The organism is Mesorhizobium sp. RCAM 05104 (assembly GCF_059683645.1).
In genome coordinates, this window is record NZ_CM185033.1 from 5,445,179 (window position 1) to 5,500,137 (window position 54,959).

Here is a 54,959-nt window from a genome sequence, read left to right on the forward strand (position 1 = left end):
TTCGGCGTGGGCGTCGGTGCGATGGCTGGCGGCCCTGGCTCACCTTCGCTATCGGCCGTCGGTTCGGGAAGCGCCTGCTTTTTTTGACCGGACTTTTCTCCATTGGGCAGGTCCGGCGCGCCGGCGGTCTTGGGAGCGTCCGTCTTCTGCACATCCTGGGTTGATGAATCGGCCTTTGCAGCATCCGCCGGGCGCGGTTCGGGCACGGGAACAGCGGCGGGCGATGCCACCGGTTCCTGTGTTTTCTGCTGTATCTGGTTCGGCGTGACCTGCTGGCTCCGCCGCGGTTTCAGCGAGTGCCGGCCCCGTGGTTTCAGGGGCTGGTCGACGCGCGTTGTCAGCGGCTGTTCCACCCGCGGTGTCAGTGGCTTGTGATGCCTGTGACGATGTCTGGCGTCGGCCGGCACGACCAGCAGGGCCGTGACGGCCACGACCAGTGCAATCCTGAATATTCGGGAAAAGACAAGCGACGCCATCGCCGTCAACGGCGCCAACGCCCGGAGGTTGCCTGCACCCCATCACGAACGGTAACCGCGCCGTTACGCGCCGATCGCTTCCAGCCCTTCCTCCAGCCAGTCGGCAAGCAGCGGCATGCCAAGCAGGTATTTCGCCGTGCGCTTGTTGGCGCGCTCACGCGCCGCTGCCAGGGCGTCGGTCCATTCGGAGGCGTCATAGTCGCCGCGACCAACCCAGGCGAGCGCGACGAGCTCGGCTGCTTCATCGACATTGAGGTCGTTGATCAGCTCGCGCAACTCTTCCTCGGTGAGGTTTTCCGAACTTTCCTCGGCAAGGCCGTATGGTGATGGTTGGCATGTGCCTCGCCATCGAGTTCGACCTCGTGTTCGGCACCATCGGCGTAGTCTTCGTTGACGCCGGCGCTGAGCGCCTTGGCCTTGAGGATGAACAGGCGCACGGTGTCAGGGCCGATCGAAAGCTCCCAGTCCTTTTCAAGCCGTTGCTGCACGGGTCTTCTCCGTCAGGTCGTTTGCCGGATGATAGCGGATTTGCAGCATCCGTCACCTCGTGTTCTCCCGGGTGCATTTTTTTCGGGATGAAACGCAAGCCACCCCGCGTTAGTGTTGCATTGTCACACCTTCCAGGAGGCTTCGATGCATAAAAGAATGCTCATCCAGGCGGCGAGCGCGATTGTCGCCCTGCAGTTTCTTGCTGTTCCCGTATTCGCCGCCGGCAGCGGCAGCAGCGGTGGCAGCGACCAGACCACCACCCAGTGCAAAAAGGGGGAAGTCTGGGACAAGAAGAAGCAGAAATGCGTGCCGCCCAAGGAAGGCATGCTGGACGACGACAGCATCTATGATGCCGGACATGCGCTGGCGATGGCCGGCCGCTATGACGAGGCGATCGCCGTGCTCAGCCTCGCCGCCAACAAGCAGGATCCGCGCATCCTCAACTATCTCGGCTATTCGCACCGCCATTCCGGCCGCGTTGCCGTTGGCCTCGGCTATTACGAGGAAGCGCTGCGGATCGATCCCAACTACACGCTGGTGCGCGAGTATCTCGGTGAAGCGCATCTGCAGATCGGCGATCTCGCCGGCGCCCGGCAGCAGTTGACGGAGATCGAGAAGCGGACCGGCAAGGGTTCGCGCGAATACGGCATGCTGGCTGAGCAGATCGACCATTTCATGAGGAGCTGATTCGGCTCCCGGTGCTCTCGATCCGGCCGCGATTGCTCGCGGCCGGATTTTTGTTGCCGGCCATCCGTGGTTCGCATCCGCCGTGACGGCATTTGCGAAAGCAGCGGACGATTTTTTCAAAACTCATTTTTTGGCGTGAAAAACCCGCGAAGATTGCTATATTGTGGAAAATTGCGGTGAAACGGTTCCGTTAGCCCGAGGCTGCCGGACCGTTTTCTTTTTGTACCCATCGACAAGGCTTTCCCCGAAACGCGGGGGTGGCGGCAGGAAAGGTCAGGCATCATGAACAAGGTCCCGATGACAGGCGAGGGGTTCGCGTCATTGAAGGAAGAACTGCGTTGGCGCCAGCAGGAAGAGCGGCCTCGCATCATCGAGGCGATATCCGAAGCGCGCTCGCATGGCGACCTGTCCGAAAATGCCGAGTACCATGCCGCCAAGGAGGCGCAGAGCCTCAATGAGGGCCGTGTCAACGAACTCGAGGACTTCATCGCGCGGGCCGAGGTGATCGATGTCAGCAAGCTCAGCGGCGACAAGATCAAGTTCGGCGCCACCGTGGTTCTCGTCGACGAGGACACCGAGGAAAAGAAGACCTACCGGATTGTCGGCGACCAGGAAGCAGACGTGAAGTCAGGCCGCATCTCGATCTCCTCGCCGATCGCGCGGGCGCTCATCGGCAAGGAAGTCGGCGATGCCATCGAGGTCAATGCGCCTGGCGGTGCCAGGGGCTATGAGATCGTCCAGGTGCAGTTCATCTAAGGATTGCAAGGGGCAGGATTCGTTCCTGAATTGCGCCATTCCAATCCAGGGATAGCGCCGCCCCTCATCGCCCTGCCGGGCACTTCTCCCCGTACAATGACGGGGAGAAGGACGCGTTCACCGATGATTTCGCCAATTTTCAGCTTTGCAAACTAGGGGCCGACTTTGCGTTCAGCCCCCTTCTCCCCGTCACTTTACGGGGAGAAGGTGCCGGCAGGCAGATGAGGGGCGGCGCTGGCCTTTCCGATTGAATTGATTGATAAATCAATTCTTGCCGGCATCAGCCTGATCAAGCGCCTCGCACTTCAGCAACCTCTCCGCTTCCGCCATCACTACCACTGGTGTCAAACGTTCACCGGGTGCGGCCAAAAGCGTCGAGGCATATTGCCCGCGAGGGCCGGTGAGACCTGGCTCGGTCGCCAGGAACACCGCAACCGTCGGCAGGCCGAAGGCGCTGGCGAGGTGGGTGAGGCCGGTGTCGGCGCCGATCACCAGCGTCGAATGGCCGATGATCCCAGCAATCTCGGCAAGCGGCGATTTCGGCACCACGATCGTTGTCGGTACGGCTTTCGCGATCGCTTCGGCCACGGCCTTTTCGCGCTCGTTCGACCATGTGGTGACCGGGGTCATTCCCCTTTCAATCAGCAGGCGGGCGGTTTCGATCCAGTCGCCGGCCGGCCATTTCTTGTCCTCGCGGCTGGTGCCGTGCAGCAGGAAAGCGGTTCTTCCGCTGATGCCGGCGATGTCGCCGGCCGGCGGTACAATGCCGGAGTCCAGCATCGACAGATCAGGCTGATAGCCGAGCGCCAGCCCGAACAGGCGCCGCGTGCGCTCGATGGCGTGCAGGCCGCGCGGCACGGCGTAGCCGACGTCGTAGAACAAGGCGGCCGAAGGTTCACGGGCGCTTGACCTGTCGAAGCCGGCAATGGGTGCGGCCGCCTGCCTTGCTACCAGCGCCGATTTCAGCAGGCCTTGCGCATCGATGACCAGGTCGTAGCGGCATTCGCGCAAGGTGCGGCGCAACAAAGCCGCCTCCCGCCAGGTGCCGCCGCTGAACAAGGCCTTGCGCCAGCGCCTGATGGCGACCGTGTGGATCCTGCCGATCGCCGGATGCAGCGACACGATGCCGGCGAATGCCTCTTCGACACACCAGTCGAAGGACACGTCCGGCCGGTTCAGGCGGGCATCCTCGACGGCTGGAAAGGTGTGGATGACATCGCCCATCGACGACGTCTTGACGATCAGGACCTTCATGCCGCGGCCGGGAGTTCCAGCAGGCGTTCCGCCGCTGCGGCGACCTGCCCGACTTCAAGCGTCTTCAGGCAGTTGAGATGGCCGAGCGGGCAGACCTTCTGGTGGCAGGGGGAGCAGGGCAGGCCGAGCCAGACCAGTTCGCGCCGTTCCGCCAACGGTGGCGTGTTTTCAGGCGAGGTCGAGCCGTAGACGGCAACGATCGGCGTGCCAACGGCGGCGGCGACGTGCATCAGCCCGCTGTCGTTGGACACCGCCAGCCTTGCCGCCGATATCAGGTCGATGGCGTCCTCCAGCCGCGTCTGGCCGGCGAGGTCGACGACGCCGGGGGCAAGGGCCGCGATCTCCGCCGTCACGTCGCGGTCGTTTTTCGAGCCGAACAGCGCGACCTTGAAGCCCTTGCCCATGAAGTCGCGGGCAAGGCCGGCATAGCTTTCGCTCGGCCAGCGCTTGGCCGGGCCGAACTCGGCACCAGGCATCAGTGCCATGAATTTCTGCGGCGCCAGTCCGAAACGGTTGAGCAAGGCGGCCTGGTTGTTCGCATCCACGGTTAGCCTGGGCGCCCGGAAACTGCCGCCCTGGGCGAGGCCGAAATAGGCCTGCGCGGTGCGTCGTTTGACGCTGTCGGGCAGCGGCACGATGTCGGTCAGCAGGCCGTAGCGCATTTCGCGCAAATTGCCGAAACGGCGAGGAATGCGGGCAAAGAACGGGATCAGCGCCGACTTCCAGCTTCCCGGCAGGACATAGGCCATGTCGTAGCGGCCGCGCAGCAGGCGGCCGAAGCGGCGGCGAATGGTGAATTCGAGCGCGCCGGGCTTCAGCGGGAAGTCGATCTGCTGGCGTATTTCGGGCATGCGCTTGACCAGCGGCGCGGCCCAGGCGGGCGCCAGCACATCGATCGCGGCGTTGGGATGAAGCTCTTTCAGCGCCGCGAACAGGCACTGCGCCATCACCATGTCGCCCACCCAGCGTGGGCCGATCACGAGGATCGTTGGGCTTTCAGCCATTCGACATAGTCTCTGACGCCGGTTTCCACTGTTCGAAATTGGCCATTGTAACCGGCCGCGCGCAAACGGGACATATCAGCTTGCGTAAAGCTCTGGTAGCTGCCCTTGAGGTGGTCGGGGAATTCGATGAACTCGATCTCGCCTTTGCCGAGAGTGTCGATGACCGTCTCGGCGATGGCGCGGAAGGGCTGGGCGCGGCCGGTGCCGCAGTTGAAGATGCCGCTCGAGCCGCGTTTCCACAGCCACAGATTGACGTCGGCGACATCGCCGACATGGATGAAGTCGCGGCTTTGCTCGCCCGGGCCGAAGCCATCATAGGCGCCGAACAGTTTCGGATTCTCGCCGCGTTGGACCTGGTTGAACAGATGGAAGGCGACCGAGGCCATGGCGCCTTTGTGCGCCTCGCGCGGGCCATAGACGTTGAAGTAGCGCAGGCCCGCGACCTGCGAATGATCGGTGTCGAAGATGGTGCGCCTGACATAGTCGTCGAACAGCTTCTTGGAATAGGCGTAGACATTGAGCGGCCGCTCGAGCGCTGGGTCCTCGCGAAACTCGGAACCGCCGCCATAGACGGAAGCGGAGGAGGCGTAGAGGAAGGGTACGCGCAACGCCTGGCAGGCGTGCAACAGCCGCTTCGAGAAGGCGTAATTCACCTCCATCATGAACTTGCCGTTCCATTCGGTGGTGGTCGAGCAGGCGCCCTGGTGGAAGACGGCCTCGATGCGGCCGAGTTCGCCGGTTTCGAGACGGGCCAGGAAATCGTCCTTGTCGAGATAGTCGGTGATGCTGAGATCAGCGAGATTGGCGATCTTGTGGCCGTCGGTAAGGTCGTCGACGACCAGGATGTCGTCATGGCCTTCGGCATTGAGCGCGGCGACGATGTTTGAGCCGATCATGCCGGCGCCGCCCGTGACGATGATCATGAAGGCCTCTGGCTGCTTGCGATTCCGGTCCTTATAAGGGACGCCAGCCGGGCTGTCGACAAAGCAGGCGCAAACGCGGGAGCCACCGCCACAGTGGCGCCGCAAAGCTTTCGCTCAGTCGGGACCTGCCGGCTCGGCCGATCGTGAGGGACAAGGAATGCCGTCGACCGAACTGCTCATCGCGTTTTTCGCCACCACGGCGATCTTCGCCTACATCCCCGGCCCGGCCATGCTCTATGCCGCCGCGCAGACGATGGCGCGTGGCCGCTGGTCCGGGCTGACGGCGGCACTCGGCATTCATCTTGGCGGCTATGTGCATGTCTTCGCGGCAGCCGCCGGGCTGTCCGTGCTGTTCCACGCCGTGCCGCCACTCTACATGGCGGTCAAGCTGGTCGGCGCGCTCTATCTGATCTGGCTCGGCGTCTCCTTGTTCCGCAAGCGCGTTGAGGGCGATGCGGCGCTGCCCGCGATCGAGCGGAAATCGGCCCGCCGCGCCTTTTTCGAGAGCATCACCGTCGAGGTGCTCAACCCCAAGACAGCGATCTTCTTCATGGCATTCCTGCCGCAGTTCATCGATGCCTCGGCGGCGTTTCCGGTCTGGCTGCAGTTCGTCGTGCTCGGAACCATCGTCAATCTGATGTTCTCCTCGGCGGATGTCGTCTGCGTGTTCCTGGCGGGTGCCGTGATCGGCCGGCTGCGGCGTTCCAGCCGCGCACAGCGCCTGATGCAGCGGGCCGGCGGCGCGGTGCTGGTCGGGCTCGGCGTCCACGTCGCCCTGCAGAAGACCTGACGCGGCGAGCCGCCGTTGCGCCGACTTGAATTGCGGTATATCGGCATCGCCATGAAACGACCGGTCCCGCCAACCGACCCAAAACATTCCAGAGACGGGTTTTCCAGCGCGTTGCAGATGACATGATCAAGCACAATCCGCCTTCGCCCGAACCCTTGCACCGCGCCATTGCGCGCTTCGGCGAGGTCACCGTCCTGGTGGTCGGTGACCTGATCCTCGACCGTTTCGTCAATGGCGTGATCGAACGGATTTCACCGGAAGCGCCGATCCCCGTGCTGCACGGGCGCGGCGAAACCTCGGCCATGGGCGGCGCCGGCAATGTCGTGGCCAACATCATCTCGCTTGGGGCGCATGCCGTTCCGGTGTCGGTGATCGGCACCGACACCGCCGGCGACAGCCTGATGCGGATGCTTGGCGAGCTTGGCGCCGACACGGCGGGCCTGGCGCAGGAGCGCGGCCGCATGACGTCGTCGAAGAGCCGGTTCAGCGCGCTCAACCAGCAGGTGCTGCGCTTCGACGAGGAGGAGATCAAGCCGCTCGGCGAAGCGGAGCGGGCAGGTCTGATCCGGCATTTCCGGGATGCACTCACGCGTGCCGACATCGTCATCCTGTCCGACTACGGCAAGGGCATCCTGCTCGACGGCGTCGCCGGCGAACTGATCGCCATCTGCCGAGAGGCGGGCAAGCCGGTGCTGGTCGACCCGAAAGGCCGCGACTATGCGCGCTATGCCGGGGCAACCGCCATCACCCCCAATCGCAAGGAACTCGGCGACGCCGTCGGCCATGCGCTATTTGCCGACGACGAGATCGTGGCCGCCGCACGCCAGCTGATCTCGGCGCATGGCTTCGACTTCGTCGTCGCGACACGCAGCGAAAAGGGCATGAGCGTGGTCGGCCCAACCGAAGCCCGCCACATCGCCACCCAGGCGCGTGAAGTGTTCGATGTCTCGGGCGCCGGCGACACGGTGATCGCGAGCTTCGCGCTGGCGCTGGCGGCGGGTGCCGATCCCGTCGCCGCGGCCTCGATCGCCAATGCCGCCGGCGGCGTCGTGGTGGGAAAACGCGGCACCGCGCGGCTGACGGTCGAGGAACTCACCGGCGCGCTGTTCCGCTCGCACGGACCGACCGCTCACAAGGATGCCATCCTCGATGCCACGTCGGCGGCGCGCATGGTGGCGGCGTGGAAGGAAGAGGGCCTGAGCGTCGGCTTCACCAATGGCTGCTTCGACATCCTGCATGCCGGCCATGTCAGCCTGCTGCACGCGGCGCGCAGCCAGTGCGACCGGCTGGTGCTCGGCCTCAACAGCGATGCCTCGGTGCGACGGCTCAAAGGGCCGGGGCGGCCGGTGAACGACCAGCATGACCGCGCCTGTGTGCTTGCAGCCCTGGCCTCGGTCGATGCGGTCGTGGTGTTCGAGGAGGACACGCCGCTGGCACTGATCGAGGCGCTTCTGCCCGACATACTGGTCAAGGGCGCCGACTATACGATCGACACCGTGGTCGGCGCCGATGTGGTGCAGAAGGCCGGCGGGCGCGTCGTGCTGGTCGATCTCGTGGCCGGCAAGAGCACCACCGGCACAATCGGCAAATTGCGCGCCGGCGGCACCACGAACTGAGGTTTTCATGTCTGAACTGAACGATTATCTGGTCCGCTCGGCGGCTGCCATCAACGCCATGGTCGAGCGCGACCTGACCAGCGAGATGGAGCGGGCGGTGAGCGCCGTCGTGACGGCTCTTTCGTCGGGGAAAGCCTTCCTGATCTGCGGCAATGGCGGCTCGGCCAGCGATGCCATCCACATCGCCGGCGAACTGGTCGGCCGCTTCCTCAAGGAGCGCAAGGCCTACAATGTCATCGCGCTGCCGGCCAATGCCTCGGTGCTGACCGCCTGGGGCAATGACTATGGCTTCGACACCGTGTTTTCGCGCCAGGTCGAGGCGCATGGCTCGGCGGGCGGCGTGTTGCTGGCGATCTCTACCAGCGGCAATTCGCCGAGCATCCTGGCCGCCGCCGAACAGGCGCGGATGATGGACATGACGGTGATCGGACTGACCGGCGACACCGGCGGCAAGCTCAAGCCACTGTGCGACATCCTGCTCAACGTGCCGTCGACCTCGACGCCGATCATCCAGCAAGGGCATCTGTGCCTCTATCACCATCTGTGCGAGGTGGTCGAAGCGCGCCTCAGCAATGGCTGACAGATTGGGGACGGCGCACCCGCTGACCGAGCCCGGTTTATGGGTCGAGCGGATCGGCGACCGGGTTTTCCCGGGGCGCCCGCCGGCGCTGTTCCTCGACCGCGACGGCACCATCAACGTCGACACCGACTACCCCAGCAATCCGGCCGAGATGGTGCTGCGCGACAATATCGTGCCAGCGATCGCAGCCGCCAACCGGGCCGGCATCCCGGTCGTCGTGGTGACCAACCAGTCCGGCATTGCGCGCGGTTATTTCGGCTGGAGTGTCTTCGCCGACGTGAACGGCCGCGTGCTCGAACTGTTGCGCGAGCAGGGCGTGTTCGTCGACATGGTGCTTGCCTGTGCCTACCACGAGGCGGGCGTTGGACCGCTCGCCCTTGCCGACCATCCGATGCGCAAGCCCAACCCGGGCATGCTGATCGAGGCGGCGAAGCGCCTCGACCTCGATCTGCGGCGATCCCTGATCGTCGGCGACAAGCTGGCCGACATGCAGGCAGGGCGGCGCGCCGGCCTTGCGCAAGGCTGGCTGGTCGACGGCGAGGCGGCGGTTCAGTCCGGCTTCGCCACCAGGCCGTTGCATGACAGCAGCGACCTCGGCGGCCTGCTTGCCGCCATCGAAACGCTCGTTCGGGCGCCGGAGTGACCGGTCAGGATCCGGCCTGACGGTTCAAGCCGGATCGTTGCCTTGCGAGGCTTCATACAGTTTGGCCTCGGTGGCATAGGAATAAATCATCACCGACATCGAGTAGATGAAACCATGCCGGCCGCACAGGAAGTAGCGCTTGGCCAGATAGAACTTCAGGAAGTTGCCGAGCGGCGACAAGACCAGCCGTACAAGGCCCGGTTTCTTGCCCCTGTCGACCAGCGTTGCGACCTTGAGGCTGGAGTAGGCGTTGGCGCGGGCAAGGTCCTCCTCGACCGATATTTCGCGTCGATGCAGCAAGACACCGCTCTCGATCGTGCTGGTCTCTCCCGGCACGCCGAAGGATTCATGCACCCGCGCGTTGAGATCCATGGTGGCGCCTTCGCGGCGAAAAAGTCGCAGCAGCCTGTTGTGCAGCACCCAGCGATGCGCGTAGCCGTAACCCTTCAGCCAATCGCGGCGGCGGATGTACCATCCGCCCGTGCTGTCGCTCGCTGTCCGCGTCGCGGTGATGATTGACTGCCGCAAACGCTCGTCGACACGCTCGTCCGGATCGATCGAAAGACACCAGGGCTGGGTGGCGTGGTCGAGCGCGAATTGCCTCTGACGAGGAAAACCCGGCCAGTCATTGTGCAGCAGCCTTATCGGGTAGCCCTTGGCGATGTAGCTCTGCACGCATTCGATGGTGCCGTCCGTCGAGCCGGAATCGACGATGATGATCTCGGCGCAGAAGTCGATGCTTTCCAGGCATGGGCCGATCATGTCGGCCTCGTTCACGCAGATAATAAGCGCCGAGACCGGGCTTGCAAATCGAGTCATGGTCCCCTTCCCATGGCGGATTGTCCGCGGAATTCACGCTGCTTGCGCCACCTGTTCCTACGCAATTCCGGACGAAAAACCGTTACACACTTTTCCTGAAATTGCTTCAGGAAACCAATCAGGCGGCAAGCCGGACAGCGCCATCCAGCCTTCTATATCAGCGTCTGTCGGATACCAACGCGGCGCCGGTGTGGCGAAACGCCGGAATTCACCGGCCCGCGCGCCGGCGTTCGACCAGTCTCAAGGCCGTTCGAATGAGACCAGCCCTTCGTCCTTGACCCGGCGGATGGTGAGCGCGGTGCGCACCGTGTCGACATTCGGGGTAGAAGTCAGTTCCTCGATGACGAAGGTCTGGAAGGCGCCGAGGTCGCTTGCCACGCAATGCAGCAGGAAATCGGATTCGCCCGACACCATCCAGGCGTCGCGCACGATCGGCCAGCCGCGCGTGCGCTCGGCAAAGGTGCGCAACTCGGCATCGGACTGATGATGCAGCCCGACCAGGCAGAAGGCGACCACGTCGAGGCCGAGCGCCGGCGCGTTGAGCAGCGCGCGGTAGCCGCGAATGATGCCGGTTTCCTCCAGTCGCTTGACGCGGCGCAGGCAGGGCGGCGCCGAAATGCCGACGCGGCTCGACAGTTCGACATTGGTCATGCGCCCATCGGCCTGGAGCTCGCGCAGGATCTTCCAGTCGATGGCGTCGAGGTCGGCCTTGAGCGGCATGAGGGTTCTCGAGAGGTCAGGGGCAACACGCAAGAATCTTGCGTGATTTTGTAATTAAACGACTTCGCTGTCCATTCCATCCCTGGCTCGGCATATTTCGGAGGATCAAAGCAGGGGACAGGGTGCGACAAAGCTTTCCGGGGACGAACGCCAACTTGCCTTGCTGGCGTCGTAGGCAGCACTTACATTACGCGCGATATCGACGAGTTTTCCATGCCGCAATTGCCGGCAGCCCTCCGCAGAGGCTTCCAGATGACCACCAAGCACGCGCCCGTTCTCATCATTGGTTCCGGTCCGGCCGGCTATACGGCGGCGGTCTACGCTGCGCGCGCCATGCTGAAGCCGATGCTGGTCGCCGGCCTGCAGCAGGGCGGCCAGCTGATGATCACCACCGATGTCGAGAACTATCCCGGTTTCGCCGACCCGATCCAGGGTCCCTGGCTGATGGAGCAGATGCTGAAGCAGGCCGAGCATGTCGGCACCGACATCATCAACGACATCATTACCGAGGTCGACCTCAACGTGCGGCCGTTCCGCGCCAAGGGCGATTCCGGCACCACCTACACCGCCGACGCACTGATCATCGCCACCGGTGCGCAAGCCAAATGGCTGGGCATTCCGACCGAGCAGACCTTCATGGGCTTCGGCGTCTCGGCCTGCGCCACCTGCGACGGCTTCTTCTATCGCGGCAAGGATGTCGCCGTGATCGGCGGCGGCAATTCGGCGGTGGAAGAAGCGCTCTATTTGTCGAACCTCGCCAAAAGCGTCACGGTCATCCATCGGCGCAGCGATTTCCGCGCCGAGCGCATCCTGCGCGAACGGTTGCTGAAGAAGGACAATGTCCGCGTCATCTGGGACACGGTGGTCGACGAGATCACCGGCCGCCCCGGCAAGGCGCCGCTGCCGCCCTCGGTCGAAGGGCTGAAGCTCAAGCATGCGGCGACCGGCGCCGAAACGCATCTCAAGGTCGACGGCGTGTTCGTGGCGATCGGCCACGCGCCGGCGGTCGAGCTGTTCGTCGGCAAGCTGAAGCAGAAGCCCAACGGCTATCTGTGGACGGCTCCGGATTCGACCCGCACCGACGTGCCCGGCGTGTTCGCGGCCGGCGACGTCACCGACGATGTCTACCGCCAGGCGGTGACGGCGGCGGGACTCGGCTGCATGGCCGCGCTCGAGGCGGAAAAATATCTGGCCGGCATCGAGGTGCACCGCGAAGCGGCGGAGTAGAGGGTTCAGAAAACGGCTTAGAGACGCCGTGTAAAAGCCTGATTTTTCATTCAGACGCCAAAAGCAGAACGAGGGGTATCATGGCGTTGGATTGGGACAAGCTACGCGTGTTTCACGCAGCGGCGGAAGCGGGGTCGTTTACCCACGCGGCCGAGACTTTGCATTTGTCGCAATCGGCGATCTCGCGGCAGGTCAGCGCGCTCGAGCATGATGTTGGCGTGCCGCTGTTCAACCGCCATGCCCGCGGCCTGGTGCTGACCGAACAGGGCGAAATGCTGTTCCGCACGGCGCATGACGTGCTGATGAAGCTCGAGACGATCAAGTCGCGGCTGACCGAGACCAAGGACCGTCCCTCGGGCGTGCTCAGGGTAACGACGACGGTCGGGCTGGGTGCTGGCTGGCTGACCGAGCGCGTGCAGGAATTCATCGAACTCTACCCTGAAATCAGCCTGCAGCTGATCCTCGCCAATGAGGAACTCGACCTCACCATGCGCCAGGCCGATTGCGCCATCCGGCTGCGCCAGCCGCAGCAGCCGGACCTCATCCAGCGCCGCCTGTTTACCGTGCATTTCCACCTCTACGCCGCCCCCTCCTATGTGGCCAAGTACGGCAAGCCGGCTTCGGTCGCCGAACTGAAGAACCATCGCATCGTCACTTTCGGCGTGCCGGTGCCGTCGCATCTGTCGGAGCTGAACTGGCTGGAGACGGTCGGCGATTTCGAAGGCGGGCAAAGGGTGCCGACGCTGCAGATCAACGACATATTGTCGATCAAGCGTGCCGTGCAGGGCGGAGCCGGCATCGCCATGCTGCCCGACTATGTGATCAACAAGGATTCCGGCCTGGTGCAGTTGCTGCCGGAGACCGAGGTGCCGTCCTTCGACACCTATTTCGCCTATCCGGACGCGATGAAGAACCAGGCCAAGCTGCATGTGTTCCGGGATTTCATCATTGCCAAGGCCAGAAGCTGGTCGTTCTGAGGGCATGTCGATATGCAGGTGAGGCCGGCCTGCGAATGGCGGACTCCTACGCTTCCGGTGCTCACGTACTTTAAGTACGCTCCGTTCCGGTTCTCGGAAGTCACCATTCTCGGCTCGGCCTGACCTGAATCTCAACACACCGAGGGAGGGCGCTGCTCACTCCTTGGCTCACCCCGCCATGGCGTCAGGCGGGGCAGCCAGCCGGGGACGTTGCGGCGGTAGGTTTCGTATTCGGCGCCATAGCGGCTGGCAAGCGTCGGCTCCTCGTAGAGCCTGACGAAGGTGATCATGGCCGCCGCCGCAATGGCTGCATAGGCGGCAAGCGTCCAACTCGCTAACAGCAGCGCCTGGCCGAGGATGATCGACAGCACCGCGACATACATCGGGTTGCGGACATGGCGGTAGATGCCGCCGATCACCAGCTTCTCGGTCGGCGCCACCGGCGCGGGCGTGCCCAGCCCCTCAAGCGCGAAGCGGGCGAAGGCGTGGAGCAGCACCGCTGTGGCGGCGATGATCAGCAGCCCGCCAACCGGGACAAGGCCCGGCAGCCTCGACCATGGCAGGCCCCAGCGATCGGTCAACAGCCAGGGTATCAGCCCGGCAACCACGCCGGGCGCCGCGATGAAGAAGGCCGCACTGCCGGCGATCGCCGAAAAAGTCTGCATTGGGGGCTTCCTCCCTGATTGCCTGAGAAATGAACGCCTGCTGCCCGATTCCACGTCATTGCGAAGTTTTGGCATTTTGGGGCAAAAACCGGTCGCGTTTCGCGATTCTGTAGTGATGATCGTCCTGTCCAGCGCTCCGTTTCGGGATTTTTGCTGGTCCTATTGGCCCCAGATATGGGTTAGACCACAGCCTGCGTCTTTTTGCATGCGTGTGTTGCAAAATAGATGCTTGTTTCTTGGGCATGATGAGCACATATATAGATCATCTCTGGGGCGCGTTCTCCTCCCATTAGCGCCCTTGAGTGTTCCCCTCTGGAGGTTAGCCTTAACAGGCACTTCCAATCAAACTCAGCCGGATCTTCGTTGATCCGGCTTTTTTGTTGCCTGCGTCCCGCCGGCACCGCTGAAAAGTCCAACAGAATTGCCACGTAACAGTGACATGTAACCTCTGGTAACATGTCGCGGGCGCTCGTCGCGTGCTATGCACACCATAGGACGCGGTGTGGTTCGGACGGGAGATGGGGGCATCACTCGGACGGGCCCGGGCTCAGGCGGCTACCGCGTCCGAACCATTCTTCCGCCGAAGCTTGGCGGCACCAGGTGCGGCGGACCTGCCGTTTTTACCTCCCGAGAAAACGGTCCGCGATAAAACGACGTCCGGTTCCCGCTGGGCGTCGTTTTCATTTAAGGCACGTCGCGCTGAAACAGGTTCAGTCGACTCGCCTCAAGCTGTTGTTTTCATGCATCTCGTTGTCGCCGCGCATTTTGGGGCGGCGTGCGTTGCCCCTCGAACCGAAGTTCGAGGGGCTCGCGGCGTGGCGGCAGGGTCAGGCGGCTTTGCCGCTGGCGTTCATCGCCTCGTCGGCGAGGCGACCGGTAAGTTCCGCCATGTGATCGAAGGTGGCGCGGTAACTGGCGACGCCCGCTGTCGCCGAGCGCAATTCGATGATCAGGTCGCCGATCTCGGCTTGCGGCATGGTTGCCTCGACGACATCCCATCCGGGCCAGTCGGGCCGCGCGTCATAGCCAAGGATCTGGCCGCGCCGCTGCGGGATGAGCGCGATGATCTTCGAGGTCGCGTCGGATGGCGTGACGATCTCGACCTTCATTACCGGTTCCAGAAGCACCGGCGAGCAGGCGGCCATGCCTTCCTTCATCGCCAGCCTGGCCGCCATCTGGAAGGCCATGTCGGAGGAATCGACCGCGTGATAGGAGCCATCCGACAGGTTGACGGCGACATCGACCACCGGGAAGCCGAGCGGGCCGGACTTCAGATAATCGCGCACGCCAGTCTCGACCGACTGGATATAGGTCTTCGGCACGACGCCGCCGGTGATGGTGTCGGTGAACTGGAAGCCGGAGCCGCGCGGCAACGGTTTGATCTCGATCACCACATCGCCGAATTGGCCATGGCCGCCGGACTGCTTCTTGTGGCGCCCGCGCTGTTGCGCCGTTTTGCGGATCGTCTCGCGGTAGGGCACCGCCGGGGCGTGGCCTTCGACCGGAATCTGGTTCTTGCCTTCCAGCCGCTCGCGCACGACACGCAGATGCATCTCGCCATGGCCCGACAGCACGGTCTCGGCCGAGTCCTGGTTGTGGCGCAGACTGAGCGAAGGGTCTTCCTCGGCCAGCCGCTGGATGGCGGCGGACATCTTCACCTCATCCTTGCGCTCCTTGGGGCGCAGCGCGAAGGCGAAGACCGGTTGCGGCGGCTCGACATTGAACAGCTGTTTGGTGCCGCCCTTGGCCGAGGACAGTGTCTGGCCGGTCTTGACCTCGTCCAGCTTGCCGAGCGCAACCGTATCGCCAGCCTTGGCGGTGGTGAGCTTGGACTGGTCCTTGCCGAGCATCTTGTAGATGCCGGAGACCTTCGCCGTGTCGCCGTTAGGCAGCCAGAGTTCGGAACCGTCGACGACCTGGCCGGACAGGATGCGCGACACCGACAGCTTGCCGCCGTGCGGCGTGTGGATGGTCTTCATCACCTGAACCACGGTGGCGGAGCCATCCGGTGCGCCGAGCCGCTTGCGGGTCGCCTCGATGTCGGGCGCGTCGTGGCGGATTGCCTTCAGGAGGCGCAGCACGCCATTGCCCTTTTCGGCGGTGCCGATCAGCACCGGTGTCACCGCGCCTTCGCGCAGATCGGCGGCGAGGTCGTCGAAGATCGCATCCTTGGGCGGCTCGATTTCTTCGAGCAGCTGTTCCATCAGCTGGTCGTCATGGTCGGCCAGGGTTTCCAGCATGGAGAAGCGCGCTTCGAGCTCGCGCGCCTTGTCGTCGCCCGGTATCTGCGCAATTTCGCTCTCGGCATATTCGCGATAGATGTAGGCGCGCTCCAGCGCCAGATCGATCGAGCCGATGACGACGCCATCCTTGCGCAGCGGAATCTGGCGCAGCAGCAAAGGGACCGCACTTGCCGGCTGCAGCATCTTCAGCGTGTCGCGCACGCCTGATATCGCCTTGTCGACCTTGTTGAGGAACAGGATGCGCGGCACGCCGAGATCGTCGAGCTTGCGCATGATCAGTTGCAGCGCTGGAATCTTCTTTTCGTCGGCCTCGGCCACGACCACCGCGAGGTCGCATGCGGCCAGCACCGGCTCGGCCTCGAAAGAGAATTCGATCGAGCCGGGACAGTCGACGAAGGTGAGCTGCTCGCCCATGAATTCGGTGGTGGCGAAGGTCGCCTCGACGCTCATGGCGTGGGCGCGCGCCTCCGGCGAATGGTCTGAAACGGTGTTGCCCGAGGAAACCGGGTTCTGGCGGGGAATGGCGCCCGTGCGGGCCAATATGGCTTCGAGAAGTGTCGTCTTACCGCTTGCGAAGGGACCGACTATGGCAATGCATTTCGGTCCCGTGCGTCGTCCTCCGGCGCGAGTACCCATGACTGACCTCCACTCAGGCGTTTCCCTAGGGACCGACTGGCATTTCATGGTTCAGGCGGGGTCAATCGGTCCTGAGCGGCGGCCGGCCTGTTCGACCGTCGCGGGCGGGGTTCTTTTTGATTGCCTCCACCTGAAGGCATCGTCCCACTTGTTTGCCGGCAGGGCAAGAAAAATAGAACTTCGGCGCTGCGCCACGCGGCTCAGGCGCTCAGTGCGAACTGGTCTGCATTGGCTGTGCGCAAGGGACTAACCTTGTCGCGCGGCGCCGGCCTGTCGAAGAAATAGCCCTGGAAGCGATTGCAGCCGGCGGCCCTGGCGAGCGCGAACTCTTCTTGCGTCTCGACGCCCTCGGCGACGATGGTGACATCTTGGATACGCGCGATCTGGGCGAGCGCCGAAACGAAGATCTGCGCCACCTGGTCATGGGCGAGGCTGCGGATATAGGAACGGTCGATCTTGATGCAGTCGATGGGCAAGGTCTTCAGGTAGTTGAAGCCGCAATGGCCGGTGCCGAAATCGTCGAGCGCGATGTGGAAGCCGAGACCGCGCAAGGCTTCGAGGCGCCGCAGGATTTCGGGCGTGGCGGCGGTCGCCACCGTCTCGGTGATCTCGATGACGAATTGCGTCGCGGAGCGGCCGGTTTCCTTCAGCACGCGGTCGCACATGGTGACGATCTCATCGCGCTTCAGCTGTTCGCCGGAGACGTTGATCGAGATGCTGCGACCGGGGAAATGACCGATATCGGCGCAAGCCCGCTTGAACACCCATTCGCCGAGCATGTCGATCAGCGTCGAGCGCTCGGCGATCGGAATGAATTCGGCCGGCGAGATCAGGCCGCGCACCGGATGGCGCCAGCGGATCAGCCCTTCGAAGCCATAGGTGGAACCGTCCGGGTTGACGATCGGCTGGTAGTGCAGCTCGAGCTCGCCGAGATAGACCGCGGCGCGCAATTCCCGCTCGACCAGGCGGCGGTAGCGCTTGTCGGACAGCATCTCCTCGTCGAACACGGTGACGCGACCACGGCCCGCCGCCTTGCTTTCGTAAAGCGCCAGGTCGGCAACCAGCATCAGTTCCGTCGTGTTCGACGCATGTGTCGGCGCCAGCGCGACGCCGACGGAAAGGGAGAGCGGAATGGTCCTGCCTTCATGGGATTTGCCGGCCCGCATGGCGTCCAGCAGTTGCCGCACATCCTTGTTGATGGCGATGAGATCGCTGTGCGGAATGATGACGCCGAATTCGTCGCCACCGAGCCGACCGACCATGCCGCCGACAAAGATGCGCTCGGCGGTCTTGACGAGATGCGCCAGGGTGCGGTCGCCGAACTGATGCCCGAACGTGTCGTTGAGCTGCTTGAAATGGTCGAGGTCGATCAGCAGCAGGGCCGCATCGCGCCGACCGCGCATGGTGCCCAGGCTGTTGCCCAGCGCTTCGAGGAAATAGCGGCGTGTCATCGCCCCCGTCATCGCGTCCCTGGTCAGGAAATGATGCTTTTCGGCCTCGGCGGCGGCCGCGGATTTCAGGCTGTGGACGACGCTGCTGCGCATGTACATCAGTGCCAGCAAAGCCAGGCTGGTGGCGAGAATCGAGACCACGAAGGCGCTGCCGGAAGACAGATTTTCCGACATCTCGACAGCGCCAAGCAACGCGGCGCCGATGCTGATCAGAAGCAATGACTGGATGCCACGGTAGATCCGGCCGCTATGGTCCCTGATCGTCGCCAATATGCTCATCGCATCGCCCCTTGCATCCGCCGGCAAAGGGCTAGTGGGCAGCCGTTAAAAAGCCCTTGCGGCAGCCACGCCTGGCCAACGATTCGGCCACCCGGGCCGGCGATCCAACGTTCATGGTTAAGAAGCCTGTCGTGGAGACCGGCAAGGCCTCGGCGAAAGGCCGATGGCAGTTGCACGGCGCGGCATATCGGAGGAAAGTGCCGGCTTGCGCCAAAGCCAGGAGAGGCGGCTTTCCGCCGCCAGTCCGCCACCAGATCAAGGACCCACCGACCATGAAGATCATTGCCTGTGGCAGCGTGCCGACCATCGTAGCGCCGGAAAAATATTTCACCGGCCGGGTGCTGCAGACGCCGATCATCGAGAAGGAGGCGCCGGCGCGGCTGCGGGCGACGCTGGTCAGCTTCGAGCCGGGCGCGCGCACCCATTGGCACACGCATCCGCTTGGCCAGACGCTCTATGTCACCGCAGGCGCCGGCCTTGCGCAGACATGGGGAGAGGCGGTCCAGGAGATCAGGGCCGGCGACGTCATCTCGTTCGCGCCTGGCGAAAAGCACTGGCATGGCGCGGCGCCGAAATCGGCGATGACCCATATCGCCATGCAGGAGGCGCTGGACGGTGTCCATGCCGACTGGCTGGAAGCGGTGACGTCAGCGCAATATGGCGGCTGAGTGCCGACCGAGCTGGCAAAAAACCCGGCGTGAGCCGGGTTTTTCATTTCCACTACGGCGTATCTGATCAGGCCAGTGACGCGGTGAACCGCTGGATGCGCGTGCAGGCTTCCTCCAGCAGTGTCTCCGAGGTGGCGTAGGAGATACGGAAGTTCGGGCCAAGGCCGAAGGCCGAGCCGAACACCACCGCGACCCCCTCGGCCTCGAGCAGTTCCGAGCAGAAGGCCTCGTCTGTGTCGATCACCTTGCCGGCCTTGGTTTTCTTGCCGATCAGCTGGGCGCAGGACGGATAGACATAGAAGGCGCCTTCCGGCGACGGGCAGGTGATGCCGCGCGCCTGGTTGAGCATCGAGACGACGAGGTCGCGCCTGCCTTGGAAGATCGCCTTGTTCCTGGCAATGAAGTCCTGCGGGCCGTTCAGCGCTTCCACCGACGCCCATTGCGCGATGGTGCAGGCGCCGGAGGTCTGCTGACCCTGGATCATGTCCATCGCCTTGATCAGCTGGACCGGGCCGGCCGCATAGCCGATGCGCCAGCCGGTCATCGCATAGGCCTTAGACACGCCGTTCATGGTCAGCGTGCGCTCATAGAGCTTCGGCTCGACCTCGGCGATGGTCTTGAAGACGAAGTCGCCATAGGTCAGGTGCTCGTACATGTCGTCGGTCAGCGTCCAGACATGCGGATGCTTCAGCAGGACATCGGCCAGCGCGCGCAGTTCCGCCTGCGTGTAGGCCGCGCCCGACGGGTTCGACGGCGAGTTCATCAGCAGCCATTTGGTCTTCGGCGTGATCGCCTTCTCCAGCACCGCCGCCGTCAATTTGAAACCATTGTCGATCGAGGTGTCGGCAAACACCGAGGTGCCGCCGCAGATCGCCACCATTTCGGGGTAGCTGACCCAGTAGGGGCGGGGGATGATGACCTCGTCGCCGGGGTTCAGCGTCGCCATGAAGGCGTTGAACAGGATCTGCTTGCCGCCGGTGCCGACGATGGTCTGCTCGGGCTTGAAGTCGAGATTGTTCTCGCGCTTGAACTTTTTCGCGATCGCCTCGCGCAGCGGCGCGATGCCCGAAACCGGCGGATACTTGGTCTCGCCACGGCGGATCGCCTCGATCGCCGCGTTCTTGATGTTGTCGGGCGTGTCGAAATCCGGCTCGCCAGCGCCCAGCCCGATAATGTCACGGCCGGCATTTTTCAGCTCGCGCGCTTTCTGCGTCACCGCGATGGTGGCGGAAGGCTTCACGCGGGAAAGGGTGTCGGCAAGGAAGGCCATGACCTTGAACGTCTCCAACAGAGGATCGGCACGGCCAGGATCAGCCGCGGCGCTTCTCATGTCGCATGATTTCGCCCAGTGCAAGCATTGTCGGCTGATCCAGATCTCAAGGACCCGTGATCGGCAACAATAAATTCATTAACGGGCGGTAGAGGCTTGAGTGGCAGGATGGCAATCCATTCGCGGAGCGAGGGACCGTGTCGCGCAGCATCGGGCTTGCCCATATCATCCGTCAGGACGACGGCACCTCCACCGGTGTCTGGGGCATCTACACGCTGCAAAGCGCCTTCCAGCCGATCTTCGCCTTCAAGGAAGGCAAGCTGGCGGTGGTCGCGTTCGAAGGTCTGATCCGGCCGTTCCGCGACGGCCAGCCGCAATCGCCGATGAATTTCTTCAGCACCTGCCCGTCCGCCGACCGCCTGCATGTCGAGGCGCTGACCAGGACGCTGCATCTGCTGAACGCCGGCGCCTGCCTGCCGCAGGAGGCGTCGATCTTCATCAATTTCGACCCGTCGGTGTTCACCGAACGCAGTGTTGCCGACAAGGCCCTGCGCGAAATGCGGCTGGTGCTGCACGAGGCGGGCATCGATCCACGCCGTGTCGTCTGCGAAGTGACCGAGCAGAGGTCGGCGTCGCAGGAAACCCTGCACAGCTTCGTCGCGACACTCAAGGCCAACGGCTTCCGCATCGCCGTTGACGACTATGGCGCCGATGACTCCGACATCAACCGCATCAAGGAACTGAAGCCCGATATCGTCAAGTTCGACGCCACCTGGATCACGCAGCTGATGGAATCCGGTGCCGGTTTCGCGCTCTTGACCACCATGGTGAGGAGCTTCGAGGAACAAGGCATCCATACGGTGTTCGAGGGCATCGAGGAGGCATGGCAGCTGGAGCTCGCCGAGAAATCGGGAGCCTCGATGGTGCAGGGTTTCGTGCTGGCGCGGCCCGAGCTGGCGCCGACCAGCTTTCGCGTCCTAGACAAGGACAGGCAGACACCCGCTGCCGTCGTTGCCGGCGACACGCCTGTTTCCGCGACGGCAGCGCATTCGGCGCGGCCGGCGAAAGCGTTCGGGCGCAGGGTGGCGACATGAGGCTGGAGCGGCGGCGCAATGTCGACGATGCGATCCATATCGACGAAGTCGGCATCGAGTACGGCATCCATGGCGAATTCCGGCTGCGCAGCGCCTATCAGCCGATCTTCGCGCCGCGCGGCCGCTTCCTTCACGCCGTGGCGGTCGAAGCCCTTATCGAGCCGCACCGTGCCGGCCGGCCCAGTGCGGCGCGGGTGTTCTTCGATGGCGTTGCCGCTTCGGACCGGCTGTTTGTCGAGACCATGTGCCGGGTGTTGCATCTGCGGAATTTTCACAACATCGGCGTCGAAGGGCTCGATCTGTTCTTCAACTACAATCCGCTGATCAACGACCATCCCGGACGGGCGCTGGCCGAGATCCGGTTGATGACCAGGCATCTCGCTGACTTCGGCCTCGCCCCCGCCATGCTGGTTTGCGAAATCACCGAACAGTCGGCCGACGACGCGCTTCTCATGCGGCTGGTGCGCGAAATGCGGCGCGACGGCATCCGCATCGCCATCGACGATTTCGGCACCGGTCACTCCACCGAGGAGCGGGTGAGCCTGCTCAGTCCCGACATCGTCAAGATCGACGGCACCTGGTTCGCGGAGTTCTGCCGCCATGCCGCCGCCGAGCGGTTCTTCCGCCCGCTGGTCTCCACCTTGCACGATCGTGGCGCCAAGGTGCTGGTCGAAGGCATCGAGAACCCGACCCATCTGCGCGTCGCGCTGGAAGGCGGCGTCGACCTGCTGCAAGGCTATCACCTGGCCCGCCCCGCTCTGGCCGGAACGGTCTTCGAGGAAAAGCCGCTGTCCGTCGACACGCTGCTCGGCAGGGACAGCAAGGTCATTCCGCTGTTCGGCTAGGGCGTGCCGATATTCAGGTGATACCGGCCTGCGAACGGCGGTCTTCTGCGCTTCCGGTGCTCACGTACCACAAGTACGTTCCGCTCCGGTTCTCAAAGACCATCGTTCTCGGCTCGGCCTGACCTGAATCTCGACACGCCCTTGAACGACCGCGCTCCACACATCAGCGGCGCTGATGGTCTTGCCAAAACAAATCACTGGTTGCGGCTGCCGCCGCTGCGATAATCGCGCCAGGAAAGGCAGCTTCGGGGAACGCAATGATACTCTACGGCATGATCGACAGCGGCAATTGCTACAAGCCGCGCCTGCTGATGGCCAAGCTCGGCCTCGCCTTCACCAATGTCGAAGTGAGCTCGCATACCGGCGAGACGCGAAAGGCGGAGTTTGTCGCCAAGAATCCGAACGCCATGGTGCCGCTGCTCGAACTCGACGATGGCCGGCGGTTGGCCGAATCCAACGCCATCCTGCTCTATCTGGCCGAAGGCACACGTTTCCTGCCGGCGGACAAGTATCAGCGCGGGCTGGCCTATCAGTGGCTGTTCTTCGAGCAATACAGTCACGAGCCCTACATTGCCGTGCGCAAGGCGCTGCTGACTTTCCCCGAACGCGCCAAGGATGCGACGCCGGAGCGGTTGGCGATGACGCTGGAGCGCGGCAACAAGGCGCTCGGCGTGATGAACAAGCATCTGGAGGACAACGCCTTCTTCGCCGGCGGCGCGTTCAGCGTCGCAGACATCGCGCTCTATGCCTATACGCATACGGCGGAGCAGGGCGGCTTCCAGCTCGACGCCTATCCGGCGGTCGCCGCCTGGCTGAAGAGAGTGGAGGCGGATCCGGGGCATGTTCCGATCGAGTGGGTGGGGTGAGCCATCTCGGCGATTGGCGAAAGCTCCCACGAGAGCGTCCTTCTCCCCATATAGTGACGGGGAGAAGGACGCAGCTCTGCCGGTTTCGCCAATCGCCTGAGTGCAGACAAACAAAAAGGCGGGATAAATCCCGCCTTCCCATTTCCGGTAGCCTGATCGGGAGCGTCTGGTCCGGGCTGGCAGCTATCTGCTGATCCAGCTTGTCGGGTCTTTCCGCTCCGGCGCGCTTCTCGCGCGACTGTCAGTACATCCGTGACTTGCCGCACGCCCCGGGCTCTCGCCCGGCGCGCGCCATTCGCAAAATCAGGCTGCCTTGCTCAGAGATCCAGCGGACGACTTGCCAGTGCGGCGGTCCTGCTCGATCTCGAAGTTGATCTTCTGGCCTTCGACCAGGGTCGACAGTCCAGCACGCTCGACTGCGGAGATGTGGACGAAAACGTCCGCGCCGCCCGCGTCAGGCTGAATGAAGCCGAAGCCCTTGGTGGCGTTGAACCACTTGACCGTTCCAGTTGCCATTTTAGATAGTCCTTCAACATTTGCTTTAGATTGACCAGACCGAAGTCCAGCCGGTGTGCATCGAGATTTTGGAGATAGACGTCAGCAAACGCGAAGATCGCGAGGCCCGGATCGATCGGCCGAAATATCAATGAACCGCATATAGGCTACTTTCGCACAAAAAACAAGACTGCGTGAGAAAGCCGTGATCGAGATGCCGCCCAATGGCCGCCCCAATCTGGTGAAACCGTTGCCACGGATCGCGCCGTTTTCGAGCGGCGGATCAGGGTTTGGGGAGAGGACCATGAAGACCATTCTGCTTGCCGCCTGTATGACGCTGGTGGCCGCCCAGGCGCAGGCGATCTCGCGCTACGACCCGACGCGCATGAGCTGCGGCAAGGTTCAGGCGACGATCGCGCGGCAGGGGGCCGTCATCCTGCGCTACCAGTCGACGCGGGTGCCGGGACTACCGCTCTACGACCGCTATGTGCAGAGCCAGCAATTCTGCACCATGGGCGAGGTAAGGACGCGCGCCTACGTGCCGAGCGCCGACACGAAGTCCTGTCCGGTCTACAACTGCAAGCGGCCGGACAATGAGCGGCATTTCCGCCGGCGGTTCTTCCACAAGGACTAGCCAATCGGTCCTGCCTTGCAGCCCTGGTTCAAAACCCGAAGGAAACCTGCGCCGGCGGCGGCGGGCCGACGCGCACGCCTTCCATGGCCAGCATCTTTTCCTTGGTGACGGAACCGCCGGGCGCCGAGAAGCCGCCGATCTTGCCGCCGGCGGCAAGGATGCGATGGCAAGGGATGACCAGCGGCACCGGATTGGCGCCAAGCGCTGCACCGGTTTCGCGGGCGAGCCCGGCATGGCCGGCGGTCTTGGCCAGTTCGCCATAGGTGGTGGTTTCGCCAAAGGCGAGTTTTCGCGCCGCGTCATAGATGGCGAGACGGAAATCGTCGACGCCGGCCAGATCGACCGGCACGCCAGTGAAGTCGACGTCCTCGCCCGCCGCATAGGCCTTGATCGAGGCGATCAGTTCGACCACCCATGGCGGCTGCGCCGTCGAGGCTGAAACACCGGCATGGCGCATCAGCCGCCGCTCCACCGCTTCGCGGCTGCGTTCGGGCAGGCAGAGCCGGATCAGGCCCTTTTCGCTCCAGGCGATGCCCATGAAACCGATCACTGTTTCTAACACTGCGTGGCCGGCTGTGATCGAAGATGTCGTTTCCATGATGCGCTCCTTTCCGCAAAGCGGCGAAAACCGGCATTGGTGCCGGTACATATCAGGAACAATATGGCATCAGGCCCCGAGTCTGGCCACCCGAAAACCACCTGATGGCCCCGATTGCCCGTCGGGAATCGCTGGTGTAAGGGATTTCTTAACGACCCGACGAACCGGACCCGAGCGCGGCTTGCCAGCAAAACTCAATCTCATCGCGATCGGCGTCATCATCGCCGCTGCCGGCCTCAGTGGCTGCACGTCGACCTCGCAGATGAAGTCCGCGCCTGCCTTGACCGAAACCGCGACCGCCGCGGGCGCCGATGCCGGCTTCACCATTCCTTTGCCGGAGACGGTTTCGGTGCTGCCGGAATCATCCGGCATTGCCCCCGTGCAGGCGGCCGATCTGTCGGCTGGCCCTGCCGCGCCGGCACTCGATCCCGCCGCCCAGCCGGCCGCTGCCGCGACCGCCGCCTTCGCCGGATCGACCCCGACAGCGCCGGCCGTGCCTGCGGTGATGACCGCCAATGCGGCGCCCGCCGTGGTCAAGACCAACGCCACGGCCGCGACCGCCTATGCCATCGCCGGCGTCACGCCGGCCTCGGGCAAGCTGCCCCCGCTCGCCGCCGGCACGGTGTCCCAGGCGTCGATGATGCCCGGCGTGCAGCAGGCGGCCTATGTCGTACCGCAGAACCCGGCTGCCCTGGTGCAGTTCCCGGCAGCGCCGGTTGGTCCGGCCGAAGAAGAGCATGCTACCGGCATGCGCGGCGACGTCGACCGGCTGATCGTCAAATACGCCGCGCTCTACCAGGTGCCGGCGGACCTGGTGCGCCATGTCGTCAACCGCGAGAGCACCTTCAACCCAAAAGCCTACAACAATGGCCATTGGGGGCTGATGCAGATCAAGCACGCGACGGCGCGCGGCATGGGTTATGACGGGCCGGCCAAGGGCCTGTTCGACGCCGAGACCAATTTGAAATACGCGGTGAAATATCTGCGCGGCGCCTGGCTGGTGGCCGGCGGCAACGCCAAGCGCGCCGACTGGCTCTACCAGACCGGCTATTATTTCGACGCCAAGCGCAAGGGCCTGCTCGAGGCGACCGGCCTCGGCACCGACCGCAAGCGGCGTCCGCAGCCCGACGCCTGAGTGCGATGCCTGAACCGCGTCCGCCGGCCCCGAACGACATCCGGCTGCGCAAGATCCTCGACGAGACGCTCGTTCCGCCGCGCTGGCCCGATGGCTTCGTCATGCGCTGTTTCGAGCCCGGCGACGCGCCGGCATTGCATGCACTGCTGAGCGAAGTGTTCGACGACGGCACCGATGGCCCGTTCGAGGAGTGGTGGCCGCGTGTCGCCAACGATCCCGAATTCGATCCGGCGCTGTGCTTCCTGGTCATCGACGCCAAGGGACGGCTGGCGGCGGCTGCGCTGTGCTGGTCCCGCGCCTTCGTCAAGGACCTCGCCGTTCACCCCGAGGCGCGCGGCAAGGGCATCGCCGAGGCGCTGATGTGGCACAGCTTCGCCACCTTTCGCGAACGGGGCGCCGAGTGTGTCGACCTGAAGACCAACACGGTGGAGAACGCCGCCGCCGTCCGGCTCTATGAGCGGCTCGGAATGACGCCGGTCGCCTGGGAAGGCTAGGAACGGTTGCTTCCTGTCTAATGGTGCCGGCGGATTTCCGCCGCCGAGCGGAAACCGCCAGCGCATTGTGAGCCGCTTCACATAGGCGGCGGCCGGCCCGTGCTAACGCAGCGTCATGACGCCATTCAGCCGATCCGGGATCGTCGATCGGCTGGGCACAGGAGGAGGCTGCACCGGCATGTGTCGGCCCCTCCGTGGCGGGTTCCGGGGCGGGGGTTTCGGGACCCGCCTTCATGCACGATCTTCTCCCTAGATGTCCGGTGCGTTGCCGATCTTCTGCTTGAGATCGAGCGCCCAGGCGCGGCCTTCGTCGCCGCCCCACAAAAGCCAGGCGATGTAGCCGGCCGACGGGTTCGCCTCGTTGCCGTAGTTCCTGCCGCGCTTGTCGACCTCGTGGCGGGCGAAATAGCTGACCATGCGGCGGATGGTGGAGGGGGCGAGCTTTTCCCGGTTCTTCAGTTCGGTCGCCCGCGCCACGCCGATCTCGGTGCCGCCCCGGCCGAACTGCTTGCGCAGCCTGAGGCCCTTGGCGGCATTGTCGGCCACCACTTGCGGGCAGCGCAGGTCGATCTCGTCGTCGTGCATGGTTGTTCCCCGGATCGCGGTGCCGAACAGATACAACGCCGTCTCGCCATGCGCAAAATGTCGGAAGGGATCATCGCGAAACGTCCTTGGGTCGCAGAGCAACCGCGCCGGGACGCCGGCGTCGTGACCCAAGGAGCCGATCATGATCACCTTTCCCAACGAATCCGCCCGATATCGCACCGCCCGCGAAAGACTGTTGCAGAAGGAAATCGAACTGCGCCGCGCCATGGAGGACGTCGCCGTCGCGCGCCGCGCGCTGCCGCCGGGCGGGCTGATCCGCCAGGACTATGTGTTCGACGCGCTGGACGCCGATGGCAAGCCCGTCAAGGTCAGGCTTTCGGAGCTGTTCGAGCCGGGCAAGGATTCCCTCATCCTGTACAACATGATGTTTCCGCGCCATCCGCAGGAGACGCGCGACGTGGCGACCAGCGGCGGGACGGCGAAGCTGGCACGGCCGGACCAGCCATGCCCGTCCTGCACCGCGCTGCTCGACCAGTTCGACGGCGCGGTCGGCCATCTCACGGCGGCCGGCTTCAACTTCGTCGTGGTGGGCAAGACCGCGCTCGAAAACCTGCTCACGCTCGGCCGCGACAGAGGCTGGAGGAACATGCGGCTGGTGTCCTCGGCCGCCAACAGCTTCAAGCGCGACTACAATGCGGAGGCGGCCGACGGCGCGCAGATCCCGCTGCTGTCGGTGTTCCATCGTGACGCCGACGGCATCCGCCATTTCTGGTCGTCGGAACTGGATTTCGCCCCGACGGATCCCGGCCAGGACCCGCGCGGCATCGGCACCTGCGAAACGCTGTGGAACCTGATGGATTTCACGCCGCAGGGCCGGCCGAACTGGCACGAGCAGCTGCAATATGGCAAGGCGTGCTGTCATTGACAGCCGGCTGGTTCAGCCGCCGAGCTTCAGTTCGGAGTGGCTTTTCAGCACATGGTCGCCATCCACCTGCGCAATGAGATAGGCGGGTTCTTGCCTGCCCGCCTTGCGCACGGTTTCCGCACCATTGATCGTGCGCTTCCCATGCAGGTGAAGCTCTCGCTCAAGTCGGCCGGAACATCGGAAGATCCGCTGCATTGATAGTAGACGGTTTGCGACCCCCTTGATGAGGTGGAACGGCCCGCTCCGACAGCATCAAAGTGCTAACGTGGTCGTTGTTGCAAACGCCACAAGGAGGGACCGTTCCGTGAAAGATGTTACCACTATCGGGCTGGACTTGGCCAAACAGGTTTTTCAGGTTCATGGCGCCGACGCTGACGGCGCGCCGCTGTTCAACCGGAAGCTACGCCGCGCCGAGGTTTTGCGCTTTTTCGAGAAATTGCCACCGTGCCTGGTTGGGATGGAAGCATGCGCGAGTGCGCATTACTGGGCGCGAGAGATCGCGGTCTTCGGTCACAACGTCAAACTGCTACCACCTCAATACGTGAAGCCGTTCGTCAAACGCGGGAAGACAGATGCCGCCGATGCGGAGGCCATCAGCGAGGCCGTAACGCGAAAGACCATGCGGTTCGTCCCGGTCAAGACGGCTGAGCAGCAGGCAGCCGTGATGGTGCTCAAGACGCGTGCATTGCTCGTCCGTCAGAGAACTCAGACGATCAACGCCCTGCGCGCTCATATGGGCGAGTTGGGCATCATCGCTCCAATCGGGATTGCCAACGTCAAGGCATTGGCCGTCATCATCCGGGATGGGGCTGATAGCCGCTTGCCGCCGGCTGCGCGATTTGCTCTCACAGAGATGGTCGACCAGATTGAGCTTCTTGCAGCGCGGATCGATAGACTTGAACGTGAGATCGTTGTTCAAGCCAGGCAAGACTCGGATATGCGTCGGCTCGCTACCATCCCCGGCGTGGGGGCCATTATTGCCATGGCCATCAAAGCGCTCGTTCCTGATCCCGGCGGATTCAAATCGGCTCGGCACTTTGCTGCCTGGATAGGCCTGACACCAAAGGCCCATTCGAGCGGCGGCAAGGATCGCCTGGGGCGCATTTCCAAGATGGGCAATTCAGAATTGCGATCGCTGCTTGTGACTGGGGCCGCATCCGTCCTTCGCCATGTGCGAACTGACGACAAGGCGCGGCCGTGGCTGAAGGACTTGCTTGGCAGACGCCCTTTCAAGGTCGTGGCAGTTGCGCTGGCCAACAAGACGGCGCGGATCATCTGGGCTTTGTTGACCAGAGGTGGAGTATACCGCAACCCAATGGAAACAAGGGCGAACGAGATCCCCGCTTAAGGATCCGGACCGCCCATACGAGCTGACCGGCAAGGGCCGGCAGAAGCGAGGTGCAAAAGCAGACGATGAACCCACGGGACTAAATCCCGAAACAGGACAGGCCGAAACCCGTGACGCGCACAAAAGCGCGCCCCCTTGATCCAGCCACCTGTTTCGCGGACTTCATCGAGGCCAGCGGTCATGTGCCGCGCAGAAAGGCCGGACATATGACCGCACCGTCCTCATGTGGTGAAATCGACTGAAAAGCATCCTTGCACCGCGGGCCGTTCCACATATCACGGATTCGAAGTGCGACTCACAATTAGAAACATTTGGGACTTGGTGCGAGAAAGCGTGGTTGGCTTTGTCAACGACAATGCCCTTAGTCATGGCGCGGCGATGGCCTTTTATGCCGCAACGTCGCTGGCCCCAGTTCTGATAATTGTGGTCGCGATAGCTGGCATCGCATTTGGTCATCAAGCAGCGCAGTTGGCTTTGTCTGCTCAGATATCGGGGCTGATGGGTTCAGAAAGCGCAGCGCTCCTTCAAACAGCGCTCGAAGGGGCATCCAGCAAATCATCGGGGACCTTGGCGGCCATCATTGGCGTGGCCACCTTGCTCGTAACCGCCTCTGCCGTCTTTGGCGAGATGCAGCAGGCCCTGAATGTAATATGGAAGGTTGAAACGAAGGGGAGTTCGCTGTCGCGTCTCTTGCGGGCGCGTGCAGCAAGTCTCGGCTTGGTCGCCGCACTCGGCTTTATGTTGCTGGTATCCCTGGTGGCGAGCGCCGCGATCTCGGCTCTGGGCAACATGATCAGCGCTCAATTGCCGTTCGGCGAATTTGTTCTGAGCGCGATCAACACCTTGATCTCCTTTTCCCTGATCTCCGTGATGTTCGCCGCTATCTACAAAGTCTTGCCGGATCGTGCCTTGGAATGGCGGGATGTCGGGATCGGTGCTGTCGTGACCGCCGCACTGTTCACATTGGGGAAATCGCTTATCGGTTGGTATATCGGCACAAGTGCGATCGCATCGTCATATGGTGCGGCCGGAGGGCTGCTCGTCATACTGCTCTGGGTCTACTATTCATCAGAAATCTTTCTGCTCGGTGCAGAGCTGACCCGCGCCTATTCCGTTCGACATGGCAGTAGGTCCGACCTGAACGGGCTGGTTCAAAATGCGTCCACTTCGGAAAAAACTGTTTCAATTCGCCAAAAGCCCAGCTCTTCGGGCGCCGTTGCGTTGTTGGCGGTGGCGTGCGCGAGTGCAACGATGACAGCCTTTCTGCTGGGGCCTCGTCGCCCATAGCGTCAAGATGGACAGGCCATGCGTGTGATGGTGCGCTGTGGGACGGCGAGGATGAGGGCGAGGTGACGCTGCAGTCATGAGGTTGCTCCTTAAAGGGGCGCGCCATGGAGCGCCACGGCGGGCGCTTCAACGCGGCCTGGCAAACCGACCGCCGCAAGGTGGCTCTGTGCCTGCGCCTGCCGTGAACTAGACTGCGGCCATCAATCCGAGGGAGCAGCAATGCCCAAGATCGACCTGTCAGCCGTGCCCGTGCGCAAGGGCTCGGGCTACCCACCGCCCTTCGATCAACCCTGTGCGACCCGCACGCGGCGGCGTCTCGGCGATGCCGGTGGCCTCGCCGATTTCGGCGTCAACCTGATGACATTGCCATCGGGCGGCTGGTCGAGCCAGCGGCACTGGCACAGCCATGAGGACGAGTTCGTCTACGTGCTGGAAGGCGAACTGACGCTGGTCGAGGACGGCGGCGAGACACTGCTGCGCGCCGGCGATTGCGCGACGTTCGCCAAAAACAGCGGCAACGGCCATCACCTGATCAACCGGTCTTCCACGACCGCGCTTTATCTCGAGGTCGGCTCGCGCAACCCGGACGATGTCATCTCTTGCTCCGACATCGACATGATGAGCCCGAGTTCCGACGGACGCTTCCTGCACAAGGATGGCACGCCCTATCCGGGGCAGGGGTGAGCACGGGAGCCATGTATCCGCGCTGGCTTTCCGCCGGTGCCGGGATAAGCTCCCTGAGATCAATGGGTGCCGCAAGGCCCTCATCCGGCCGCTTCGCGGCCACCTGTGCCGGGGCGAGTCACTTGCCTCGCCCGTCCTTCGGACCCCTGCTGGGGAGAAGAGATTGGCGCCCGCGCTGGCAATCTCCTCTCCCCTCGGGGAGAGGTCAGCCGAGCGAAGCGGAGGCTGGGTGAGGGGGCCTTTGCGCCAGCCTGTCCAACCAGAGGGAGAGTGCCATGAAGAAGGAAGTCATCGAAGTGCCGGTGCTGTCGGCAGCCGTGCGCGCGCTGGGCGTGCCGCTGTCGCTGGTGACCAGGGCCGCGGGGCTGGTCTTCGTGTCCGGTACGCCGCCGCTCGATATCTTCACCGGCAGGCTGGTCAAGGGCGACATCGAAACGCAGACCGAGGCGTCGCTGACGGCGCTGAAACACTGCCTGGAAGCGGCCGATACCTCGCTGGAAAACGTGGTGATGGTGCGCATCTACGCCGTCAATTCCGGATTCTACAACGCCATCAACCGCGTCTATGCCAGGCATTTTCCCGAAAATCCGCCGTCACGGACCTTCGTGCCGGTGGCGTCATGGCCGATGGAGTTCGATATCGAGATCGAGTGCGTGGCGGTGACCTGAGCCCTGGACCATGCGTCGGCGCTGGCGTTCCGCCAGTGCCGGGATAAGCTCCCTAAAATCTGTCGCAAAGACCTCTCATCCGGCCGCTTCGCGGCCACCTGTGCCGGGGCGAGTCACTTGCCTCGCCCGTCCGTCGGACCCCCGCTGGGGAGAAGAGACTGGCGCCCGCGCTGGCAATCTCCTCTCCCCTCGGGGAGAGGTCAGCCGAGCGAAGCGGAGGCTGGGTGAGGGGGCCTTTGCGCCAGCCTGACCAACAAAGGGAGATTGCCATGAAGAAGGAAGTCATCGAGGTGCCGGTCATGTCGGCCAAGGTGCGGGCACTCGGCCTGCCGTGCTCGACGGCGGTGAGGGCCAACGGCTTCGTGTTCATCTCGGCGACGCCGCCGGTGGACATGGTGACCGGCGAGATGGTGCGCGGCGACATCGAAACGCAGACCGAGGCGTCGTTGAAGGCACTGAAACACTGCCTGGAAGCGGTTGGCACCTCGCTCGACAACGTGGTGATGGTGCGCATCTACGCCGTCAATTCCGGCTTCTACAACGCCATCAACCGGGTCTATGCGAAGTATTTTTCCACGAACCCGCCGGCGCGCAGTTTTGTGCCGGTGGCGTCGTGGCCGATGGAGTTCGATATCGAGATTGAGTGTGTGGCGGTGGCGTGAGGGTAGGTTCTCGCCCCCTGATTTCAGCATCGTTAGTGGTCGCGGATGGCGTCCTCGTTATGGGGGCGGCCTTCCAACACCTTGCTGATTTCGCCAGCCTTGTGCGCCGGCGTCAGGGCGCCCATAGTCAAGGGCGGCCGCTGTGCAGGCCAAGGACCGACAATGCTTGAGCAGCCGGAGCCATGACCACGAGCCCGCTACGCGTGGCGGTCGTTGGCGGCGGCATTGGTGGCGCCGCCACGGCTTTCGCCCTGCATCAACGCGGCATGGAGGTTCGTCTCTACGAGCAGGCGGCGGCCCTGGCCGAAGTCGGCGCCGGCGTCGCCATCCAGCCGAACGGTGTGCGGATGCTTCGGCGCCTCGGCCTTGGCGACGAGCTGCTCCGCTTGGGGGCGAGATGGATCGACCCGCAGTTTCGCCGCGCCGATGGAGCCTATGCCGCGGCGATGTGGCCGCCCGAGCTTGCCGGCAAAATCGAGTTCCAAGGCATGCACCGCGCCGATTTGCTGGCAATGTTCGTCGACCGGCTGCCTGCCGGTCGTGTGAAGGCTGGCCACAGATGCATCGGCTTCGAACAGGATGACGGGCAGGCCGTCATCACTTTCGCCAATGGTCTGCGTGCCACGGCTGACGTCGTGATCGCGGCCGACGGCATCCATTCGACCCTTCAGCAGTTTGTCGTCGCCCCGTCCGCCCCGCTCTATTCGGGATCGGTCGCCTATCGCGGGGTGATCCCGGCGGCGAGCGTCTCGTGGCCGTCTGGAGCGATGCGCAACTGGCTCGGTGCAGGCAGGCATTTTCTCGTCTTTCCGGTGCGCGCCGGCCTGCTCGTCAACTATGTCGGCTTTGTCACGACCGATGAGCCGTTGAAGGAGTCATGGTCGGCACGCGGCGATCCCTCCGCGCTTGCCCGGGAGTTCGCCGGCTGGGACCCGATGGTCGAGACGATCATCGCCCAGGTGAAAACGACGTTTCGGTGGGGCCTGTTCGATCGCGAGCCGCTCGCAAACTGGACTCGCGGGCGCCTGACCCTGCTGGGTGACGCGGCCCACCCGATGCTGCCGCACATCGGGCAAGGCGCCAATCAGGCCATCGAGGACGCCGTTGCCCTGGCGACGGTGCTGAGCCACGCGGACCGCAAGTCGGCACCCCAGGCGCTGTTGATCTACGAGCAGCTTCGGCGCGAGCGGACCGCCGGCGTTCAGCGCATGTCGCGCGTGAGCGGTGCCCGCTATGACGCAGCCAGCGGCGACTTGCATGCCCGCGACCGCAAGCTCGATGCCCAGCGGCAGGAACGCGCCTGGGTCTGGAACTACGACGCTTATGCAGAAGCCGAGACCGCCGCCGCTTCGCTTTAGAGCATGATCCCGAAAAGTGGAATCCGGTTTTCGGGAAAGATCATGCTCAAAGAGATAGAGCCCCATCCCGATTCCATCGGGATGGAACAGGCTCTAGGCAAAATACTCCTGCAGCGGCCTGACCTCGAGGCTTCCCGCCTTCAGCGCCGCGATCGCTTCCGCCACCGCCGCCGCGCCCGACAGCGTCGTGTAATACGGCACTTTCTGCATCAGGGTCGCGCGGCGCAGCGACTTGGAGTCCGACACCGCCTTCTGGCCGTCCGTGGTGTTGAAGACGATCTGCACCTGGCGGTTGCGGATGGCGTCCTCGATGTGGGGGCGGCCTTCCAGCACCTTGTTGATCTTTTCCGCGACAACGTCGTTTTCGGCGAGGAAGCGCTGCGTGCCCGAGGTGGCCAGCACCTTGAAGCCGAGGCCGGCCAGGCGCTTGACCGCCGGCAATATGCCCTTCTTGTCCTCGTCACGCACCGAGACGAACAGCGTGCCGGAGCGGGGGAGATCGACACCCGCCCCCAGCTGGCTCTTGGCGAAGGCGAGGGCAAAATCGCGGTCGAGGCCCATGACCTCGCCGGTCGAGCGCATTTCCGGCCCGAGCAATATGTCGACGCCGGGGAAGCGGGCGAAGGGGAACACCGCTTCCTTGACCGCGATGTGGCCGGGGTTCCTCGGGTCGGGCATGGCGCCGTAATGGGCGAAGGCGTCTTCCAGGGTCTCGCCGGCCATGATGCGGGCGGCGATTTTCGCGATCGGACGGCCGATGGTCTTGGCGACGAAGGGCACGGTGCGCGACGCGCGCGGGTTGACCTCCAGCACATAGACCGTGCCGTCCTTGATCGCATATTGCACGTTCATCAACCCGCCGACATTGAGCGCGCGGGCAAGGGCCGCCGTCTGGCGTTCCAGCTCGTCGACCAGCTCCGAAGGCAGCGAGTGCACCGGCAGCGAGCAGGCACTGTCGCCCGAATGGATGCCGGCCTCCTCGATGTGTTCCAAAATGCCGGAAACGAAGGTCGACTTGCCGTCGCAGAGGCAGTCGACATCGACCTCGATGGCGCCTGACAGATAGGTGTCGAACAAAAGCGGGTTCTTGCCGAGCAGCGTGTTGATCTGGCCGGTCTTGTCGTTGGGGTATTTCTGCTTGATGTCCTCCGGCACCAGGCCGGGCACGGTGTCGAGCAGGTAGGACTGCAGCATGCTCTCGTCATGGATGATCTGCATGGCACGGCCGCCCAGCACATAGGAGGGGCGCACCACCAAGGGGAAGCCAAGCTCGCCGGCGACGAGGCGGGCCTGCTCGACCGAATAGGCGATGCCGTTCTTCGGCTGGGTCAGGCCGAGCTTGTGCAGCAGCTTCTGGAAGCGGTCGCGGTCCTCGGCCAGATCGATCATGTCGGGCGAGGTGCCGAGGATCGGGATGCCGGCCTTCTCCAGCGCGTCGGCGAGCTTCAGCGGCGTCTGGCCGCCGAACTGCACGATGACGCCGACCAGCTCTCCAGAGGCCTGTTCGGCGCGCAGGATCTCCAGCACGTCCTCCGCCGTCAGCGGCTCGAAGTAGAGACGGTCCGAAGTGTCGTAGTCGGTCGACACAGTCTCGGGGTTGCAGTTGATCATGATCGCTTCATAGCCGGCGTCGCGCAGCGCGAAGGCGGCATGGCAGCAGCAATAGTCGAACTCGATGCCCTGGCCGATGCGATTGGGGCCGCCGCCGAGGATGACGACCTTCTTGCGCGACGACACTTTCGCCTCGTTGGCGAGGGCGCCGGCGAAGGGCACTTCATAGGTCGAGTACATGTAGGCGGTGGGCGAGGCGAACTCGGCGGCGCAGGTGTCGATGCGCTTATAAACCGGATGAACGTCGAGCTTTTCGCGAATCTTCGCAATCACTTCGGCGTCGGTCTTCGTCAGCGACGCGAGGCGGGCATCGGAGAAGCCCATCGCCTTCAGCATGCGCAGATTGACGGCATCCTGCGGAATGCCATGCTCGCGGATGCGCGCTTCCATGGCCAGGATGCCGGCGATCTGCTCGAGGAACCACGGGTCGATCTTGCACATGGCGTGCACGTCTTCCAGCGACGTGCCCATGCGGATCGCCTGCGCCACCATGCGCAGCCGGTCGGGCGTCGGCGTGCCCAGGGCGGCGCGGATGGCGTTGCGGTCGTCGGCATGGTTGGCCGCCATGGCCCCGTGGCCGATGCCGGGGATCTCGATCTCGTCCAAACCCGTCAGGCCGGTTTCGAGACCACGCAAGGCCTTCTGCAGCGATTCCTGGAAGGTGCGGCCGATGGCCATGACTTCGCCGACCGACTTCATGGCGGTGGTCAGCACCGGCTCGGCGCCGGGGAATTTCTCGAAGGCAAAGCGCGGGATCTTGGTGACGACGTAATCGATGCTCGGCTCGAACGAGGCGGGCGTCGCGCCGCCGGTGATGTCGTTCTCCAGCTCGTCCAGCGTGTAGCCGACGGCGAGCTTGGCGGCGATCTTGGCGATCGGGAAACCGGTCGCCTTGGAGGCAAGTGCTGACGAGCGCGAGACGCGCGGGTTCATCTCGATGACGACGAGGCGGCCATCGGCCGGGTTGACCGCGAACTGCACGTTGGAGCCGCCGGTCTCGACGCCGATCTCGCGCAGCACCGCGATCGAGGCGTTGCGCATCATCTGGTATTCCTTGTCGGTCAGCGTCAGCGCCGGGGCGACGGTGATCGAGTCGCCGGTGTGCACGCCCATCGGGTCGATGTTCTCGATCGAGCAGACGATGATGCAATTGTCCGCCTTGTCGCGCACGACCTCCATCTCGTACTCCTTCCAGCCGAGCACGCTTTCCTCGATGAGCACTTCGGTGGTCGGCGAAGCGTCGAGGCCGGACTGGACGATGTCGTAGAATTCGGCGCGGTTGTAGGCGATGCCGCCGCCGGTGCCGCCCATGGTGAAGGACGGGCGGATGATGGCGGGCAGGCCGACATGGTCGAGCGCCTGGGCGGCGATCGCCATGCCATGGCTGATGTAGCGCTGCTTGCGGTCGCCTTCGCCGAGGTTCCAGCGGGTTTCCAGCGCGTCGAGCGCGGCATCGAGATCGGCAGGCGCCTCGGCCTTGACGGCGGCGCGCTCGGCCTCGTGCATCTTGCGGTCGGCGTTCTTGACGTCGGTGGCGTTGGCCAGCATCGACTTCGGCGTTTCGAGCCCGATCTTCTTCATGGCCTCGCGAAACAAGGCACGGTCCTCGGCCTTGTCGATGGCCGTGGCGTCGGCGCCGATCATCTCGACATTGTAGCGGTCGAGCACGCCCATGCGGCGCAGCGACAAAGCGGTGTTGAGCGCGGTCTGGCCGCCCATGGTTGGCAGCAGCGCGTCGGGCCGCTCCTTGGCGATGATCTTGGCCACCACTTCAGGCGTGATCGGCTCGATATAGGTGGCGTCGGCCAGTTCCGGGTCGGTCATGATGGTGGCCGGGTTGGAATTGACCAGGATGACGCGGAAGCCTTCTTCCTTCAGCGCCTTGCAGGCCTGGGTGCCGGAATAGTCGAACTCGCAGGCCTGGCCGATGACAATGGGGCCGGCCCCGATGATCAGGATCGACTTGATGTCGGTGCGTCTTGGCATGGCGTAGGTCCGTTCGGCGGGCGGCTTGCACAAAAAACCGGGACGGGAAGACCCGGCCGGTTGTGCTCGCGATTCTGGTATCAGGCTAGGAGGGCCTTATAGGGAAGAGTTTGCCCGATGTAACCCCGAAAATGCGAGCGGAGGCAGTGGGATTAGGCAGTAGGGATTGGGCAGTAGGTAGTAGGGCTTTTCAAGCGCCGTGAACGTACACCCCTACTGCCTATTGCCTACTGCCTAATCCCTAGTCTCCGAACGCCACCGCATCCGGGATCTCGAAGCGTTCGGACACGCCGACGCGGATCATGTTCAGGCTGCCCTCGCGGGTGAAGCGGAAATCGCCGTCCGCGTTCGAACCGGCGGGCAGGCCGGCGGAGAAGGAGATGACGCGCGTGCCGCCATCGGGCCAGGTGACGGTCACGTCGGCCTTGTCGCTGCCATTGCGGGTGACGCTCGCTTGGCAGCCGGTCATCGGCTGGCCGACATAGCGCGCGCAGGGGATTTCCACGGCTCCGGAGGCAGGAGCAGCGGCATCCTGCGGCTGGGCTGGCGCGGGGTCCTGGATCTCTCCGGTCGGCGGGGTTTCATTCGCCGCCAGCGCCAGGCCGTAGGCATCCTGCATGGCGGTGATGGCGGCGGATTCCATTGGCGATTCAGAGGCGGCCTGCCCGTCGCCACCCAGCCGCGCCGAGAGGTCTGGCGGCAGTGCCGGCGCCGGCTGGTTGGAAGCAGCGGCGGACCCGTTTGCTGCCGGGTCGGCCTCCGTTGTCCCGGTGGCGCCTTCGACATAGGCAGCCGGATTGAGGGGGATCAGATAGCGCGCGGGTGCCCATCCGCTCAGCTTCGGGTTGTCGGTGGCCGCGATCTTGCACCATTTGTGGCCGTTGACGTCGTTGCAGCCGAGATTGGTGACGCTGGCGCCAGCGTCCAGCCGCATCTGGACCTTGGCGATCGCCGAAGCGGCGACGCGGACGTTGAGGAGATCGTTCGGCGCCAGGCCAGTCACGATGGAGATGACGATGTCCTGCGCTTCTTCGGCCTGCGCGGGGGCAATGGCGGGCCACGCCGCCATCAGCAGCGGGGCGGCAATCAGCGCAAGCAGGGTTGTTCGGAGCGTAACTGTGCGCCTCATCATGTGGCCGTGCGCTGATACTCAAGTCACCATGCGGCGGCAGGGTCGAACCGCGCCACATGCCCGGCCGATTTTATAAGGGACGACGCGCCGCCATGTAAGCCCGAAAATTCAGGGGGCTGAACCGGATCAGCCTGAGGCATGAGCTTCGCTCAGCCTGTGGGCATGAATGCAAGGGCATTCAGCCCGGCATGAACGCAAGAGCGTTCAGCCTGGCATGAATCCCGTCCTGAGTGCGTGCGCCCATTCCGGCCGTCCCGCCTGTTCGGCCTGGCGCGCCGCGGCTTCATGGTCGTAGTCGACAGCGATGGAATCGAAGCGGTCGGGCTGGCCGGCGCCACCCAATGTGACGATGCCGTAGCGCGCATGCGGCGAGCCTTGCTCGGAAACATGCGCCGGGGGCGTCGCATCGTCATAGGCGGGGCAACCGATGCTGCCCGGATTGAAGATGACGGGGCCATCGGGGACGCGGATCAGCTCCGCGCGGTGGCTGTGGCCGCACAGCGCGATGCGGCAGGCGGGGTCGAGCGTCTTCAGCCGCCGGCGGATCGTCGCCAGCGGCGCGCGCACCAACTGGCCGTCGACGACCGCGTCGGCCAGATACTTCTCGTCATGGTCGGGACGGGCGTGGAAGGCGATGACACCGGGCGCGATCTCCAAGGTGAGGGGCTGTGCGAAAAGCACCTGGCGCTGCGCCTGCGTCAGCCGTTCCTGCGCATAGGCGTCCGACGCCCACATGGTCTCGTCGGCCGGATCGGCGGCAACGCGGCGGTCGTGGTTGCCGCGCACCGTCGGCAGGTTGAGCGCCTGCAGCCGCTCAAACGTCTCGCGCGGCCACAGCGGGCCGGAAACGCTGTCGCCGAGATTGACGGTCAATTCGGCGCCGCCGCGCCGCTTGAGATCCTCAAGCACGGCGTCCAGCGCCAGGACATTGCCGTGGATATCGGCGAGGACGGCGATGCGCATTTTCTGGGCTCCGTGGGGTGAGGCACCGTTTCCTCGCCGCCGCAAAGCGGGGGAGAGGTGGCCGCGAAGCGGCCGGAGAGGGGGCCTTTCGCACGCGGTGCGTTGAAGAAAAATGAAGCTTCTTTGAAGGGGTGAGGGGCGTCAAGGTCCCCCTCTCCGTCTCGGCTTCGCCGAGCCACCTCTCCCCACTTCGTGGGGGCGAGGAACCCAGGTTCTGCGAAATCCGCTCCTACGATTGGCGGTTCCGATGCCGTTAGGCAGAAATCTCGATGTCGTGGCCGCCGACCGCCGGCAGCGCCGGGTCGTCTCCGGCCGCCGCGATGACGCTGTCGAGCAGGCCGGGGAAGCGGGCGTCGAGGTCGGCGCGGCGTAGCGTGATCATCCGGCTGGTCCCGACCACTTCGGCGCGGGTGACGCCGGCCTCGCGCAATTTGGCGAGGTGATAACTCAGATTGGTCTTCGAGCCGAGATCGAGGAACTGGCTGCAGTTCAACGGCACGCCTTCCTTGCTGGCGAGATAACGCACGATCGCCAGGCGCGTCGGGTCGCCGAGCACGCCAAGCACGATCGGCAGGCTGATCTGGTCGGTATTGGGGTGAGGCAAGGTCATGGCTGGAACCTAAGCACAGTTCCGGCCGATTTCAACGCGTCAGTCCCGCCGTGGCCGCACACACTGCTTCTCCGTTTTGCGATCCATGCTGACACAGGGCTGTCAGGACAGTTCAGCTATTTTCCCTGGCTTCATTGACAACATGCCCTGTTATGTCCAATTGTTCAATAACTTTTGAACTAAGGATATCAGCCATGGACAAGCGCCTCTTCTGGCTTGCGCTCGGATCGTTCACGATCTCGACCGAAGGCTTCGTCATCTCCAGCCTTCTGCCAGACATCGCCCGGGATGCCGGCATTTCCATCCCGCTGGCCGGCACGCTGATCACCGCCTTCGCGCTCGCCTATGCGGTTGGCACGCCGATCCTGGCGACGCTGACCGGCGAATGGGACCGGCGCCGCGTCATCCTGTGGACGCTGGTGTTCTTCGTGCTCGGCAACATTGCCGCCGCCTTGAGCTCCTCCTTCGAACTGCTGCTGATCGCGCGCATCATCATGGCGCTGTCGTCGGGCCTGTTCGCGGCGACCGCGCAGGGCACGGCGGTGGCGCTTGTCGATGACCACCACCGCGCCCGCGCCATCGCCGTCGTCGTCGGCGGCACCACGGTGGCCGTCGCGGTCGGGGCGCCGCTCGGTGCGCTGGTCGCGACAATCGCCGGCTGGCGCGGTACGTTCTACGCCATCGCCGGGCTTGGCGCGCTCGCCGGCGCCATCCTGTGGTACCGGCTGCCGCGCGGCATCGTCGGCACTAGGCTGCCGCTCAGGCGGCGGCTTGCCGCGGCCATGCGTCCCGGCGTGATGCCGATCCTCGTGACGACATTGCTGGCGCTGACCGGCGCCTTCACCGTCTTTGCCTATGTCGCGCCGCTTGCCATCGAGGGCGGCGGGCTCAGCCAGATCGCGCTGCCCGGCATGCTGCTCGCCTTCGGCGTCGGCGCCGTCATCGGCAACATTGCCGGAGGGCAAGCGGCTGACCGTTTCGGCGCGACCCGCACCGTGGGCTGGTCGCTGACGCTGAGCGCCGCCATGCTGGTGATGCTCTCGGTCATCCCGACCTTCCTGCCGCAGCACATCGCCGGGCCAGCGCTGATGGCGATGATGGTGCCGTGGGGCATCGTCGGCTGGGCATTCCCGCCGGCGCAGGCCAGCCGCATCATCAAGCTGGCCCCAGACGCTGCCCCGATCGTGCTGTCGCTCAACGGCTCGGCGCTCTATCTCGGCGTGGCGCTGGGCGCCGTGGTTGGCGGTGGCGTGCTGCGCTACGGCGCGCCGGCCGATCTCGGCCTGGTGGCGGCGGCCTTCCCGATCGTCGGGCTCGGCATCGTGCTGGCCGGCCGGTGGGCGGCTCGGCCTGTCGCCATGCCGGCGGAATAGGGTCTGTGTTTAACGCCGGTCGGCTCAGCCGGCCGGCGGCAGATCGAAATCCAGCGTGGCGATGCCGTCCAGCGCCGCGCGCAGGCTTGCCGCCTGATCCTTGCCGACCACATCCTCGAAACGCTGCTGGGCGACGTGCCAGAGCTTCATCGCCTCATCGAGCTTGACCAGGCCCCGAGGCGTCAGCCGCACCCGCTTGATGCGGCGGTCGCCGGGGTCGGCGAAGGTCTCGACATAGCCGTCCCGGATCAGCGGCTTCAGCGTGTGGCCAAGCGCCGACAGGTCCATGACCAGGGCAGCGGCAATGGCGCCCATGGCCGGCTCGTCGCCGATATGGATCTGGTAGAGCAGCCCCTGCTGCGTGGCCTTCAGCCCCGACGGCGCCAGCACATCATCATAGAACTGGCCGAGTTTGCGTGCCGCGCGCCGCAGCATGGCGTTGTTGCAGAGGGTCAGTCCGGGCAGGGCGTCTTTCGGCATAATGGGTCCTTGGCGACGGCGACGTGATGTCGATCGCAGCCCACAAATAATCTCCGATGCGATCATTGACAAGATAGTGGCATATGCCTACTTCGTTATTAGTGGTATATGCCACCAAATGAAATCAGAGCACTCTGCCGGCAAGGCGAGGGCGATTGCCAACGGTGCCGGCAGCCAGGCAAATCAATCGAAGAAGGAACAGGACAATGAGTGGACAGGAAAACAAGGGCACGGCGGTCGTCACCGGAGCCTCGTCGGGCATCGGCGCGGTCTATGCGGACCGGCTGGCGGGGCAGGGCTATGATCTGGTGCTGGTGGCGCGGCGCGCCGACCGGCTCGAGGAACTGGCGGAGAAGCTGCGCTATGCATACGGCCACAAGGTCGGCGTGATCAGCGCCGATCTCGCCGACGACAATGACGTCCGCCGCGTCGAGCAGGCAATCGCCGCCGACGACAGCGTGACGCTGCTGGTCAACAATGCGGGCCTGGGCGGTGCGCAAGTGGTCGCGACGGCGGACGCCGATGTGGCCGAGCGCATGATCAAGGTCAATGTCATCGCCTTGACGCGGCTGACCCGTGCCGTGCTGCCCGGCCTGATCGCACGCAATCGCGGCGCCATCGTCAACATCGCCTCGGTGCTCGCCTTCGACACCTCGTTCGGCGGCATCTACAGCGGCACCAAGGCCTATGTCGTCAACTTCACCGAGGCCCTGCAGCGCGAAGTCGCGGGAACCGAGGTGACGGTGCAGGTCGTGCTGCCGGGGGCCACCCGGACCGATTTCTGGGAAGCCGCCGGAAGCGACATCAACAACGTTCCGCAGGAGATCGTCATGAGCGCCGACGATCTGGTCGACGCCGCCCTTGTCGGCCTGGCCAGGGGCGAAGCCGTGACTGCGCCGGGGCTCGCCGATGCGGCCAAGCTGGATGCCTTCCTTGGCGCCAGGCAGGGCTTTTTCGGCAGCCTGCACGCCAACAAGCCGGCAGCGCGCTACACGGCTTGAGGCCATCTCTGCCCCCCGCTCCGGTGCTACGTTATTCGCACATCTTGCGTGACTGATCGGCCCGAGGCTTGATTGCCACGTGGTTCCCCCAATCCGTCGCTGCTTCGCAGCGCCACCCTTCCCCCTCCGGAGGGAAAGGAAGGTAGCTTTGCTTGACGAGCGTTGACGGCAAAAAGCCTGGCGCCTTTCCTCTACCCCCTCGATCGGGGGAGAGGTGGCTCGGCGAAGCCGAGACGGAGTGGGGGGTCGACCAACGCGGCATAAGCGCTATGGCGGGGGCAAAAACCCAGGTTCTGCAAGGCCGACGCTTTTAATGTGTCCGCCACATCGGGATGATCGAGGCAGCCAGCACCAGCGCCAAAACGATGTTGAGCGCGCGCCATTGCCACTCGGTTTTGAGCAGGCGGGCAAGCAGCATGCCGGCCACGCACCACAGCGACAGTGATGCGGCGGCGGCGAGACCGAAGGTGGCGCCGAGCAAAAGCGCAAGCTGCAGCGGGCCGCTGGCGAGCGCCGCGAACGAGGCCGCCGCCCCCAGCCCCATCGCCCAGCCCTTGGGGTTCATCCACTGAATGCCGGCGCCGCCGAGAAAGCTGTTCGGTCTGGCCATGGTCACGTCCAGATTGGGCGGGCCGCTGCGGCCGATCCTGATCGCCAGCCAGATGAGATAGAGCGAGCCGGCGATCTTCATCGCCAGTTGCAGCGAGGGCACGGCAAGCAGCAGGCCGGCGAGACCGGCGGCGGCGGCGCCCGTCACGGTGGCGAGGCCGGCGGCGCTGCCGACCAGCAAGGGAACGGAACGGCGAAAGCCGAACCGCGCGCCGGATGCCGTCGACAATGTCGTCGCGATACCGGGCGTGGTGGTTGCGACGATGGCAAACAGGACGAGGGGGATGATGGGCTCGAACATGCGGCTTCCTCTGTTAGAGGCCTGCTATCGTAGCTGCGCATCAACTTCAGTAAATGCAATGTTTGCCATGGTTGGCATTAGAAGTCATAATGCCAACATGACCCGAAACCTCGACATGGCACTGATCCGCACCTTCGTGACCGTCGCCGACAAGGCCAGCATGACGGCGGCCGCCAACGCGCTGCATCTGACGCAAGGCGCCGTCAGCCAGCAGGTCAAGCGGCTGGAGGAGGCGCTCGGCTCGAGCCTGTTCGAGCGCGACCGGCGCGGCTTGCGGCTGACGCGCGCCGGCGAACGGCTGTTCGGCAAGGGCAAGCGCCTGCTTGGCCTCAATGATGAGATCTGGGCCGAGATGGCGGGCACCCAGGTGGCCGGCCAGGTGCGGCTCGGCGTGCCTTACGATCTTGTCGGCACCTTGCTGGCGCCGGTGCTGAAGGCCTATGCCGAGACCTATCCGCAGGTCGAGATATCGCTGGTCTGCGCCTCGTCGCCGGAGCTTGTGGCGGCACTTGCGGCCGGAACCATCGACCTTGCGGTGATCGAGGAACGTGTTGGCCCGTCAGCCGGCGAGTGCCTGGCCATCGACCGGCTGGTCTGGGTCGGCGCCAAGGGCGGCGTTGCCCGCGCCAAGCGGCCGCTGCCGGTATCGATCGTCGCCGACACCTGTGCCTTCCGACCAGCTGTGCTGTCGGCGCTCGGCGAGCATGGGCTGGAATGGCGCACCGTGTTCGAGAACGGCAACATCGACGCGACGACCGCAACGGTCCGCTCTGACCTCGCCGTCACCACCTGGCTCGCCTCCACCGTGCCGGCCGATCTCGACATTTTGCCTCTCGACTCCGGGCTGCCACCGCTGCCGAATTTTGCCATCAATTTGCACCTGCCGAAGCATGGCATTGGACCGGCGGCGCAGGAATTCGCGCGGCATATACGGGAAGGGCTGGCGCGGCGACCACAGGCAGCTTGAGACCAAGCAGACCCTGGGTTCCTCTCCCCCGTCGATCGGGGGAGAGGTGTCGAGCGAAGCTCGACGGAGTGGGGGTCGATCTTTTCCGCCTGATTACCGCTGGCCTGAGTCTTCTTGCCCGTCTGGGTCAGCCTGTCTTACGGCGGTGCGTTGGCGAATGGCTTCCCCCACTCCGTCGCTGCTTCGCAGCGCCACCTCTCCCCCTCCGGAGGGAGAGGAAAGGTGCCAAGGCCGTCCCGCTACTTCCAGTTCTTCCGCCGCTCGAGCTCGGCGTCGGACGGCGTCTCCTGCGCAAACGACCCGGTCTTGATCTCGCCCGCGCGCTCGTAGGTCGCCATGATGACGCCGGTGCTGGAAGTCTGCGACTTGACAAGCTTGAAGGCGGCCGGCATCGCGGCATCGCCGAACAGCCGCTTGCCCTTGCCCAGCAACAACGGGAAGATCATCAGCCGGATCTCGTCGATCAGCCCGTTGGCGAGCAGGGTCTGGATCAGACTGCCCGATCCCTGGATGAGCAGGTCAGGTCCATCCTCCTGCTTGAGGCGGCGCACCGTCGCGACGATATCCGGCCCAAGGGATTGCGTGTTCTGCCAGGTCAGGGTGTCAGGCCGATGCGTCGCCACATATTTGGTCGCCGGGTTGAAGGCATCCGCGATCGGATCTTTCTGATACGGCCAGTACGCGGCGAAGATGTCATAGGTCCTGCGGCCGAGCAGCAGGGCGAAGGGTTTGGAGAAGAGTTCCTCCATTGCGGCGCCTCCCACCTCGTCGAAGTAGTGGAAGGTCCAGCCGCCGAATTTGAAGCCGCCGACAGGGTCCTCTTCCGGACCGCCCGGCGCCTGCATGACGCCGTCGAGGCTGACGAATGTCGCGGCGATGATCTTTCTCATTCCGATGCTCCCGTTTTCTTCAATCCACGCCGTCGTGGCCGGACTTCAGCCCAAGGACGGGCGACCGCTGACCGGTCCGACAACGCCATGCGGATTTTTGGCAAAGCCGCCATCGGTGGTTCAACCGTGAGACTTGGCGTCGAGGCTGCGCGATGAGAACCAGACGTCGCCGAAGATCGCTGTCGCGGTGCGGTCCGGCGTCTTGTCCCGCGTCAGCCAGATAGAGCGGCTGCGCGCGGCCTGGTCGCGCGTCGGGATTTTCGCCGCGAGGCTTGCTGCCGAGGCACCGAAGCATGGAATGAACCACGAGCGCATGAAGGGATCGCAGGCGAAGCCCTTTTCGGTGCGGGTCACCAGCACCGCCAGAGGGACGCGCTCGGCCGGACGCCAGGGAAAGATCATGCGGCCGCCGGGGCGCAAGGCCCTCAGCCATCCGGCCGGCGGGGCGACGACGCCGGCGTTGACATAGACGATGTTGGATGGCGGCAGCGGTGTCGTGACGGCATCGCCATGGACGACCGTCGCATTGCCATAGGTCTCGAGGTTTTTGCGCGCCATCTCTGCCAGTCTGTCGTCCAGCTCGAAAGCGGTGACGGTTCCGCCTGGCGAAACCAGCCTGGCCAGCAAGGCGGTGTAGTAGCCGGTACCGGCGCCGACATGAGAGACGGCCTCGCCGGGTTTTGGCGCAAGTTTGCCGATCCACATGGCATGCAGGAACGGCTCGCCATTGTTGATGCCCTTGTCGGCGTCCAGCGCCACCAGCACGTTCTGGTAGATGTGAGCCGGATCGGCGCTCGGCGTGATGATCTTGCCGCCGCCGGCGATGACCGTCCACGGCCCGGGACCGAGAAACGCTTCACGCGGCACGCTGGCGAAAACCGCTTCCAGGCGCGGGTCGGGCGAGGCCGCATTGGCCGCCATCAGCCGGGCATAGAATTTCCTGACATCTTCGATCTTGCTCATGGTGCGCAGGATGATAGTGCGGATTGCCGGTTTGTCGCGAGATCGCTTGGTGGCGGGGCGTCGGTTTCCCGGCGAGACCGGACTCAGCCGACCCCGAACATCGTGTCGTAGAGCAGCTTGAAGTTGAGTACCAGGATGATGGCCGCGACCACCCAGGCGAGTGCGGCAACGCCGCGCGGAATGGCGAGGTTGCCCATCTTCTTCCTGTCGGACACGAACTGCACCAGCGGGATGACCGCGAAGGGCAGCTGCATCGACAGGATGACCTGGCTGAACACCAGCAACTGGCCGGTTCCCTTTTCGCCATAGAGCGCGGTGACCACCACAACCGGGACGATGGCGATGCCGCGTGTCAGAAGCCTGCGCGCCCAGTTGGGGATGCGCAGGCGCAGGAAGCCTTCCATGACGATCTGGCCGGCCAGTGTCGCCGTCACCGTCGAATTCAGCCCGGAGGCGAGCAGCGCCACGGCGAACAGGATCGAGGCGACGCCGAGGCCAAGCAGCGGCGACAGCAGCTCGAAGGCCTGGCCGATCTCGGCGACATCCTGGTGGCCGGTGCCGTGGAAGGCGACCGCGGAGACGATCAGGATCGAGGCGTTGACGAACAGGGCCAGCATCAGGGCGATGGTCGAGTCCGTCGTTGCCCATTTGATGGCGTCGCGCTTGCCCTTGTCGGTGCGTTCATAGGCGCGGGTCTGCACGATCGAGGAGTGCAAATAGAGATTGTGCGGCATGACGGTGGCGCCAATGATGCCGATGGCGATGTAGAGCATGGCCGGGTTGGTGACGATCTCGGATGACGGCACGAACATGGCATGCAGGATCGAGCCGGCCGGCGGCGCGGCGAAAAAGATCTGGATGGCGAAGCAGCTGAAGATGATGATCAAAAGCGCGATGACGAAGGCTTCGAGGTAACGAAACCCCTTGTTCATCAGGAGCAGCACCAGGAAGGCATCGAGTGCCGTCAGCATGGCGCCGCCAACCAAGGGAATGCCGAACAGAAGCTGCAGTGCGATCGCGGTGCCGATGACCTCGGCCAGGTCGCAGGCGATGATGGCCAGTTCGCAGGCGATCCACAGCACGAAATTGACGGGGCGGGGATAATAGGCGCGGCAGGCCTGGGCGAGGTCGCGGCCGGTGGCGATGCCAAGCCGCGCCGCCAGCGCCTGCAACAGGATCGCCATCAGGTTGGACAGCATGATGACGAACAGCAGCGTGTAGCCAAACTGGGCACCGCCGGCGAGGTCGGTCGCCCAGTTGCCCGGATCCATATAGCCGACCGAGACCATGTAGCCCGGCCCCATGAAGGCGAACAGGCGGCGGAACCAGACGCCCGAACTCGGCACGGCGATGGAGGAATTGACCTCGCGCAGGCTGGGTTGGTCGTCGTCCTCGGGCCTGGCAAACTGCCATGCGGATCGGGAGGCTTCGGCTTCGGACATGAAAGGGCGCTTTCCGCGAGACTGGTCGATACTGCCGTAAGCTATGCCATGGCTCAACATTATGCAATATGCTATATTTCATTGTCGGTGCTTTTTAGCGGGCGCCGGTCGATGTGCGAAAGGGGCAATCGGAAACGTCGGTTGCGCCTGCGACGGAATGCAAATAAACGGCCTGAAGAATCAGAGCCCGTGCTATAAATGCACGGAGGGCCAAGCCCCAGGAGGAGCGCGCATTGGCGCTGAAGAACAGACCGGTCCCGCGCGAAAAGCCGCTGCCTGACGCCGACGTTCATTCGGAAGGATTCCGGCATACGCGCGAAGCGCGTCGCAGCGCGCTGGTCGAGGACTATGTCGAGCTGATCGCCGACCTGATCGAGGACGGCAACGAGGCGCGCCAGGTCGATATCGCTGCCCGGCTCGGCGTCGCCCAGCCGACGGTGGCCAAGATGCTGACGCGCCTGTGCGCCGAAGGACTGGTGTCGAGAAAACCCTATCGCGGCGTGTTCCTGACCAATGCCGGCCGCAAGGTCGCCGAGGAGAGCCGCATCCGCCATCAGACGGTTGAGGCCTTCCTGCGTTCGCTCGGCGTCAGCGCCGAGACCGCGCGCATCGATGCCGAAGGTATCGAGCACCATGTCAGCGCCGAGACGCTGGAAGCGTTTCGCAAGGCGATGACGACGACGCGCTAAGGCGCTCAACCATTTTCGGAAGAGAGGCTGCCGGAACCGCCCGATGTTATGCACGTTGCTCCTGATATCGCGCGATTGTCGCGCGGCAATGGAGGAAGCAATGGGCGTTGAACAGGCACCGACCGCGAAGGGCAAGCAAGCTGCCAAGGGACTGAAACAGGCGGCGGCGAAGGACGAACGCAAGACCGAGGCCGAAACCGGCCATCCGTTGAAGAAGGGCGCCGCGCGTTTCGAGGAACGCTCGAAAAGCTCCGACGGCAAGAGCGCCGGCGCCAAGCAAAAGGGCTGAGCGATCTTTTCAACGAGCTGGAGGCTGCACAAAAAGCCGCCTGCTTGGGGGTCGTCACTGTGCCTTTGATCGACGATGACACCAGCAGATCATGGCTGTCGGGCGCTTGGCCCTTCGCTATGGCTACGGGCGTTCGAGCCCTTTGAAAGGTCCACTGGACCTTTCAATTTGTCTGCGGCAAACCGTTCTCTCAGTCCCTGACATCCTGCACCCAGCTTCTGGGGTGGCCGTCGACGCGGAACTGGAAGATGAAATAGGGCGGGATGCAGGTGCCTTCGCCCGGTTTCGCTTGCGGCAGGTCGTCGTAGCCTGCAGTGCAGATATAGTCCTCGCGGCAGGGATGCGCCTTGTCGCAGGCGCGCAGGCCGGCGGTCTTGGTGAATTCCCTGGTGCAATATTTGTGGTCCTTGCCCGACGCGACGCAGTCGTTGAAGCCGGTCTTGGCGAGTCGGCCACACGTCGCTTCGTCGGGAAGCTTGTCGCAGCTTGCCTTGCGCAGCATGCCGCCGGGAAAGCCGCCGGTCTTCTGTTGCGGATTATCGTAGCGCTGGCGCGCGGCACCGTAACCGGCAAGCTTCACCACCGGCTTCTTGTCGCGCGCCGGATCGATGGCGCAGTCCTTGGCGGTGGCCGGCGACAGGCGGCAATATTTGTCGTTGCCCCAGCTAGACATCCTGATCTCGCCGAACTCGACCGGATCGCCGACCGCCGTGCCGGCTTCGCTGACGCAGGTGCCGAAGCCCGGATGGATGGCGCTCTCGTGCACGCCGGCGCAGCGCAGTCCGGCGCCGCAGGTCCAGTCCTTGAAGCTCAAATCCTCGCCGCGATAGCAGATCGAGCCCCAGCCATTGTAGAGGTCGGTGCCTTTCAGCGCCTCGGCGTATTTCTGGTCAGGGCGCGCGGCGAAGCCTTTGCTGAAATCCGGATGCCCGCCGGCGGCGAACTGCTCGACGATGGCGCGGCGGCGCGGCAGGTCGGCGAAGAAGACGGCCGAGCCCGGCACGAAGACGGCATTGCGGCGCGGCTCGCTGGCGGGATCGGCGCCGGTATAGTGGAAGCCGGCAATGCCATGCGTCTGATGGCAGCCGGTGCAACTCATCTCGTTGAGCCGCAAATCGAAGCCGGCCACCGACTTGATGGTCGAGAGCGTGTTGCCTCTGGCGACATAGTCTCTCATCGCCTTGTCGATATCGGCATCGTCGACCAGCCCGTAGGCGATGTTGTTCTGCGACCGGCTCAGTCCGCCGGGCGCGACCGAGACGGCGCTTTTTGCCAGGAATTTTTCGTCGATGACCAGCCGGCCATGGTCGAGGTCATAGATATTGCGGTCGGTGAGCAGCCATTTGGCAAAGGCCGGCTTGTCGGCCAGCACGGTTGCCCGGTCGATCTGGTTCTCCATCCTCGATTCATGGAAGCTCGAAGTGACCGGATCCCATTTGAAGATCTTCAGCAGGTACTCGGCGTGGCCGCCGAAATCGCGCCGTGTCGAAGCCGACAGGCGCAGCACCTGCATGTTGAGTTCGAGCCGCATGATCTGCGCCGCGTTCAGCATGGCACCGGACAGCGGCCCTTCGTCGGAGCGCAGCCAGGCGGCAAGCTGTTCGGGCGGCAGGTCCTTTTGACCGGCGGTCAGCCAGCGCTTGGCTATGTCGGCGCAGGATACGTCGGTAGCGCTTGGCAGGTCCTTCGAGGCGCGGGCCTGCGCCTGTCTCGGCTTGGCGTTGAAGACGAGACTCATGGTCAGCGGCAGGCGCGAGGAGATGCGCTGCGTCCCCTTTCCCTTGGCTGCCTTCTCCGCGACCGAATAATGGAAGCGGTAGATCAGCCGGATCTCGCCGCATTCGGTATGGCCGAGATAGCCGCGATCCATGCGGTTGACGACGCCGGTCAGGTCCAGCGTCGAGCCGTCGTCATCGATGTATTTCGGATTGAATTTCTGGCTGTTGTCGTTCGACTTCGCCATATCAGCGACATAGGGGTCGGGGCTGTTCTTCGGCTCGTCGCCGATCTGTTGCTTGACGGTGTCGCGCACCGTGGCCAGCGCCGGCACCGAAAACAGGCCGCGATTGTCGACCTCGCGGGTGAGGCCGAGGGCGGGTCCGAGCAGGCGGCTGATCGACAGGCCGCCGCGCTCCAGCGCCTGCAAGGTGGCGGGATCGGTGACGGCAACGCTGGAATCGAGCGTCACCGCGTCGGCGGCCCGCGGGCCCAGGCAGCTCAATGCCAGCAAGAACATCATCCAGCCGATCGTTCGCAAGCGCCCTGTCCCTCCGTTCGCGGGCGATGCTACAGGCCTTCCCCGGGCTCGGCCAGAGCGGTGAAGCGCGCATGCCAGCAACGTCCCAAGTCACGAAAAATGCTGTGACTTGGCGCAACCATTGCGATAATTGTTTGTTGGGTTGGACCGGCCGTGCCGGCACAACGGGGAAGTTTGCAGAACGAGGAGTTGCCATGCTCTGGAGAGGCCGTCGTCAGAGTGACAACATCGAGGACGACCGCAGCGACAGCGGCGGCGGTATCGGCGGCGGCAGCCCCGGCCAGTTCCGCATTCCGATCGGCGGTCGTGCCGGCGGCGGTGGCAGCATCTTCCTCGTCATCCTGGTGGTGCTTGCCGGATGGTATTTCGGCTTCGATCCGTCGACGATCCTGGGTGGTGGCGATGGCGGACTGGCGCCGGGCGGCGGCGGTCAAATCACCGACAACAGTGGTGGTGGCCAGGACAGCGGCGCTGGAACGCCCGCCAACGACGAGATGAAGCAGTTCGTGGCCACCGTGCTGGCCGAGACCGAGGACACCTGGACCGGCATCTTCAAGTCGCAAGGGTTGACCTATGAGGACCCGAAGCTGGTTCTGTTCAGCGGCCAGGTCCGCTCGGCCTGTGGCTTTGCCTCCGCGGCGGCCGGTCCGTTCTATTGTCCCGGCGACCACAAGGTCTATCTCGACATGACCTTCTTCCAGCAACTCGACCAGCAGTTCGGCGCTTCCGGCGAATTCGCCCGGGCCTATGTCGTCGCGCATGAGGTCGGCCACCACGTGCAGAACCTGACCGGCATCATGTCCAAGTTCAACCAGATGCGGCAGGGCATGAGCGAAGCCGATGCCAACCAGCTGTCGGTGCGCATCGAGCTGCAGGCCGACTGCTTCGCCGGCGTGTGGGCGCACTACACCGCGCAGAAGGGCATATTGGAGCAGGGCGACATCGAAAGCGCGCTCAACGCCGCCAAGCAGATCGGCGACGACACGCTGCAGAAGAAGACGCAGGGCTATGTCGTGCCGGAAAGCTTCAACCATGGCACGTCGCAGCAGCGGCAGACCTGGCTGGCGCGCGGCTACAAGAGCGGCAAGCTTTCGGACTGCAACACACTGAGCGGCCCGATCTGAGGAGACTGTCTGGAAATTCTACTCTGGCGGCCCTCTAGCGGCGTTTTCCGCGCTTCCGGTGCTCACGGACCAAATGTCCGCTGCGCTCCGGTTCTCGAAACCACCACCATATGGCTCGCCACAGCGAATTTCGAAACAGTCTCGGGCGCGCGTTTCCCAACGCTGATCCGATGGTAAAGACGCCGTCAGGGAGAGTCAGGATCAACGTTTCCGGCCTGTTCCCTTATTGTTCCTTGCGGCGGGCTCGCCTATAAGGTGCGTCCGCCTGCGCCCCAGGGCGAGCAGAGGAGCTTGACCCATCATGATCGACCCCAAAACCGCCAGGCGGGGCCTCGCGCTTGTTTTCACCACGCTGCTGCTCGACATCATCGGCTTCGGCATCATCATGCCGGTGCTGCCCGCCTATCTCAGGGAGTTGACCGGCGTCGGCATCAGCGAGGCGGCGATCGAAGGCGGCTGGCTGTTCTTTGTCTATGCGGCCATGCAGTTCTTTTTCGCGCCCGTCATGGGCGGGTTGAGCGACCGGTTCGGACGGCGGCCGATCCTGCTCGCCTCCGTGCTGACGTTCGCGATCGACAATCTGATCTGCGCCGTCGCCTGGTCCTACTCGATGCTGTTCATAGGGCGTGTGCTGGCCGGCATTTCGGGCGCCAGCTATTCGACGACATCGGCCTTCATCGCCGACATCTCGACCGATGAGAACCGGGCGAAGAATTTCGGCCTGCTCGGTATCGCTTTTGGCGTCGGCTTCGTCATCGGGCCGGTTCTGGGCGGGCTGCTCGGCACGTTCGGGCCGCGCGTGCCGTTCTATTTTGCCGCCGGCCTTGCGTTCGCGAACTTCCTGATCGCGCTGTTCTTCCTGCCGGAAACGCTTGACGACAAGCACCGCCGCCGCTTCGAGTGGAAACGCGCCAATCCGGTCGGCACGCTTCTCCAGATGCGCAGGTATGAAGGCATCGGCTGGATCGGGCTTGTCTTCTTCCTGATGACGCTCGGGCACATGATGTATCCGGCGGTGTGGTCGTTTGTCTCCAGCTACCGCTATGGCTGGAACCAGCAGCAGATCGGCTTTTCGCTCGGCGCCTTCGGCCTGTGCGGGGCGATCGTCATGGCGACGGTCCTGCCGCGCGTGATCCCCAGGCTTGGCGAGTGGAAGACGGCAGCAATCGGTCTCGCGTTCACGGCGCTCAGCGCCTTCGGCTACGCCTTCGCGACGCAAGGCTGGATGATTTATGCGGTGATCGTCGTCGGCTGTCTCGAAGCGCTGGCCGACCCGCCGCTCAGGAGCCTTGCCGCCGCCAAGGTGCCGCCTTCGGCGCAGGGCGAACTGCAGGGAGCGATGACCTCGATCTTCTCGATCACCTCGATCATCACGCCGCTGCTTTATACGGCGATCTTTTCCTGGTTCACGGGGCCGAACGCGCCGGTCGTGTTCGGTGGCGCGCCCTATCTCGTCGGTGCATGTTTCCTGATACTGGCGCTCATCGTCTTCGTCACGAAAGTGGCCAGGCCGGCGGCGCTCGGAAATGTCACGACCGGGGTGGCGAAGGATGGAGCACAGATATGAGCCGTGAGGGGGGCAGCGCTAGCGGATCGAGCTAAGCCCGCTCGGCCAGCAATTCCTCGCCGCGCTTTTCGCGGATCAGGTTGACGAAGCGGCGGAACAGATAGTGCGAATCCTGCGGGCCGGGCGAAGCCTCGGGGTGATGCTGGACCGAGAACACCGGACGGCCGGTGAGTGCGATGCCGCAGTTCGAGCCGTCGAACAGCGAGACATGGGTTTCCTCCACGCCCTCGGGCAGCGAGTCGGCGTCGACGGCAAAGCCGTGGTTCATAGAGACGATCTCGACCTTGCCTGTCGTGTGGTCCTTGACCGGATGGTTGGCGCCGTGATGGCCCTGATGCATCTTGGCGGTCTTGCCGCCCAGCGCCAGCGCCAGCATCTGGTGACCGAGGCAGATGCCGAACACCGGGATGTCGGTCTTGAGCAGGTCCTGGATGACCGGCACGGCATAATCACCGGTGGCTTCCGGGTCGCCGGGGCCGTTGGACAGGAAGATGCCGTCCGGCTGCATGGCGAGGATCTCCTCGGCGCCGGTGCTGGCCGGAACCACGGTGACCTTGGCGCCGAGACCGGCGAGCAGGCGCAATATGTTGCGCTTGACGCCATAATCGATGGCCACGACATGCATGGACGGCTCGGCCTGTTCGCCAAAGCCTTCGTTCCAAACCCATGGCGTCTCGCGCCACACGGAAGACTGGCCGGAGGTGACCTCCTTGGCGAGATCGAGCCCGATCAGGCCGGACCACGCGGCGGCGCGCCGCTTCAGATCGTCGAGGTCGAACACGCCGTCCGGAGCATGCGCGATCACGGCATTGGGCATGCCCTTTTCGCGGATCAGCGCGGTCAGCGCGCGGGTGTCGATGCCCGACAGGGCGACGATGCCGCGCTTCTTCAGC

54 protein-coding genes and 1 pseudogene (2 of these 55 running past the window's edge) are annotated in these 54,959 nt (G+C 64.2%); 30 read left to right on the forward strand and 25 right to left on the reverse strand.

All coding sequences use genetic code 11. The annotated features are described in order from the left end of the window. A protein-coding gene (locus tag AC56QP_RS26660; protein ID WP_489863511.1) for an extensin-like domain-containing protein crosses the window boundary here: on the reverse strand, positions 1-353 show its 5' end (the start). The gene continues 673 nt to the left of window position 1, outside the view; only the first 353 of its 1,026 coding nucleotides appear in the window; the start codon lies at positions 351-353; its stop codon lies off the left edge, out of view. 186 nt (positions 354-539) lie between these two features. Beyond that, positions 540-964 (reverse strand): annotated as a pseudogene (locus AC56QP_RS26665) (DUF3775 domain-containing protein). Between the two features lie 145 nt (positions 965-1,109). On the opposite strand from AC56QP_RS26665, the gene AC56QP_RS26670 reads away from it, so the two are divergent. Further along, on the forward strand, positions 1,110-1,652 hold the full coding sequence (locus AC56QP_RS26670; RefSeq protein WP_489862761.1) for a tetratricopeptide repeat protein: 543 nt from the start codon (positions 1,110-1,112) through the stop codon (positions 1,650-1,652). A gap of 282 nt (positions 1,653-1,934) precedes the next feature. After that, on the forward strand, positions 1,935-2,408 hold the full coding sequence (gene greA / locus AC56QP_RS26675) for a transcription elongation factor GreA (protein ID WP_256754363.1): 474 nt from the start codon (positions 1,935-1,937) through the stop codon (positions 2,406-2,408). A gap of 264 nt (positions 2,409-2,672) precedes the next feature. Here greA and waaC read toward each other — a convergent pair whose 3' ends face one another. The 3 genes from waaC to rfaD are packed head-to-tail and all read right to left on the reverse strand — an operon-like array spanning position 2,673 to position 5,589. Then, positions 2,673-3,662: a lipopolysaccharide heptosyltransferase I gene (gene waaC, locus AC56QP_RS26680; protein ID WP_489862760.1), complete on the reverse strand. Its 990-nt coding sequence runs from the start codon at positions 3,660-3,662 to the stop codon at positions 2,673-2,675. Continuing rightward, positions 3,659-4,666, reverse strand: coding sequence for a lipopolysaccharide heptosyltransferase II (waaF, locus tag AC56QP_RS26685; RefSeq protein ID WP_489862759.1), 1,008 nt, complete (start codon positions 4,664-4,666; stop codon positions 3,659-3,661). Before waaF ends, waaC begins: the two co-directional genes overlap by 4 nt. Next, positions 4,639-5,589, reverse strand: coding sequence for an ADP-glyceromanno-heptose 6-epimerase (gene rfaD / locus AC56QP_RS26690; protein ID WP_489862758.1), 951 nt, complete (start codon positions 5,587-5,589; stop codon positions 4,639-4,641). Before rfaD ends, waaF begins: the two co-directional genes overlap by 28 nt. A 157-nt stretch (positions 5,590-5,746) precedes the next feature. On the opposite strand from rfaD, the gene AC56QP_RS26695 reads away from it, so the two are divergent. From AC56QP_RS26695 to gmhB, 4 genes are all read left to right on the forward strand, one after another. After that, positions 5,747-6,379, forward strand: coding sequence for a LysE family translocator (locus AC56QP_RS26695; RefSeq protein WP_489862757.1), 633 nt, complete (start codon positions 5,747-5,749; stop codon positions 6,377-6,379). Between the two features lie 122 nt (positions 6,380-6,501). After that, positions 6,502-7,995: a D-glycero-beta-D-manno-heptose-7-phosphate kinase gene (rfaE1, locus tag AC56QP_RS26700; protein WP_489862756.1), complete on the forward strand. Its 1,494-nt coding sequence runs from the start codon at positions 6,502-6,504 to the stop codon at positions 7,993-7,995. 7 nt (positions 7,996-8,002) lie between these two features. Further along, entirely contained in the window at positions 8,003-8,575 is a 573-nt protein-coding gene (locus AC56QP_RS26705) for a D-sedoheptulose-7-phosphate isomerase (protein WP_489862755.1), read from the forward strand. Continuing rightward, positions 8,568-9,218 (forward strand): D-glycero-beta-D-manno-heptose 1,7-bisphosphate 7-phosphatase, encoded by a 651-nt coding sequence (gmhB, locus tag AC56QP_RS26710; RefSeq protein ID WP_489862754.1) that lies wholly within the window; start codon positions 8,568-8,570, stop codon positions 9,216-9,218. Before AC56QP_RS26705 ends, gmhB begins: the two co-directional genes overlap by 8 nt. Before the next feature lie 24 nt (positions 9,219-9,242). Here the strand turns inward: gmhB and AC56QP_RS26715 are convergent, their stop codons facing one another. Together AC56QP_RS26715 and AC56QP_RS26720 are read right to left on the reverse strand one after the other, a co-directional pair. Next, a complete protein-coding gene (locus AC56QP_RS26715) occupies positions 9,243-10,037 on the reverse strand; it encodes a glycosyltransferase family 2 protein (RefSeq protein ID WP_489862753.1) in 795 nt (264 codons plus the stop codon). A 240-nt stretch (positions 10,038-10,277) separates the two neighbouring features. Beyond that, positions 10,278-10,757, reverse strand: a complete 480-nt coding sequence (locus AC56QP_RS26720) for an Lrp/AsnC family transcriptional regulator (protein ID WP_091579282.1) — start codon at positions 10,755-10,757, stop codon at positions 10,278-10,280. 252 nt (positions 10,758-11,009) lie between these two features. Here AC56QP_RS26720 and trxB point away from each other — a divergent pair, with 252 nt between their 5' ends. Together trxB and AC56QP_RS26730 are read left to right on the forward strand one after the other, a co-directional pair. Continuing rightward, positions 11,010-11,984 (forward strand): thioredoxin-disulfide reductase, encoded by a 975-nt coding sequence (gene trxB / locus AC56QP_RS26725; RefSeq protein WP_091579492.1) that lies wholly within the window; start codon positions 11,010-11,012, stop codon positions 11,982-11,984. Positions 11,985-12,064: 80 nt separating this feature from the next. Further along, positions 12,065-12,961 carry a LysR family transcriptional regulator gene (locus AC56QP_RS26730; RefSeq protein ID WP_256754373.1) on the forward strand — a complete coding sequence of 299 codons (897 nt, stop codon included), beginning with the start codon at positions 12,065-12,067 and terminating at the stop codon, positions 12,959-12,961. Positions 12,962-13,092: 131 nt separating this feature from the next. On the opposite strand, the gene AC56QP_RS26735 is transcribed toward AC56QP_RS26730, so the two are convergent. From AC56QP_RS26735 to AC56QP_RS26745, 3 genes are all read right to left on the reverse strand, one after another. After that, entirely contained in the window at positions 13,093-13,626 is a 534-nt protein-coding gene (locus AC56QP_RS26735) for a methyltransferase family protein (RefSeq protein ID WP_489862752.1), read from the reverse strand. Between the two features lie 827 nt (positions 13,627-14,453). Then, positions 14,454-16,505 (reverse strand): elongation factor G, encoded by a 2,052-nt coding sequence (locus AC56QP_RS26740; RefSeq protein ID WP_489862751.1) that lies wholly within the window; start codon positions 16,503-16,505, stop codon positions 14,454-14,456. Between the two features lie 200 nt (positions 16,506-16,705). Next, positions 16,706-18,235 carry a putative bifunctional diguanylate cyclase/phosphodiesterase gene (locus AC56QP_RS26745; RefSeq protein ID WP_489862750.1) on the reverse strand — a complete coding sequence of 510 codons (1,530 nt, stop codon included), beginning with the start codon at positions 18,233-18,235 and terminating at the stop codon, positions 16,706-16,708. Positions 18,236-18,507: 272 nt separating this feature from the next. Between AC56QP_RS26745 and AC56QP_RS26750 the strand changes: the two genes are divergently transcribed. Then, positions 18,508-18,903, forward strand: a complete 396-nt coding sequence (locus AC56QP_RS26750) for a (R)-mandelonitrile lyase (RefSeq protein WP_489863510.1) — start codon at positions 18,508-18,510, stop codon at positions 18,901-18,903. 67 nt (positions 18,904-18,970) lie between these two features. Here AC56QP_RS26750 and AC56QP_RS26755 read toward each other — a convergent pair whose 3' ends face one another. Further along, on the reverse strand, positions 18,971-20,173 hold the full coding sequence (locus AC56QP_RS26755) for a pyridoxal phosphate-dependent aminotransferase (protein WP_489863509.1): 1,203 nt from the start codon (positions 20,171-20,173) through the stop codon (positions 18,971-18,973). Positions 20,174-20,370: 197 nt separating this feature from the next. On the opposite strand from AC56QP_RS26755, the gene AC56QP_RS26760 reads away from it, so the two are divergent. The 3 genes from AC56QP_RS26760 to AC56QP_RS26770 all read left to right on the forward strand — a co-directional run bounded on the left by AC56QP_RS26760 (position 20,371) and on the right by AC56QP_RS26770 (position 22,978). Further along, positions 20,371-21,267: an EAL domain-containing protein gene (locus tag AC56QP_RS26760; RefSeq protein WP_489862749.1), complete on the forward strand. Its 897-nt coding sequence runs from the start codon at positions 20,371-20,373 to the stop codon at positions 21,265-21,267. Next, positions 21,264-22,112 (forward strand): EAL domain-containing protein, encoded by an 849-nt coding sequence (locus AC56QP_RS26765; protein ID WP_489862748.1) that lies wholly within the window; start codon positions 21,264-21,266, stop codon positions 22,110-22,112. Before AC56QP_RS26760 ends, AC56QP_RS26765 begins: the two co-directional genes overlap by 4 nt. A 257-nt stretch (positions 22,113-22,369) precedes the next feature. After that, positions 22,370-22,978 carry a glutathione S-transferase family protein gene (locus AC56QP_RS26770; RefSeq protein WP_489862747.1) on the forward strand — a complete coding sequence of 203 codons (609 nt, stop codon included), beginning with the start codon at positions 22,370-22,372 and terminating at the stop codon, positions 22,976-22,978. Between the two features lie 303 nt (positions 22,979-23,281). On the opposite strand, the gene AC56QP_RS26775 is transcribed toward AC56QP_RS26770, so the two are convergent. Further along, positions 23,282-23,494, reverse strand: a complete 213-nt coding sequence (locus AC56QP_RS26775) for a cold-shock protein (protein WP_010910991.1) — start codon at positions 23,492-23,494, stop codon at positions 23,282-23,284. 283 nt (positions 23,495-23,777) lie between these two features. Between AC56QP_RS26775 and AC56QP_RS26780 the strand changes: the two genes are divergently transcribed. After that, positions 23,778-24,107 (forward strand): hypothetical protein, encoded by a 330-nt coding sequence (locus tag AC56QP_RS26780; RefSeq protein WP_489862746.1) that lies wholly within the window; start codon positions 23,778-23,780, stop codon positions 24,105-24,107. A gap of 28 nt (positions 24,108-24,135) precedes the next feature. On the opposite strand, the gene AC56QP_RS26785 is transcribed toward AC56QP_RS26780, so the two are convergent. Continuing rightward, positions 24,136-24,705: a methylated-DNA--[protein]-cysteine S-methyltransferase gene (locus AC56QP_RS26785; RefSeq protein ID WP_489862745.1), complete on the reverse strand. Its 570-nt coding sequence runs from the start codon at positions 24,703-24,705 to the stop codon at positions 24,136-24,138. Between the two features lie 181 nt (positions 24,706-24,886). On the opposite strand from AC56QP_RS26785, the gene AC56QP_RS26790 reads away from it, so the two are divergent. Both AC56QP_RS26790 and AC56QP_RS26795 read left to right on the forward strand, forming a co-directional pair. Beyond that, on the forward strand, positions 24,887-25,840 hold the full coding sequence (locus AC56QP_RS26790; protein ID WP_489862744.1) for a transglycosylase SLT domain-containing protein: 954 nt from the start codon (positions 24,887-24,889) through the stop codon (positions 25,838-25,840). Between the two features lie 5 nt (positions 25,841-25,845). After that, positions 25,846-26,334, forward strand: a complete 489-nt coding sequence (locus AC56QP_RS26795; RefSeq protein WP_489862743.1) for a GNAT family N-acetyltransferase — start codon at positions 25,846-25,848, stop codon at positions 26,332-26,334. A 249-nt stretch (positions 26,335-26,583) separates the two neighbouring features. On the opposite strand, the gene AC56QP_RS26800 is transcribed toward AC56QP_RS26795, so the two are convergent. After that, a complete protein-coding gene (locus tag AC56QP_RS26800; protein WP_091579319.1) occupies positions 26,584-26,919 on the reverse strand; it encodes a hypothetical protein in 336 nt (111 codons plus the stop codon). A gap of 142 nt (positions 26,920-27,061) precedes the next feature. Here AC56QP_RS26800 and AC56QP_RS26805 point away from each other — a divergent pair, with 142 nt between their 5' ends. The 8 genes from AC56QP_RS26805 (at position 27,062) to AC56QP_RS26840 (ending at position 33,812) form a co-directional block, all read left to right on the forward strand. Further along, positions 27,062-27,805, forward strand: coding sequence for a DUF899 family protein (locus AC56QP_RS26805; protein ID WP_489862742.1), 744 nt, complete (start codon positions 27,062-27,064; stop codon positions 27,803-27,805). Positions 27,806-27,856: 51 nt separating this feature from the next. After that, a complete protein-coding gene (locus AC56QP_RS26810) occupies positions 27,857-28,003 on the forward strand; it encodes a hypothetical protein (protein WP_489862741.1) in 147 nt (48 codons plus the stop codon). A gap of 106 nt (positions 28,004-28,109) precedes the next feature. Next, positions 28,110-29,153: an IS110 family RNA-guided transposase gene (locus tag AC56QP_RS26815; RefSeq protein WP_489859762.1), complete on the forward strand. Its 1,044-nt coding sequence runs from the start codon at positions 28,110-28,112 to the stop codon at positions 29,151-29,153. 333 nt (positions 29,154-29,486) lie between these two features. Continuing rightward, positions 29,487-30,440 carry a YihY/virulence factor BrkB family protein gene (locus AC56QP_RS26820; RefSeq protein ID WP_489862740.1) on the forward strand — a complete coding sequence of 318 codons (954 nt, stop codon included), beginning with the start codon at positions 29,487-29,489 and terminating at the stop codon, positions 30,438-30,440. A gap of 219 nt (positions 30,441-30,659) precedes the next feature. After that, positions 30,660-31,124, forward strand: coding sequence for a cupin domain-containing protein (locus AC56QP_RS26825; protein ID WP_489862739.1), 465 nt, complete (start codon positions 30,660-30,662; stop codon positions 31,122-31,124). A gap of 275 nt (positions 31,125-31,399) precedes the next feature. Continuing rightward, complete coding sequence (locus tag AC56QP_RS26830; RefSeq protein WP_489862738.1) at positions 31,400-31,792, forward strand: RidA family protein; 393 nt, start codon at positions 31,400-31,402, stop codon at positions 31,790-31,792. 269 nt (positions 31,793-32,061) lie between these two features. Further along, the gene (locus tag AC56QP_RS26835) at positions 32,062-32,454 is read left to right on the forward strand and encodes a RidA family protein (RefSeq protein ID WP_489862737.1); all 393 of its coding nucleotides are present in this window, start codon (positions 32,062-32,064) and stop codon (positions 32,452-32,454) included. Positions 32,455-32,636: 182 nt separating this feature from the next. Beyond that, the gene (locus AC56QP_RS26840) at positions 32,637-33,812 is read left to right on the forward strand and encodes an FAD-dependent monooxygenase (protein WP_489862736.1); all 1,176 of its coding nucleotides are present in this window, start codon (positions 32,637-32,639) and stop codon (positions 33,810-33,812) included. A 93-nt stretch (positions 33,813-33,905) separates the two neighbouring features. Here the strand turns inward: AC56QP_RS26840 and carB are convergent, their stop codons facing one another. The 4 genes from carB to AC56QP_RS26860 all read right to left on the reverse strand — a co-directional run bounded on the left by carB (position 33,906) and on the right by AC56QP_RS26860 (position 40,114). Beyond that, positions 33,906-37,409: a carbamoyl-phosphate synthase large subunit gene (gene carB / locus AC56QP_RS26845; protein WP_489862735.1), complete on the reverse strand. Its 3,504-nt coding sequence runs from the start codon at positions 37,407-37,409 to the stop codon at positions 33,906-33,908. 241 nt (positions 37,410-37,650) lie between these two features. Next, on the reverse strand, positions 37,651-38,541 hold the full coding sequence (locus tag AC56QP_RS26850) for an SH3 domain-containing protein (protein ID WP_489862734.1): 891 nt from the start codon (positions 38,539-38,541) through the stop codon (positions 37,651-37,653). A 204-nt stretch (positions 38,542-38,745) separates the two neighbouring features. Beyond that, a complete protein-coding gene (locus tag AC56QP_RS26855) occupies positions 38,746-39,504 on the reverse strand; it encodes a metallophosphoesterase family protein (protein WP_489862733.1) in 759 nt (252 codons plus the stop codon). A 253-nt stretch (positions 39,505-39,757) separates the two neighbouring features. Continuing rightward, positions 39,758-40,114 carry an ArsR/SmtB family transcription factor gene (locus tag AC56QP_RS26860; protein ID WP_091579340.1) on the reverse strand — a complete coding sequence of 119 codons (357 nt, stop codon included), beginning with the start codon at positions 40,112-40,114 and terminating at the stop codon, positions 39,758-39,760. 194 nt (positions 40,115-40,308) lie between these two features. On the opposite strand from AC56QP_RS26860, the gene AC56QP_RS26865 reads away from it, so the two are divergent. Continuing rightward, positions 40,309-41,487, forward strand: a complete 1,179-nt coding sequence (locus AC56QP_RS26865; protein ID WP_489862732.1) for an MFS transporter — start codon at positions 40,309-40,311, stop codon at positions 41,485-41,487. Positions 41,488-41,511: 24 nt separating this feature from the next. Here AC56QP_RS26865 and AC56QP_RS26870 read toward each other — a convergent pair whose 3' ends face one another. Then, positions 41,512-41,967 (reverse strand): MarR family winged helix-turn-helix transcriptional regulator, encoded by a 456-nt coding sequence (locus tag AC56QP_RS26870; protein WP_489862731.1) that lies wholly within the window; start codon positions 41,965-41,967, stop codon positions 41,512-41,514. Positions 41,968-42,173: 206 nt separating this feature from the next. Here AC56QP_RS26870 and AC56QP_RS26875 point away from each other — a divergent pair, with 206 nt between their 5' ends. After that, complete coding sequence (locus AC56QP_RS26875; RefSeq protein ID WP_489862730.1) at positions 42,174-42,968, forward strand: SDR family NAD(P)-dependent oxidoreductase; 795 nt, start codon at positions 42,174-42,176, stop codon at positions 42,966-42,968. Between the two features lie 310 nt (positions 42,969-43,278). On the opposite strand, the gene AC56QP_RS26880 is transcribed toward AC56QP_RS26875, so the two are convergent. After that, positions 43,279-43,878 (reverse strand): LysE family translocator, encoded by a 600-nt coding sequence (locus AC56QP_RS26880; protein ID WP_489862729.1) that lies wholly within the window; start codon positions 43,876-43,878, stop codon positions 43,279-43,281. Between the two features lie 97 nt (positions 43,879-43,975). Between AC56QP_RS26880 and AC56QP_RS26885 the strand changes: the two genes are divergently transcribed. Further along, positions 43,976-44,845 carry a LysR family transcriptional regulator gene (locus AC56QP_RS26885; RefSeq protein ID WP_489862728.1) on the forward strand — a complete coding sequence of 290 codons (870 nt, stop codon included), beginning with the start codon at positions 43,976-43,978 and terminating at the stop codon, positions 44,843-44,845. Between the two features lie 239 nt (positions 44,846-45,084). On the opposite strand, the gene AC56QP_RS26890 is transcribed toward AC56QP_RS26885, so the two are convergent. The 3 genes from AC56QP_RS26890 to AC56QP_RS26900 all read right to left on the reverse strand — a co-directional run bounded on the left by AC56QP_RS26890 (position 45,085) and on the right by AC56QP_RS26900 (position 48,140). Further along, positions 45,085-45,735, reverse strand: coding sequence for a dihydrofolate reductase family protein (locus tag AC56QP_RS26890; protein ID WP_489862727.1), 651 nt, complete (start codon positions 45,733-45,735; stop codon positions 45,085-45,087). Positions 45,736-45,855: 120 nt separating this feature from the next. Beyond that, positions 45,856-46,698 (reverse strand): protein-L-isoaspartate O-methyltransferase family protein, encoded by an 843-nt coding sequence (locus tag AC56QP_RS26895; RefSeq protein ID WP_489862726.1) that lies wholly within the window; start codon positions 46,696-46,698, stop codon positions 45,856-45,858. Between the two features lie 83 nt (positions 46,699-46,781). Next, positions 46,782-48,140 (reverse strand): Nramp family divalent metal transporter, encoded by a 1,359-nt coding sequence (locus tag AC56QP_RS26900; protein WP_489862725.1) that lies wholly within the window; start codon positions 48,138-48,140, stop codon positions 46,782-46,784. Positions 48,141-48,373: 233 nt separating this feature from the next. On the opposite strand from AC56QP_RS26900, the gene mntR reads away from it, so the two are divergent. Continuing rightward, a complete protein-coding gene (gene mntR / locus AC56QP_RS26905; RefSeq protein WP_489862724.1) occupies positions 48,374-48,829 on the forward strand; it encodes a manganese-binding transcriptional regulator MntR in 456 nt (151 codons plus the stop codon). Positions 48,830-48,929: 100 nt separating this feature from the next. After that, positions 48,930-49,118, forward strand: a complete 189-nt coding sequence (locus AC56QP_RS26910) for a hypothetical protein (protein ID WP_140774647.1) — start codon at positions 48,930-48,932, stop codon at positions 49,116-49,118. A gap of 190 nt (positions 49,119-49,308) precedes the next feature. On the opposite strand, the gene AC56QP_RS26915 is transcribed toward AC56QP_RS26910, so the two are convergent. Next, on the reverse strand, positions 49,309-51,375 hold the full coding sequence (locus AC56QP_RS26915) for a hypothetical protein (RefSeq protein ID WP_489862723.1): 2,067 nt from the start codon (positions 51,373-51,375) through the stop codon (positions 49,309-49,311). Between the two features lie 194 nt (positions 51,376-51,569). On the opposite strand from AC56QP_RS26915, the gene ypfJ reads away from it, so the two are divergent. Both ypfJ and AC56QP_RS26925 read left to right on the forward strand, forming a co-directional pair. Then, positions 51,570-52,499: a KPN_02809 family neutral zinc metallopeptidase gene (ypfJ, locus tag AC56QP_RS26920; RefSeq protein ID WP_489862722.1), complete on the forward strand. Its 930-nt coding sequence runs from the start codon at positions 51,570-51,572 to the stop codon at positions 52,497-52,499. Between the two features lie 301 nt (positions 52,500-52,800). Further along, positions 52,801-54,066 carry a TCR/Tet family MFS transporter gene (locus tag AC56QP_RS26925; protein ID WP_489862721.1) on the forward strand — a complete coding sequence of 422 codons (1,266 nt, stop codon included), beginning with the start codon at positions 52,801-52,803 and terminating at the stop codon, positions 54,064-54,066. A gap of 31 nt (positions 54,067-54,097) precedes the next feature. On the opposite strand, the gene carA is transcribed toward AC56QP_RS26925, so the two are convergent. Next, positions 54,098-54,959, reverse strand: the 3' portion of a protein-coding gene (gene carA, locus AC56QP_RS26930) for a glutamine-hydrolyzing carbamoyl-phosphate synthase small subunit (protein WP_489862720.1). 344 nt of this gene lie beyond the right edge of the window; only the last 862 of its 1,206 coding nucleotides appear in the window; the start codon falls outside the window, past its right edge; the stop codon is at positions 54,098-54,100.

Coding starts and splice junctions, on each gene's coding strand:
- AC56QP_RS26670 (WP_489862761.1), top strand. CDS start 1,110: ATGCATAAAAGAATGCTCATCCAGGCGGCGAGCGCGATTGTCGCCCTG.
- greA (WP_256754363.1), top strand. CDS start 1,935: ATGAACAAGGTCCCGATGACAGGCGAGGGGTTCGCGTCATTGAAGGAA.
- waaC (WP_489862760.1), bottom strand. CDS start 3,662: ATGAAGGTCCTGATCGTCAAGACGTCGTCGATGGGCGATGTCATCCAC.
- waaF (WP_489862759.1), bottom strand. CDS start 4,666: ATGGCTGAAAGCCCAACGATCCTCGTGATCGGCCCACGCTGGGTGGGC.
- rfaD (WP_489862758.1), bottom strand. CDS start 5,589: ATGATCATCGTCACGGGCGGCGCCGGCATGATCGGCTCAAACATCGTC.
- AC56QP_RS26695 (WP_489862757.1), top strand. CDS start 5,747: ATGCCGTCGACCGAACTGCTCATCGCGTTTTTCGCCACCACGGCGATC.
- rfaE1 (WP_489862756.1), top strand. CDS start 6,502: ATGATCAAGCACAATCCGCCTTCGCCCGAACCCTTGCACCGCGCCATT.
- AC56QP_RS26705 (WP_489862755.1), top strand. CDS start 8,003: ATGTCTGAACTGAACGATTATCTGGTCCGCTCGGCGGCTGCCATCAAC.
- gmhB (WP_489862754.1), top strand. CDS start 8,568: ATGGCTGACAGATTGGGGACGGCGCACCCGCTGACCGAGCCCGGTTTA.
- AC56QP_RS26715 (WP_489862753.1), bottom strand. CDS start 10,037: ATGACTCGATTTGCAAGCCCGGTCTCGGCGCTTATTATCTGCGTGAAC.
- AC56QP_RS26720 (WP_091579282.1), bottom strand. CDS start 10,757: ATGCCGCTCAAGGCCGACCTCGACGCCATCGACTGGAAGATCCTGCGC.
- trxB (WP_091579492.1), top strand. CDS start 11,010: ATGACCACCAAGCACGCGCCCGTTCTCATCATTGGTTCCGGTCCGGCC.
- AC56QP_RS26730 (WP_256754373.1), top strand. CDS start 12,065: ATGGCGTTGGATTGGGACAAGCTACGCGTGTTTCACGCAGCGGCGGAA.
- AC56QP_RS26735 (WP_489862752.1), bottom strand. CDS start 13,626: ATGCAGACTTTTTCGGCGATCGCCGGCAGTGCGGCCTTCTTCATCGCG.
- AC56QP_RS26740 (WP_489862751.1), bottom strand. CDS start 16,505: ATGGGTACTCGCGCCGGAGGACGACGCACGGGACCGAAATGCATTGCC.
- AC56QP_RS26745 (WP_489862750.1), bottom strand. CDS start 18,235: ATGAGCATATTGGCGACGATCAGGGACCATAGCGGCCGGATCTACCGT.
- AC56QP_RS26750 (WP_489863510.1), top strand. CDS start 18,508: ATGAAGATCATTGCCTGTGGCAGCGTGCCGACCATCGTAGCGCCGGAA.
- AC56QP_RS26755 (WP_489863509.1), bottom strand. CDS start 20,173: ATGGCCTTCCTTGCCGACACCCTTTCCCGCGTGAAGCCTTCCGCCACC.
- AC56QP_RS26765 (WP_489862748.1), top strand. CDS start 21,264: ATGAGGCTGGAGCGGCGGCGCAATGTCGACGATGCGATCCATATCGAC.
- AC56QP_RS26770 (WP_489862747.1), top strand. CDS start 22,370: ATGATACTCTACGGCATGATCGACAGCGGCAATTGCTACAAGCCGCGC.
- AC56QP_RS26775 (WP_010910991.1), bottom strand. CDS start 23,494: ATGGCAACTGGAACGGTCAAGTGGTTCAACGCCACCAAGGGCTTCGGC.
- AC56QP_RS26780 (WP_489862746.1), top strand. CDS start 23,778: ATGAAGACCATTCTGCTTGCCGCCTGTATGACGCTGGTGGCCGCCCAG.
- AC56QP_RS26785 (WP_489862745.1), bottom strand. CDS start 24,705: ATGGAAACGACATCTTCGATCACAGCCGGCCACGCAGTGTTAGAAACA.
- AC56QP_RS26795 (WP_489862743.1), top strand. CDS start 25,846: ATGCCTGAACCGCGTCCGCCGGCCCCGAACGACATCCGGCTGCGCAAG.
- AC56QP_RS26800 (WP_091579319.1), bottom strand. CDS start 26,919: ATGCACGACGACGAGATCGACCTGCGCTGCCCGCAAGTGGTGGCCGAC.
- AC56QP_RS26805 (WP_489862742.1), top strand. CDS start 27,062: ATGATCACCTTTCCCAACGAATCCGCCCGATATCGCACCGCCCGCGAA.
- AC56QP_RS26810 (WP_489862741.1), top strand. CDS start 27,857: ATGGTCGCCATCCACCTGCGCAATGAGATAGGCGGGTTCTTGCCTGCC.
- AC56QP_RS26825 (WP_489862739.1), top strand. CDS start 30,660: ATGCCCAAGATCGACCTGTCAGCCGTGCCCGTGCGCAAGGGCTCGGGC.
- AC56QP_RS26830 (WP_489862738.1), top strand. CDS start 31,400: ATGAAGAAGGAAGTCATCGAAGTGCCGGTGCTGTCGGCAGCCGTGCGC.
- AC56QP_RS26835 (WP_489862737.1), top strand. CDS start 32,062: ATGAAGAAGGAAGTCATCGAGGTGCCGGTCATGTCGGCCAAGGTGCGG.
- AC56QP_RS26840 (WP_489862736.1), top strand. CDS start 32,637: ATGACCACGAGCCCGCTACGCGTGGCGGTCGTTGGCGGCGGCATTGGT.
- carB (WP_489862735.1), bottom strand. CDS start 37,409: ATGCCAAGACGCACCGACATCAAGTCGATCCTGATCATCGGGGCCGGC.
- AC56QP_RS26850 (WP_489862734.1), bottom strand. CDS start 38,541: ATGATGAGGCGCACAGTTACGCTCCGAACAACCCTGCTTGCGCTGATT.
- AC56QP_RS26855 (WP_489862733.1), bottom strand. CDS start 39,504: ATGCGCATCGCCGTCCTCGCCGATATCCACGGCAATGTCCTGGCGCTG.
- AC56QP_RS26860 (WP_091579340.1), bottom strand. CDS start 40,114: ATGACCTTGCCTCACCCCAATACCGACCAGATCAGCCTGCCGATCGTG.
- AC56QP_RS26865 (WP_489862732.1), top strand. CDS start 40,309: ATGGACAAGCGCCTCTTCTGGCTTGCGCTCGGATCGTTCACGATCTCG.
- AC56QP_RS26870 (WP_489862731.1), bottom strand. CDS start 41,967: ATGCCGAAAGACGCCCTGCCCGGACTGACCCTCTGCAACAACGCCATG.
- AC56QP_RS26875 (WP_489862730.1), top strand. CDS start 42,174: ATGAGTGGACAGGAAAACAAGGGCACGGCGGTCGTCACCGGAGCCTCG.
- AC56QP_RS26880 (WP_489862729.1), bottom strand. CDS start 43,878: ATGTTCGAGCCCATCATCCCCCTCGTCCTGTTTGCCATCGTCGCAACC.
- AC56QP_RS26885 (WP_489862728.1), top strand. CDS start 43,976: ATGACCCGAAACCTCGACATGGCACTGATCCGCACCTTCGTGACCGTC.
- AC56QP_RS26890 (WP_489862727.1), bottom strand. CDS start 45,735: ATGAGAAAGATCATCGCCGCGACATTCGTCAGCCTCGACGGCGTCATG.
- AC56QP_RS26895 (WP_489862726.1), bottom strand. CDS start 46,698: ATGAGCAAGATCGAAGATGTCAGGAAATTCTATGCCCGGCTGATGGCG.
- AC56QP_RS26900 (WP_489862725.1), bottom strand. CDS start 48,140: ATGTCCGAAGCCGAAGCCTCCCGATCCGCATGGCAGTTTGCCAGGCCC.
- AC56QP_RS26910 (WP_140774647.1), top strand. CDS start 48,930: ATGGGCGTTGAACAGGCACCGACCGCGAAGGGCAAGCAAGCTGCCAAG.
- ypfJ (WP_489862722.1), top strand. CDS start 51,570: ATGCTCTGGAGAGGCCGTCGTCAGAGTGACAACATCGAGGACGACCGC.
- AC56QP_RS26925 (WP_489862721.1), top strand. CDS start 52,801: ATGATCGACCCCAAAACCGCCAGGCGGGGCCTCGCGCTTGTTTTCACC.